Consider the following 55,634-nt stretch of genomic DNA (forward strand, 5'->3'; position numbering starts at 1 on the left):
GCCGTACTGCGCGCCGTAGTAGATGCCGGCCAGCATGATCAGCGCCGACACGGGCGGCAGCGCGTAGGTGGCGGGCAGCAGCATCGCGATGGTCGCGACCGGGCCGATGCCCGGCAGCACGCCGATCAGGGTGCCCAGGATGCAGCCGAGCAGGCAATACAGCAGGTTGGTGAAGGTGAAGGCAACGCCGAAACCGATGGAAAGGTTGTGGATCAGGTCCATGGTGCGTGCTCCTCAGCCCGAAATGAAAGTGGGCCAGACCTGGATCTGGAGCTTGAGCGCCCAGATGAAGGCCACGTAGCTGCCGGCCGCCAGGATGGTGGACAGCACCAGCACGTCGCGCAGCTTGAAATGTTCACCGGCCATGCTCGAGATGATGGTGAGCGCGTAGATCGCGACGATCATTCCCATGGCGGGCAGGCCGATGCTCGGCAGGCCCCCCAGCAGCACGCCGAACGCGAGGTTGGCGCCGAGCACGAAGGCCAGCGGCTTCCAGGCCCACTTGCCGATCTTGTCGCCGTCGGCGGTTTCGACCACCAGCGCCTGGAACATGATGAATGCGCCCAGGATGGCCAGCAGGATGCCCAGCATGAGCGGGAAGTAACCGGGCCCCATGCGGGCACCGTCGCCGATGTTGTAGGTGGTGGCGCCGATGCCGAAGGCGCCCCCCACGGCTGTGAACATGACTCCTGAAAAGAAGTCAGCCTGACTCTTGATGCGCATTGTCTCGACCCTCTTGATTGGAGGGGTGAGGGTCGTCGCCCGCGGCTGACCGCTGGCTGACCTGCGCGGTAGGGACTAATGCGTACGAGGGTTCTCCCGCTCTGGAAAGAGGAGCGGTGCGGAAACGAAAAAAGCTCCCGAAGGAGCTTTTTTTACTTGAGAGCGAAGTCTCGGGGGAGGGCTTAGTAGCCGCCGCGACCACCGCCGCCGCCGCCGTAGCCGCCGCCACCACCGCTGCGGCCACCGCCGCCACCACCGTAGCCGCCGCCGCCACCACCACCGCCGTAACCACCACCGCCGCCGCCGCCGTAGCCGCCGCCACCACCGGTACGGGGGGGACGAGCTTCCATCGGACGTGCTTCGTTCACGGTCAGGGCGCGGCCCTGGAGCGAATGGCCGTTCATGGCTTCGACGGCAGCCAGCGCTTCAGCGTCGGTGCCCATTTCCACGAAACCGAAGCCCTTGGAGCGGCCGGTGTCGCGTTCCATCATGACCTTGGCGCTGACGATCGAGCCGAACTCGCCGAAAGCCTGTTCCAGGTCGTTGTCACGCACAGAGTAGGCGAGGTTGCCTACGTAGAGTTTCTTGCCCATTGAGGGACTCCTAATTCAAACCAACAAGACAAAGCGATGGAGTCCCAGAATCACAACAAACAAATGCGCTGTGGCGCGAAACTGACCGATCACCGAATTACGTGCACGGGAGACAAGCTCACAGACACGTAGGCCGGATTATCAAGCCGTTCCGGAAAAAGCGTATCAAAATCCGCGCTTATTACGAAACATCACGTCCTGAGGGGCGGTTTCGCAACGGTTGCAGCAGACCGGAGAGGCCGTTGTGGTCTATTTCATGCATCAAATGAAGCAGCCGGCCAATTTCGCCCGAGGGAAAACCCTCGCGTGCGAACCAATTCAGGTAATTTCCGGGCAAATCGGCAATCAGCGTGCCCTTGTGCTTGCCAAAGGGCATTTCGAGCGTGACGAGGCGCTGCAGGTCTTCGGGTTTCATTGAATTCAGCCTCCTGCGCGCTTGACGGTGTGGCCCTGCTTCGAGAGCGCGGCGATCACCAGCTCGCGGTGGTCGCCCTGGATTTCGATCAGGCCGTCCTTCACCGTGCCGCCCGAGCCGCAGGCCGTCTTGAGCTGCTTGCCCAGCGCCGCGAGCGCCGCCGCATCGAGCGCCAGGCCCTTGACCACGGTCACGCCCTTGCCCTTGCGGCCCTTGGTCTCGTGCGATACACGCACAATGCCGTCGGTAGCCGGCGCGCGCGCCTTGATCTGCTTGCAGCGGCACTGCGCCATCGGCGCGCCGCAATCGGGGCACATGCGGCCGCCCGCCTCGGTGGAGTACACCAGGGCGCTGGCCGGATTGCTTTTCATCGTTGCCATTCGATCGATCTCTTCGTCTTCTTCACTTCTTCACTGTCCCCGGTTCATCCCTCTGTCTGCTCACATGCCATTCGACTCACTGGGCCTGGCCCCCGCGCTCGTGCAGGCTGCCGCCGAAAGCGGCTATGCCGCGCCGACCGCCATCCAGGCTGCGGCCATTCCCGCCATTCTGCAAGGCCGCGACGTGCGGGGCTCGGCGCAGACCGGTTCCGGCAAGACCGCCGCATTTTCCCTCCCGCTGCTGCAGCGCCTGGCTGCCGAACCGGCACAGGCGCCGCGGCGCATGCGCGCGCTGGTGCTCGTGCCCACGCGCGAACTCGCGGCCCAGGTCGGCGAGACCCTGCGCAGCCTCGCGCAGCACCTGCCCGAGCGGCTCAAGATCGCGATCGCCTTCGGCGGCGTGTCGATCAACCCGCAGATGATGAGCCTGCGCGGCGGCGCCGACATCATGGTGGCCACGCCGGGCCGACTGCTCGACCTGGTGGAGCACAACGCGCTGAAGCTCGGCGCCGTGTCCATGCTGGTGCTCGACGAGGCCGACCGCCTGTTCGACCTCGGCTTTGCCGAGGAGCTGGGCCGCATCCTCGCGCTGCTGCCCGCGCGGCGCCAGAACCTGCTGTTCTCGGCCACCTTCCCGCCCGCCATCCAGGCGCTGGCCGACGGCACGCTGCAAAACCCCGCGGTGATCGACGTGCAGGGCGAGCCCGGCACCGAGCCCGCCATCGTGCAGCGCGTGATCGAGGTCGATGCGAACCGCCGAACGCAGCTGCTGCGCCACCTGCTGAAGGAAAACGAGTGGGATCGCGTGCTGGTCTTCGTCGCCACCCAGCATGCGGCGCAGACCGTGGCCGAGAAGCTCTACAAGAACGGCGTCTATGCGGTGCCCTTCCACGGCGACATCGCGCAGGGCACGCGCACCGACATCCTTGCGCAGTTCAAGGAGAGCCGCTGGGACGTGGTGATTGCGACCGACCTGGCCGCGCGCGGCATCGACATTGCGCAGCTGCCGGTGGTCATCAACTACGACCTGCCGCGCTCGCCCACCGACTACATCCACCGCATCGGCCGCACGGGCCGCGCCGGCGAAAGCGGCCTGGCGATCAGCTTCGTGAGCGCGGCCACCGAGGCGCACTTCCGCCTGATCGAGAAGCGCCAGGGCCTCAGCCTGCCGCGCGAGCGCATCGAAGGCTTCGAGCCCACCGAGGCGCCCGTGCCGATGGCCGATGCCTCGGGCACCGGCGGCATCAAGGGCAAGCGGCCGAGCAAGAAGGACAAGCTGCGCGCGGCGAATGCGCTGGCTGCCGCGCAGCACGATGCGGGTGAAAAGAAGAACGGCTGACTCGCGCCGCTCATCGGCTGCGCGCTACGCGGGCTTGTGCAGGAAGCTCGCGAGCAGCTCCACCGGCAGCGGGAAGACGATGGTGGTGTTCTTGTCCGCACCGATCACCGTCAGCGTTTCCAGGTAGCGCAGCTGGATCGCCTGCGGCTCCTGCGCCAGCACGCGCGCGGCCTGGAACAGCTTCTCGGAGGCCTGAAGCTCGCCTTCGGCATGGATCACCTTGGCACGCCGCTCGCGTTCCGCCTCGGCCTGCCGCGCGATGGCGCGGACCATCGATTCGGTGAGGTCGATCTGCTTGATCTCCACGTTGGAGACCTTGATGCCCCACGAAGCCGTCTGCACGTCGAGCGACTCGCGCACATCCAGGTTGAGCTTTTCCCGCTCCGCCAGCATGTCGTCCAGCTGGTGCTTGCCGAGCACCGAGCGCAGCGTGGTCTGCGCCAGCTGGCTGGTCGCGTTGAAGAAATCCCTGACTTCGATGATGGCCTTTTCGGCATCGACGATGCGGAAGTAGACGACCGCGCTGACCTTCACCGACACGTTGTCGCGCGAGATCACGTCCTGGGTCGGAACCTCGAGCACCACGGTGCGCAGGTCGACCCGCACGACCTGCTGGATGGCGGGAACCACGATCACCAGCCCGGGCCCCGCGACCCTGGAGAAGCGGCCCAGGGTGAAAACGACGCCGCGCTCGTATTCGCGAAAGATCCAGATGGCCGAAAAAAGCAGCACCACCAGCAAGACAAGCAAGACGGTGCCGATGCCGAAAGTGAACATGGCGGTCTCCCGCGACCCAGCGACAGCGCTGGACTGTTGGACCGCCGGTGCGCGCGGGCGTTCCGGCCGAGGCCGGAAAAGATCGCAGCCTCAGCCGCGCGGCGGCCGCTTGGCGATGCCCATCGTCTTGGCGAGGATGCCCAGCATCACTTCGTCGGCGCCGCCGCCGATGGAGCCGAGCCGCCCGTCGCGGTACAGCCGCGAGACGCGGTTCTCCAGCGTGAAGCCCATGCCGCCCCAGAACTGCAGGCAGGTGTCGGCCACCTGGCGCGTGAGCCGGCCGGTCTTGAGCTTGGCCATCGAGGCCAGCTCGAGCACGTCCTGGCCCTGCACGTGCAGGTCGCAGGCGCGGTAGGCAAGGGCGCGCAGCGCTTCCACCTCGGTCTTGAGTTCGGCCAGCTTGAACTGAACCCACTGCTGGTCGGCCAGCGTGGCGCCGAACATCTGGCGCTGCTGCGCCCATTCGATGGTCTGAGCGATGCAGTCTTCCATCGGTTCGAGCGAGCTCGCGGCGGCCCACAGGCGCTCTTCCTGGAACTGCTGCATCTGGTAGACGAAGCCCTGGCCCTCCTCGCCGATGCGATAGCGCTGCGGCACGCGCACGTTGTCGAAGTGGATGAGGCCCGTGTCGCTCGAATGCATGCCGATCTTGCGGATCTTCTTCGCCTTCTCGATGCCGGGGCTGTCCATCGGCACCATCACGAGCGACTTGTTGCGGTGCACCGGGCCATCGCTGGTGTTGACCAGCATGCACATCCAGTCGGCCTGCAGGCTGTTGGTGATCCACATCTTCTGGCCGCTGATGAGGTAGTCGGCGCCGTCCTTGCGTGCGTGGCTCTTGAGGCCCGCCACGTCGCTGCCCGCGCCGGGCTCGCTCACGCCGATGCAGCCGACCGTCTCGCCCGCGATGGCGGGCGCGAGGAACTCGCGGCGCAGTTCGTCGCTGCCGAAGCGCGCGAGCGCGGGCGTGCACATGTCGGTCTGCACGCCAATGGCCATCGGCACGCCGCCGCAGCTCACATGGCCGAGCGCCTCGGCCATGGCCATCGCATACGAATAGTCGAGCCCGGCGCCGCCGAAGGCCTCGGGCTTGTTGAGGCCCAGCATGCCCAGCTTGCCGAGCTTCCTGAAGACCTCGTGCGCGGGAAAGATCTCGGCCTCTTCCCATTCATCGACATGCGGATTGATCTCGCTGTCGATGAAGCGGCGCAGCGTCTTCTGGATCTCGAGGTGCTCGTGGGTGTACTGCATTGCGGTGGTCTCCAATCAGTCGTTTGCTTCGCCGCCGACCCGGAACACGCGCGGCGCCTCGGCCAGGTGAAAGCCGCCGAAGGGCCGCACGGCGGCGCGCTGCCGCACCTGCGCATCGGGCAGCGCCATCGGCCAGCCCATGCGCACCTGCGGCCGCGCGCCGTCCACGCGCAGCACGCTGCCGCTGATGAAACTCGCCGCCGGGCTCAGCAGGAAGGCGATGGCGGCGGAGGTCTCGGCCTCGTTGCCGAAGCGGCCCGCGGGCACGGTGTCGCGCATGGCGCGCAGCATCTCGCCGGCCTCGGGCGGGTAGTGGTCCATGCCGCTCGACGCGATGTAGCCCGGTGCCACGGCGTTCACGCGCACGCCATTCGCGGCCCATTCGAGCGCGGCGGTCTCGGTGAAGCTCACCATGCCCGCGCGCGCCGCGCCGCTATGGCCCATGTGAGGCATCGAGCCCCACATGTCGGCCACGATGTTGACGATGGCGCCGCCATGCGCCTGCATGCTCTGCACGAAGCACTCGCGCGCCACCAGGAAGCCGCCCGTGAGGTTGGTGTGGATCACCGCCTCCCAGCCCTTGGCCGAGATGGCCGCGAGCGGCGTGAGGTACTGGCCGCCCGCGTTGTTGACGAGGCCGTCGATGCGGCCGTGCGCTGCAACGATGTCGGCGACGGCGGCGCGCACCGCTTCTTCCTGCCGGATGTCGAAGGCCTGGATGCTGGCCTTGCCGCCCGCATCGGCGATCTCGGCCTGCACCTGCTGCAGCTTGTCGGCGTTGCGGCCGGCCAGCACCACCTGCGCGCCCAGCGATGCAAGCTCGTGCGCCGTGCAGCGGCCGATGCCCGAGCCGCCGCCCGTGACGAGGATCACTTGCCCGGCAAACAGGCCGGGCGAGAACACGGAGCGATAGCGCGAAGAGTCGTTCATGCGTGAGGCTTCCGCAAAGGCTGGCGAGCTGCAGTGTGCGCCGTCATGCGTCGGCGATCTCGGCCACCACATGGCGCGCGGCCACCTGCGCGCCCACCGCCACATGCAATGCGGCGACGCGGCCCGCGCGCGGCGCGCAGTGCACATGTTCCATCTTCATCGCCTCGAGCGTGGCAATCGGCTGGCCGGCAGCGACGGCCTCGCCTTCGGCCACCAGCAGCGCGATGACGCGGCCGTTCATCGAGGCGCGCAGCAGGCCGTCGCCGCCCGCGGCCTCGGCGCGCGGCACGGCGGCATGCGTGAGGTCCTGCAGGCCGAAGGCCTGGCCGTGGAAGTGGAGCCACAGGCGCGTCGCGGATTCGCGCACCGCCAAGGCCCGCTCCGAGACGCCATCGCAGGAGAAGCGCAAGGCGCCGTCGCCGGTCAGCGAAAGCAGCTCGATCGGTATCGGCGCGGCCGCATCGAGCGAGACATCGAAGCAGCCCGCGCCCCGCGGCGTCACGCGCGCGGCGTGCACCTGGCCGTCGAGCGAGAAGCGCAGCGCGTTGGGCAGCGTGTGCGCGAGCGGCGAGGGCCATCCGCGTTCGCCCAGCTGGAGCAGCAGCGCCGCGAGCCATGCGGTGCGGCGCGCCATGGCGGGGTCGATTGCCAGCAAGGCCCCGGCGTGTTCGGCAATGAACGCCGTCGTCGCCGAACCGCCGGCAAACACCGGATGCGTCAGCGCGCACTGAAGGAAGCGCTGGTTGGTCGCCAGGCCCAGGGCCACCGTGTCCTGCAGCCCCGCGACCAGCCGGCGCCTGGCTTCCTCGCGCGTGCGGCCGTAGGCCACGAGCTTGGCGATCATCGAATCGTAGAAGGGCGGCACCGCGGCGCCGTCCCGCAGCGCATGCTCGATGCGCAATGCCGGCGAAGGCCGCCATGCGGCGAGCGTGCCGCTTTGCGGCATGAAGCCCTGCCGCGGATCTTCGGCACACAGCCGCACCTCGATCGCATGGCCGCTCAGGCGCACGTCCTGCTGTGCAAGCGGCAGCACCTCGCCCGCCGCCACGCGCAGCTGCAGCTCGACCAGGTCGAGCCCTGTCACGGCCTCGGTCACCGGATGCTCCACCTGCAGCCGCGTGTTCATTTCCATGAACCAGTACTGCCCGTCGGCATCGAGCAGGAATTCGAGCGTGCCCGCGCCCTCGTAGCCGATGGCCCTTGCCGCCGCCACGGCCGTGGCGCCCATGCGTTCGCGCAAGGCCTCGGAGACGGCGGGCGAGGGCGATTCCTCGATCAGCTTCTGGTGCCGGCGCTGCACCGAGCAGTCGCGCTCGCCAAGATGGATGGCGTTGCCATGCCGGTCGGCGAACACCTGGATCTCGATGTGGCGCGGCGCGGCGATGGCGCGCTCCAGGATCACCGCCCTGTCGCCGAAGGCATGGAGCGCCTCGGACTGCGCACTCTGCAGCAGCTCGGCAAAGGCCTCGGCCGATGGCGCGAGCCGCATGCCGCGCCCGCCGCCGCCGGCCGTGGCCTTGATCATCACGGGCCAGCCGATGCGCGCGGCTTCGGCGGCGAGCGTGGCCGCACTCTGGTCTTCGCCCTGGTAGCCGGGAATGCAGGGCACGCCGGCGGCCTGCATCAGCCGCTTCGCCGCGGCCTTGTCGCCCATGGCGCGGATGGCCTCGGGCGAGGGGCCGATGAAGACGAGGCCCGCATCGCGGCAGGCCTGTGCGAAGTCTGCGTTCTCGGCGAGGAAGCCGTAGCCCGGATGGACCGCTTGCGCGCCGCTCGAACGCGCGGCTTCGACGATGGCCGCGATGTCCAGGTAGCTCTGCGCGGGCAGCGGCCCGCCGATCCACACGGACTGGTCGGCCTGCCGCACGTGCTCCGCATCGGCATCGGCGCTCGAATACACGGCGACCGTGCGGCAGCCCATGGCGCGCGCCGTGCGCATCACGCGCACTGCAATTTCGCCGCGGTTGGCGATGAGGATCTTGTGGAAGCTCATGGCCGCGCCACCGAGAACTGCATGGCCTGCGGCACGCGCGCATCGCCGTCGCGGCACACCGACAGCACTTCGGCCAGCACCGCGCGCGTGTCGCGCGGGTCGATCACGCCGTCGTCGAGCAGCAGCGCGCTGGTGGTGAAGACGCTGGTCTGCCGATCGAAGCGCTCGATGATCTGCCGCTGCATGGCGTCGATCTTCGCGCGGTCGACGGAGCCTTTTCGCGCCATGCCCGCCTCCATCACCATGGCCATGGTCTGCGCCGCCTGCTCGCCGCCCATCACCGCGGTGCGCGCGTTGGGCCATGAGAAGCAGAAGCGCGGCGCGAAGCCGCGGCCGCACATGCCGTAGTTGCCCGCGCCGTAGGAAGCGCCGCAGTGCAGCGTGACCTGCGGCACGGTGGCGCTGGTCACGGCCTGGATCATCTTGGCGCCGTGCTTGATGATGCCGGCCTCCTCGTGCGCGCGGCCCACCATGTAGCCCGTGATGTTCTGCAAATACACGATGGGCGTGCGCGACTGGCAGCAGGCCTGGATGAAGTGCGTGGCCTTGGTGGCGCCGTCGGAGTCGATCGGGCCATTGTTGGTGACGATGCCCACCGCATGGCCTTCGAGCCGCATGTGGCCGCACAGCGTGGCGCTGCCGTAGTGCGCGCTGAATTCGAGGAACTCGGAGCCGTCGGCAAGGCGCGCGATCACCTCGCGCATGTCCACCGGCCGCCGGCCGTCGCTGGGCATGATGCCCAGCAGTTCCTCGGCCGCGTAGAGCGGCGGCGCGAACTTGCGCGCTTGCTCGTCGCGCGCCCAGTCGATGCCGCCGAGGATCGCGCGCGCGATGCGGATGGCGTCGCGGTCGTCCTCGGCCAGGTAGTCGCCCAGGCCCGAAATGTGGGTGTGCATCACGGCGCCGCCCAGTTCTTCTTCGGTGGCGATTTCGCCGGTGGCGGCCTTCAGCAGCGGCGGGCCGGCCAGGAAGGCACGCGTGCGGTCGCGCACCATCACGATGTAGTCCGAAAGGCCCGTCTGGTAGGCGCCCCCCGCGGTCGAGGAGCCGTGCGTCACCGTCACCACCGGCAGGCCCGCGGCGGAGAGCCGCGCCAGGTTGCGGAAGATGCCGCCGCCGCGCACGAAGTCCTGCACGCGGTACTGCATGAGATTGGCGCCCGCGCTTTCCACCAGCTGCACGTAGGGCAGCTTGTTCTCCAGCGCGATCTCCTGCACGCGCAGCTGCTTGTCGAGGCCCATGGGCTGCAGCGCGCCGGCGTCGATGCCCGAGTCGGAGGCGCTGACCATGCAGCGCACGCCCGCGACCCGGCCGATGCCCGCGATCACGCCGCCGCCCGGCACGCTTTGCGCGAGGTCTTCGTTGTCGTGCCCGAGCCCCGCGAGCGAGGCCAGTGGCAGGAAGGGCGCGCCGGTGTCCAGCAGCAGCGCGAGCCGCTCGCGCGGCAGCAGCTGGCCGCGCCTGGCAAAGCGCTCGGCCGAGGCGTTCGATGCCCCGGCCGCGCGGGCCTCGTGCGCGCGCACCTGCCCGAGCAGCGCCAGCATACCGGCGCGGTGGGCCTGGAAGGATTCGCTGGCCGCGTTCAGCCGGGATTCGATGGCGGGCATGGAAGAGTCAGTGCAGATCGCTTTCGCTCTGCACCGACTCTAGGGCGCCGATGCACGCCCGGCTTGCGCCAATTAGCTGGTGCGGGCGCGCTGTGCGGCGGGCGCGTCCAGGCTGGCGCCCGTGATCACCCAGTAGATGAAGATCAGCACCGCGCCGGCCGTGCCGAACACCGACAGGCCCATGTAGTTGCCGCCGATGGCCAGCGCGTCGGTGGGCGCGGCCGCGATGCAGATCATGCTGGCCGCGCTCATGCCCACGTAGTGCATGGTGCAGACGGCCACGCCCATCACGGCGGCTGCCGCAATCTGGTGGCTCAGCCGGCGCAGGTTGAAGGCCAGCCACAGGGCCGCGCCGGCGGCGGTGATGGCAATGGCCACCGACAGCGCCACGACGGTGGGGTCGAAGTCCATCGAGGCGCGCATGTTCATTGCGAACATGCCCATGTAGTGCATCACGCACACGCCCAGCCCCGCGAGCAGGCTTCCGGCCAGCCAGCCGGCCCGGCTGAACTTGCGCCGCCCGCCCGCCATGTACAGCGCAATGCCCGAGATCAGGATGGCCGCGACCAGCGAGACGACCGTGAGCGGCACGTTGTACGAAATGCCCACCGGCAGGCGGTACGCCAGCATGCCGATGAAGTGCATCGACCAGATGCCGATGCCGCCCAGCGCCACCGCGGCGCAGGCGACCACCGCGAGGTTGGGTTTGCCGTCGGCGCCGACCATGCGCCCCGCGCAGATCAGCGCCACCAGCGAGCCCGCGAACGAGATGAGGAACGAGAGCGCCACCAGCCCCAGCGAATACTCGGGCGACAGCAATTGGCCAACGACGAGGGGAGTCATGTCTTTTCTTCTCCTGGTAAGGAACGGCTCGCCGCCGCCGGCCACCTGGCCGGCCGAAGATGTAACGAGACGTCCGCTCAGGAGTCTGTAATAGTTGTTTTTAAAAGTAAACCCAATTTCATGGGATTTACTCCCATTTTTATGGAGCTCAATTTTTCGGGCGAATCCGGTAGATCGCGTTGTTCCGGTCGGCCGCCATGTAGATGCTCCCGTCGCTGCCGACCGCGACGCCCGTGACCACGTAGGGCGGCGGCAGGCCCGGTCCCGCGGCCAGCCCGATCGGCAGGTTTTCCGCCACGGTGCGGCGCGAGCCATTGGCCGGATCGATCTCCACCAGCCGGCGCGCGGCGCTTTCGGCCACGATGAAGCTGCCCCAGGGCGTCTCGGCCACGCCTTCGGGCAGCGCCAGGCCGTCGGCAATCGCACGCAGCGGGGCGCTGGCATCGAGCGGAATGCGGGTCAGCTTGCCCGCGGCTTCGGTGACGTAGAGCGCGCCGTCGCGGCCGACGATCATCTGCACCGGGCCGCCCAGCCCGCTGGCGAGCACTTGCTTCTCTGCAAAATGAGGACCGCTCGCGCGGGTGATGCTGCCGGTGGCGATCTCGGCATAGATCACGCTGCCGTCGGCCATGGGAATGGCATCGAACGGCGCCTTCAGGCCGTGGATGATTTCGACGGTTCGCAGCGTCTGGCGGTCCACCAGCTGCACGGTGCCCGTGAACCACGAGGTCAGCGCGAAGCGCGTGCCCGACAGGCCGATGGCGAACGGATAGTCGAGCTCCGGATCGCGCTGCATGCGGAACACGTCGCGCACTTCGCCCGTGCGCACGTCCACCTGCCGGAAGCCGAACACATCGGCCACCCAGAGCGTGCGGCCTTCGATCTTGAGCCCCGCGGGCGTCGCGAGCTTGCCGCTGGTGAGCGTGCGCAGCACGCCGGTGGCGGGGTCGAAGGACTGCACTTCGTTGTTGGCCATGTTCGACACGTAGATCGTGCCGTCGGGGGCGATGGCCAGGTTGTCGAGCGACGGGCGCAGCTGCTTCGCGACGGTCTTGCGGCCCGTGGCAAGGTCCACCTTGACCAGCTCGCCGCTGCGCGCGTCGACCACCCAGAGGTTGCCCTTGCCGTCGAGGTTGGCGGCCGCGGGAATCTTGAAGCCGCCGGCAATCACGGTCATGGCGCCGTCGGCCGGATCGATCTTCACCACCTGGCCCTTGAACCACAGCGGTCCGTAGAGCATGCCGTCGGGGCCGACCTCGAAGCCATTGAAGCCGCCCATGTCCTTCTTGATGAGCCGCGGCGGCTTCTGGCCCGTGCGGTCGATTTCCCAGAGCGCGTCGCCCAGGAACACCTGCGAGGCGTAGAGCTTGCCGCTGCTGCGGTCGAAGTCCAGCGAGTTGAGGCCGGGCAGGTCCTTGGCGAGCACGCGCATCGGCGCGCCGTCGCTTTCGCGGTAGCGCAGCATGCCCATGAGGTAGTTGGTCCATGCCAGCTCGCCCTTGGGGCCGACCGCGATGTCGTCGGCCTGGCCCTCGGGCGCATCGATCAGGATCTTGGCCGCGCCGGTGCTGCGGTCGACCTCCCACAGCGTGTTGCCGAGCACCGAGCCCGCGAGCAGGCGGCCCTTCTGGTCGATGGCCAGGCCGTGCACGCCCGCGAACGAGGACGGCGCGACCAGCACTTCGGGCTCGGACCACGCGGCGGGGCGGGTGGGCGGTGGCGACGGCGGCGGCGCAATGCCGGCGCAGGCGGCCAGCAGGGCGAGGATGGCGATGAGTGCGGCGGCGCGGATGAACGGGCGGCAGGGCATGTCTTCTCTCCTTCTTTTGGGTGCGCGCGAGCAGTCTAGAAGGAAGGAGGGGCGGCGGGCCAGTCGCTCCCGCGACAGGCGGCCTTTCGTCCGCCTCGGCTCAACCGCGCAGAAGCTGCGTCGCCGTGTGGATCGAGAGCCCCACCAGCCCGCCCACCAGCGTGCCGTTGATGCGGATGAACTGCAGGTCGCGCCCGATGTGGCGCTCCAGCTCGCTGGTCATCTCGCTGGCGTTCCAGTCGGCGACGCGCTCCTCGATGTAGCGGCGGATGTCCTCGCGGTAGCGCTCGATGGCCAGCGGCGCGGCCGCCTCGATCTGCTCGTTGATCCAGCGGCGGATCGGCTCGTCGGCCTGCAGCCGCGTGCCGAGCGCGCCGGCCATCGCTGCGATGCGCTGGCGGATGGTGGAGTCGCCCCGGCCCAGGTCGTCGTGCAGCCAGGCCAGCAGGTCGCCCCAGATGCCGTGCAGGTAGTCGCCGAGCGCGGGATGCGCGATCAGCTCGGCGCGGATCTGCTCGCCGCGCTGCTGGAACTCGGGGTCGAGCTTGAGCCGCACCACGAAGTCGTCCACGAAGTGGTCGAAGCGCCGACGCATCGGATGCTCGGGCTCGGCCGCGAGTTCGGCGATGGTGCGCGCCACGGCCGCCACGATCTTGCGCGTGGCGAGCTTGGCCGCCACCTGGTCCAGGCCCACGTAGCGCAGCGTCTTGATCTCGCGCGCAATGGCTTCGGTGATGTGCGCCTGCACCTCCTCGCCTTCGAGCAGGCCAGCCACCTGCTGCAGCACGTCGTCGAGCAGCGCCTGGTGGCGCCCGCCCGCCGTGAGCGCGTCCAGCGCCTGGCCCATCAGCCGCGAGAGGTCGATCTTCTGGAGGCCGGCCGCGGCGGCGCGGCCCATGAAGGCGCGCACGCGCTCGTCGTCGAAGGCCGCAAGCCCGTAGCGGGCGGCCGCCACGCCCCATTCGCCGAGCTTCTGGCCGCTCGCGGGCCGCGCCAGCCAGTCGGCGATGCGACCGGCCGCGTCGAACTCGCGCAGCTTGGCGAGCACCTGCCCGGTGCCGAGGAAATTGTTGCAGATGAAGCCGGCCAGCTTGGCGCCGATGCGGTCCTTGTTGCTCGGGATGATCGCGGTGTGCGGAATCGGCAGGCCCAGCGGATGCCGGAACAGCGCCACCACCGCGAACCAGTCGGCAATGGCGCCGACCATCGCGGCCTCGGCAAAGGCCGCCGCGTAGCCCCAGGCCGGATGCTCGCTGTCCAGCGCACTGGCCAGCGCATAGAGCAGCGCCGCCGCGCACAGCAGGCCGAGCGCGACGCGCTTCATGCGCTGCAGCGCGCCGCTGCCGTGGCGGTCTTCAGCCAATGGTCGGCGTGGCAGCAAGGCGCTGCATGAACAGTTCGCAGCGCGCCAACTGCTCCAGGCTCACGAACTCGTCGGGCTGGTGCGCCTGCTCGATGCTGCCCGGGCCGCACACCACGGTGGGGATGCCGGCGTTCTTGAACAGGCCCGCCTCGGTGCCGAAAGCCACCAGCGTGGTGCGGTCCTCGCCCGCGAGGCGCTGCGCGAGCAGCGTGACCGGATCCGTAGCCGCACCGAGGAAGCTCGGGATCTCGCAGATGGTCTCGAAGCGGAAGCCCGCATCGGGCGCCACCTTCTTCATCGACGCCTCGAGGCTGCCGGCATAGGAGACGACCTCGTCCTGCATCTTCTTGGCGTCGGCGGTCGGCAGGTCGCGGAATTCGTAGCGGAACTCGGCGTCGCGCGGCACCACGTTGTCGGCGATGCCGCCGTGGAACTGGCCCACGCTCGCGGTGCTGAAGGGCACGTCGAAGCCCTCGTAGCGCGGCTCGCTGCGCTCGAAGCCTTCGGCCATGTCGCGCACCTTGCCGACCACGCGCGCGGCCATCTCGATGGCGTTGACCGACTTGGGCGTGAGCGACGAATGCGCCTCCTTGCCGCGCACGCAGCAGCGGTAGCGGTACACGCCCTTGTGCGCGATGGCCGGCACCATGCTGGTGGGCTCGCCCACGATGCAGGCGAGCGGCTTGATGCCGGCGTCGCGCATGTCGGCGATGAGTTCCTTCACGCCGAAGCAGCCGATCTCTTCCTCGTAGCTGAAGGCAAAGTGCACCGCGAAGGGCGAGTCGCTTTCGAGGAAGCGCCGGGCATTGGACAGCGCGATGGCGATGAAGCTCTTCATGTCGGCCGAGCCGCGGCCGTAGAGGCGTTCGTTCTGCACCGCGGCGGAGAGCGGGTCGACGCTCCAGTCCTGCCCGTCCCACGGCACCGTGTCGGTGTGGCCCGAGATGATCACGCCGGCCGGCTTGCCTTCGCCGAGGGTGGCGAACAGGTTGGCCTTGGTGCGCTCGGCGTTGTAGGTGATGCGGCTCTTCACGCCCAGCGCGGCCAGGTGGCTTTGCGCGAGGTCGATCAGCTGCAGGTTGCTGTTTTCGCTGACGGTGTTCATGCGCACCAGCGTCTGGGCCAGCGCGAGGCTCTGGGGGGAAAGCGTAGGGGACATGCAACACATTGTCCAAGAAGTCGGCGCCGCGCGCCCGCGGGCGCCCCGGCTGTCATGCGCAGCGGGTACGCTGCGCCTCTTTTGGATGGAGAAAAAGACGATGCGCACCGTTCACTTCGCCCTTGCCGCGACCGCCGTCCTTGGCCTGGCGGCCTGCAGCACCACCGGTCCCGCGCCCAGGCTGCTCACGCTCGACGGCAACCCGCCGCTGGTCATTGCGCACCGCGGCGCCTCGGGCTACCTGCCCGAAGAAACGCTCGAAGCCTATGCGCGCGCCATCGAACTGGGTGCCGACGTGATCGAGATGGACCTGGTCTCCACCAAGGACGGCGTGCTCATTGCCCGCCACGACCCCAACCTGGCCATCAGCACCGACGTGGCCAAACATCCGCGCTTCGCCTCGCGCAAGAAGACCATCAAGGTCGACGGCGAAACCCAGACCGGCTGGTTCAGCAACGACTTCACGCTGGCCGAGATCAAGACGCTGGGCGGCATCTCCACCGACCCCGAGCGCCCGCAGGAATTCAACGGCAAGTTCAAGATCCCCACCTTCCAGGAGATCATCGACTTTGCCAAGGCCAAGTCGAAGGAAACCGGCCGCACCATCGCGATCTACCCCGAGACCAAGAACCCGACCTACTTCCGCGAGCTGGGGCTGCCGCTGGAAGACAAGGTGATCGCCGCCATCAACGCCGCCGGCTGGAACAGCAAGACCGCGCCCATCTACGTGCAGTCCTTCGAGCCCGGCAGCCTCAAGTACATGAAGGCCAAGGGCCTGAACACCCGGCTCATCCAGCTGATCGACGGCGACAGCGTCGACCTGAAGACCGGCGCCGTGACCTTCGCCGTGCCGAGCGACCGCCCCTACGACTGGACCAAGGCCGGCGACAAGCGCAACTTCGACGCCATGGTCACGCCCGCGGGCCTGGCAGAAATCAAGACCTATGCCGACGGCATCGGTCCGTGGAAGCGCTACATCGTGAGCATCAAGGGCAGCATCGGCGCCGACGGCAAGCCGCTGGACGTCAACAAGGACGGCAAGATCAACGACGCCGACGCCACCTCGGTCTCGCCCACCGCGCTGATTGCCGATGCGCACAAGGCCGGCCTCTTCGTGCACCCGTTCACCTTCCGCAACGAATCGCGCCGGCTCGCGGCCGACTACAACAAGGACGGCAGGAACGAGTACGCGGCCTATTACAAGCTGGGCGTGGACGGCGTGTTCACCGACTTCACCGACACCGCGATCGCCGCGCGCGCCGACTACCTGAAGAGCATGGGGCGCTGAGCGCGACCTGGGGGTTTGCCCGGCACGGTCTTTGCGGAGGTTTCCGCAAAGCCTAGACTGTGCTCCATGAAACTCATCGATTCGCTCGTCACGCAGGCGGCCGGCATCGCCGCCGTGCGGCGTGACCTCCACGCCCATCCCGAACTCTGCTTCGAAGAAGTCCGCACCGCCGACGTGGTGGCAGGCAAGCTCACCGAATGGGGCATTCCCATCCACCGGGGCCTGGGCACCACCGGCGTGGTGGGCATCGTCAAGAACGGCACCAGCACTCGCGCCGTGGGCCTGCGCGCCGACATGGACGCGCTGCCCGTCACCGAGCTCAACACCTTCGCGCATGCCAGCAAGCACCACGGCAAGATGCACGCCTGCGGGCACGACGGCCACACGGCCATGCTGCTCGCGGCCGCGCAGCATCTTGCGAAGAACCGCAATTTCGACGGCACCGTCTACCTGATCTTCCAGCCGGCCGAAGAGGGCGGCGGCGGCGCACGCGAGATGATCAAGGAGGGGCTGTTCGAGCAGTTCCCGATGGACGCCGTCTTCGGCATGCACAACTGGCCCGGCATGAAGGCCGGCCAGTTCGCGGTGAGCCCGGGGCCGGTGATGGCGTCGGGCAACAAGTTCTACGTCAACGTGATCGGCAAGGGCGGCCATGCCGCGCTGCCGCAGACCGGCATCGACCCGGTGCCGATCGCCTGCGAGATCGTGCAGGCCTTCCAGACCATCCTCACGCGCAAGATGAAGCCGACCGACTCGGCCGTGATCTCGGTCACCACCATCCATGCCGGCGAAACCAACAACGTGATTCCCGACAACTGCGAGATGACGGGCACGGTGCGCACCTTCTCGATCGAGGTGCTCGACATGATCGAGTCGCGCATGAGGCAGATCGCCGAGCACATCTGCGCCGCGCACGGCGCGACCTGCGACTTCCGCTTCGAGCGCTACTACCCGCCCACCATCAACACCGAGGCCGAGGCCAACTTCGCGCGCCGCGTGATGGGCGGGATCGTCGGGCCCGAGAACGTGCTGCGGCAGGAAGCGGCCATGACCTCCGAAGACTTCGCCTTCATGCTGCAGGCCAAGCCCGGCGCCTATGCCTTCATCGGCAACGGCGACGGCACGCACCGCGACGTGCACCACGGCGAAGGGCCCTGCACGCTGCACAACGCGAGCTACGACTTCAACGACGAGCTCATTCCGCTGGGCGCCACCTGCTGGGTGCAGCTGGCCGAGCAGTTCCTCGGCAAGCCCGGGGGAGCCGCGCCTTGATCGGCATCGGCGAGGCGTTTTCGCCGCGCTATGCCCAGGCCCGCCAGAAGTTCCTGCAGGCCTGCGTGAGCGCGGGCCTCGCGGCCCTGCCGCATGCGCATCCGGGCAAGGGGCGGGACGGCGAGGAGCTCTCGATGGACGTGGCGCTCGATGGCGCCGCGGACGCCGAGCGCCTGCTGATCGTCTCCAGCGGCTGCCACGGCGTGGAGGGCCACTGCGGCAGCGGCGTGCAGGTGTTCGCGCTGCACGACGCCGAATGGCGCGAGAAGGCCAGGGCGCAGGGCGTGGCGGTGCTCTACGTGCATGCGCTCAATCCGCACGGCTTTTCGTACGGCCGGCGCGTCACGCAGGAGAAGGTCGACCTGAACCGCAACTTCGTCGATTTCTCGCAGCCGCTGCCGGCCAACGAGCCCTACGCCAAGCTGCATCCGCTGCTGGTGCCCGAGAGCTGGCCGCCCACGCCCGAGAACGAGGCCGCCATCGAGAAATGGATAGCCAAGCATGGCGCCGAGGCCTACCAGGCGGCCGTCACCAGCGGGCAGTACCAGTTCGAGGACGGCCTGTTCTTCGGCGGCAAGGCGCCGGCCTGGAGCAACAAGACCTTGCGCGGCGTGCTGCGCCGGCATGCCGCCAGCGCGCGCCGGCTGGCCTGGATCGACCTGCACACGGGGCTCGGGCCCAATGGCCTGGGCGAGCGCATCTTCGCCGGCCGCGACAACAAGGCCGCCTACGCGCGCGCCAATGCCTGGTGGGGCACGCCCGCGGCGCCCGTCACCTCGATCTACGACGGCTCATCGAGCGCGGCGCTGCTGCGCGGCCTGATGTGGGACACCGCGCACCAGGAGTGCCCGCAGGCCGAATACACCGGCATCGCGCTCGAATACGGCACGCTGCCCATGCTCGAAGTGCTGGCCGCGCTGCGCGCCGACCACTGGCTGCACAAGCACCCCGAGGCGCCGGCCGACCTGGCCGACGGCATCCGCGCGCGCATGCTCGAGGCCTTCTATACCGACACCGACGCCTGGCGCGGCCAAGTCGTGAGCCAGGCCAGGCAGGCGATGTTCCAGGCCGTGGACGGCCTCTGCAGCTAGGTCCGGACCCGCCCGTCGCCCGTCAGCATCGACAGCTCGACGAACTTCGATGCCACGTGGTTCTTGGCCGAGAACGACACCTCGAAACCGCCGAACTGCTGCCGGTCGATGCTTTCGAGGCCAGTGATGAGGCCGTCGCGCGAGGCCTTGCCCGGCGCGCGGCGCAGGCCCTCGGTCAGCACCTTGGCGGCAAGGTAGCCTTCCAGGCTCGAGAAATTGGCGCTCGCGCCGGCGCCGGCCTTCTTCACCGCTTCGCTGAATTCGCGCGTGATCGCATTGGCCGCGTTGTAGGGCGAAGGCACCACCTGCGTCACCATCACGCCCGCGCCCTCCTTGCCGAGTTCGTCGGCCAGCGCCTGGGTGCCGACGAAAGACACGTTGAAGAAGGTGCCGCCATAGCCCGCCTTGCGCGCCTGGCGGATGAAGGCCGCGCAGGCCTTGTAGGCGCCCACCTGGACCACCGCGTCGGGCCGCGCCGCCGTGATGCTCTTCACCGCCGCGGCCACGTCGACCGAATTGCGCTCCACCGTGGCCAGCGCCACCGGCTTGAGCTCCTGCTGCGACAGCGCGAGCGTGACGCCGTCCAGGCCCGCCTTGCCGTAGGCGTCGTTCTGGTAGAAGACCGCGATCTTCTTCAGGCCCAGGTGCGTGAGCTGCTTCACGATCAGCGCGGTCTCGTCGTTGTACGAGGCGCGCAGGTGGAACACGTTCCTGTGGAAGGGTTCGCGCAGCGACATCGCGCCGGTGAAGGGCGCGATGAAAGGCACCTTCTCCTTCACCGCGAGCGGCAGCGCCGCCATGCTGGTGGGCGTGCCGATGTAGCCGAAGAGCGCGAACACGTCTTCTTCGATCAGCTTTTGCGTGTTGGCGGCGCAGCGGTCAGGCTCGTAGCCGTCGTCCAGGTTCTTGATGACCACGTTGCGCCGGCCGGCCTGGGCGTTGTACTGGTCCAGGAACAGCTTGGCGCCCTGGTGGAACTGGATGCCCAACTGCGCGGCCGGGCCGGTGAACGGTGCCGATTGGCCCAGCACCAGCGGCACGTCGCCCTGCGCCCGCGCCAACTGGAAGCCGCCGAGCGCGGCCGCGCCGGCGCCCAGGGAAAAATGTCTGCGATTGATCATGTGAAACCTCCTTTGCGCCTTGCCGCGCCTCTGCCTGGAAAACTTTAGACTTGCCGGATGGTCGATGCCCCGGTCTCTACAACTGCTGTTCTCCCCACCAACACTTCCACGGTCCTGGGCGCCTGTCCGCACGACTGTCCGGACACCTGCGCCCTGGTCACCACCGTCAAGGACGGCGTGGCCGTGAAGCTGCAGGGCAATCCGGCCCACTCGCACACCGCTGGCGTTCTCTGCACCAAGGTTTCGCGCTACATCGAACGCAACGACCACGCCGAAAGGCTCGTCCAGCCGCTTCGGCGGACCGGTCCCAAGGGCAGCGGCCAGTTCGAACCCGTCAGCTGGGACGCCGCTCTTGACGACATCGCCGCGCATCTCCGTGCATTCCAGACAGATCCGGACACAATTGTGCCTTACAGTTACGCCGGCACGATGGGCCTGGTGCAGGGCGAGTCGATGGATCGGCGTTTTTTCCACAAACTGGGCGCCACGCTGCTGGACCGCACGATCTGCTCCATGGCCGGCGGCGAGGCCATGGTCCATACCCTGGGCGCCAAGGCCGGCATGCGGATCGAGTTCTTCGCCGAGGCGAAGCTGATCCTGATCTGGGGCAGCAACTCCATTGCCAGCAACCTGCATTTCTGGCGCCACGCCCAGGCCGCCCGGCGCGCTGGTGCGCGGCTGGTGTGCATCGACCCGCGCAAGACCGAAACCGCCGACAAGTGCGACGAGCACATCGCCCTGCTGCCCGGTACCGACGCTGCGCTGGCCCTGGCGCTGATGCACGAACTCATCGTGCACGGCTGGCTCGACCACGACTTCATTGCCAACCACACGCTCGGCTGGGAGCCGCTGAAGGAGCGCGCACTGCAATGGCCACCCTCGCGCGCGGCCGCCGTGTGCGGCGTGCCCGAGGCGCAGATCGCGGCGCTGGCGCAGGCCTACGGCACCACCCGGCCGGCCGCGATCCGCCTGAACTACGGCATGCAGCGCGTGCGCGGCGGCGGCAACGCGGCGCGCGCCATCGCCTGCCTGCCCGCACTGGTGGGGGCCTGGCGCGACCGGGCGGGCGGGCTCCTCCTGAGCAGCTCGGGCCACTTTCCGGTCGACCGCGCCGCGCTGCAGCGCCCCGACCTGCTCGCGGGCCGCCAGCCGCGCACCATCAACATGAGCACCATCGGCGACGCGCTGCTCGACCAGGCAAGGCCGGTGAAGGCCATCGTGGTCTACAACAGCAACCCGGTCGCGGTGGCGCCCGAGTCGGGCAAGGTGGTGGCGGGCTTTGCGCGCGAAGACCTTTTCACCGTGGTGCTCGAGCAGTTCCGCACCGACACCGCCGACTACGCCGACTACCTGCTGCCCGCCACCACCCAGCTCGAGCACTGGGACATCCACACCAGCTACGGCCACACCGACGTGCTGCTGAACCGGCCCGCGGTGGCGCCGCGCGGCGAGGCGCGCAGCAATGCCTGGGTGTTCCGCGAGCTCGCGCGCCGCATGGGCTTCGACGAGCCCTGCTTCTCGGACGACGACGAGGCACTGTGCCGCAGCGCCTTTGCGCCGGGCGCCATCGACTACGCGCAGCTGCTGGAGCAGGGCTTCACCAGCCTCGCGCTGCCCGAGGCGCCCTTTGCCGAAGGCCGCTTCCCGACGCCTTCGGGCCGCTGCGAATTCTTCAGCGCGCGCCTGGAGGCGCAGGGCATGGACGGCCTGCCCGACCATGTGCCCAACTACGAGGCGGCCGGCAGCTCCAGCGAGTTTCCGCTGGCCATGATCTCGCCGCCGGCGCGCAATTTCCTCAACTCGACCTTCGTCAACGTGACCAGCCTGCGCGCCATCGAGGGCGAGCCGCTGCTCGAGATCCATGAAGCCGACGCGGCCGCCCGCGGCATCGAGGACGGCGCCATCGTCCGCGTCTTCAACAGGCGCGGCGAGCACCGCTGCCGCGCCGAGGTGTCGCGCCGCGCGCGGCCGGGCGTGGTGCACGGCATGGGCATCTGGTGGCGCAAGCTCGGCCTGGACGGCACCAACGTCAACCAGCTCACCAGCCAGCGCCTGACCGACATCGGCCGCGGGCCCACGTTCTACGACTGCCTGGTCGAAGTGGAGCGTATTGCTCCCTCTTCCTCTGGGAGAGAGCCGGGGTGAGGGCTGCCCCCGCATTCGCCCTGGCCGGCGCACTGCTGCTGCTCGGCGGCTGCGCCGACCTCGGCTACTACTGGCAGTCGGCCAGCGGGCACCTCGGCATCCTGCGGGTGGCCAAGCCGGTGCCCGAATGGCTCGCGGACCCCGCGGTTTCCGCGCCGCTGAAGGCCAAGCTCGAACTCGCGCAGCGCATCCGCCGCTTCGCCGTGACCGAACTGGCGCTGCCCGACAACGCCAGCTACACCTCGTACGCCGATCTGCACCGCCCCGCGGCGGTGTGGAACGTGGTGGCCGCGCCGCCCTATTCGCTCACGCTCAAGAGCTGGTGCTTTCCGGTGGCCGGCTGCGTGGGCTACCGCGGCTACTACGACGAGGCCGCCGCCCGGGCCGAGGCCGAGGCGCTGCGCGCCAAGGGCCTGGAAACGGCCGTGTACCCGGTGCCGGCGTATTCCACGCTGGGCTGGATGAACTGGGCCGGCGGCGATCCGCTGCTTTCCACCTTCATCGGCTACCCCGAAGGCGAGCTGGCGCGCATCGTGTTCCACGAGCTCGCGCACCAGGTGCTCTATGTGCCCGGCGACATCGTCTTCAACGAGTCGTATGCCACCGCGGTGGAGCGCATCGGCGGCGCGATGTGGCTGCAGCGCGAGGCCAGCGAGGCGGCACGCGGCGAGTACGCACGCTTCGACGGGCAGCGCCAGCAGTTTCGCGCGCTGGCCCTCGAGACGCGCCGCGCGCTCAACCAGGTGTACGAATCCGCCCAGGCCAAGGCCGGCGACTGGCCCGCGGTCGACGCCATGAAGAAGGCCGCGATGGACGCCTTTCGCGAGCACTACGCGATGCTGCGCGCGCAATGGCAGGGGCCGCGGCAGGGCGCCTACGACCTGTGGGTGGCGCGCGCTAACAATGCGGCCTTCGGCGCCCAGGGTGCCTACGACGACCTAGTGCCGGGCTTCGAGGCTTTGTTTGCGCGCGAGAATCGCGACTGGCCGCGCTTCTACAAGGCGGTGCGCCGCATCGCCGCGCTGCCGACCATGGAAGAGCGGCGCAACGCATTGCAGACGGCCACGGGAATGCTGCAGACGCATTCCGGCCATGGCGGCAACAACGACAACGACAACAGCAGCAGAAGCAACGGAGGCCACGGTGCCTGACATCCATATCGAAAGAAACCACGCACTCGGCATTGCCGGCGCCCGCGAAGTCGCACGCCAGTGGATCGAGCAGGTCGGGCAGGACTACGGCCTGGAGTGCACCTACACCGAGGGCGAGGCCTGCGACGTCGCGCAGTTCAGCCGCGCCGGCATCGACGGCACGGTGGAGGTCACGGCCGACACGCTGACGCTGGAGGCGACGCTGGGTTTCCTGTTCAGCAGCTTCAGCGACCAGATCGAGCAGAAGATCTCGCGCAAGCTCGATGCCTTGCTGCAGGCGCCCGGCGGCGCCCGCTTCGCCTGAGCGGCCGCCAGCCGATCAGACGATGGTGTAGCCGCCATCCACCGGCAGCGCCGCGCCGCTGACCATCGAGGCGCCATCGGAGAGCAGGAACAGGATCGGCGCCACCACTTCGTCGACCTGCGCGAACCGTCCCAGCGGAATGTTCCGGAGCGCCGCCGCGCTCTTGGCGGGATCGGACCAGGCCTGCTCGGCCATGGGCGTGAGCGTGACGGTGGGGTTCACGCTGTTGACGCGGATGCCGTGCGGTCCGAGTTCGAGGCACAGCGACCGCGTGATGGCGTCCATGGCGGCCTTGGATGCGCAATAGCAAAGATGCGCATCGAGCGCGACCAGTGCCGCCTGGCTCGACACATTGACGATGCTGCCGCGCACGCCGGCCGCGATCATCGCCTTGGCGCAGCGCGAGGCGACCAGGGCTGCTGCGCGCGCGTTGACGGCCATCACGGCGTCGAAGCTCTCGGCCTGGACGTCGAGCGCCGGTTCGAGCAGTGCGATGCCGGCGCAGTTCACCACGAGGTCGAAGGCTGGCAGTGCTGCGAGTGCCCGTTCCAGTTCGGCTGGGTTGGCCACGTCGACGGTCAATGGGGTGCAGCCGGCTTCCGTGTGCAGTGTGTCGAGCGCGGCGGCGTTGCGGCCCACGGCGGTCACGGCTGCGCCTGATTGCGCGAGCCGCACGGCGACCGCACGGCCGATGCCGCTGCTTGCGCCTGTGACCAGTGCGCGCTGGCCGGAAAAATCGAAAGTTGTTGTCATGGTGTTGCTGTCATGGATTGGGGCTTGTGTTTAGGGCCGGTGTTCAGGGCGCGTGCACAGATCACCGGGTACTCCCCTCCGCGAATGTCCCCCGGCCTGCGGCCTCCTCCTTGATTCCGCTGCGAGGAGCACCCGATGCTCTGTGCACCGGGGCGCGCTGCTGGTGTACCGCTGATCAACCGGTGCTCTGATCACGCTCCCGTCGATGGGGTGCCTTGCGCAGCGAAATTAAGGAGGAGCCCGAAGGGCGGGGGACATTCGCGGAGCAAGGTACCCCGTCGGCGGGAGCGCACCCCGAACGCACGACGCGGCGATCGAAAAGCAAGGATTCATTTCAGCCGATGCATCGCATCACGCAATGCCGGATAAAGCGACTTGTAGATCTCGAAGCGCTCGCGATAAACAGCTTGCGCCGCAGCCCCGGGCCGCGCGCGTTCCACCAGCGTGACCCAGCCGCGTTCGGCAGTGGCCGCATCGACCAGCCCCGCGCCGAGCGCCGCGAGCATCGCCGCACCCAATGCCGCCTCGACCTCTTCCTCGATGGTGAACACCGGGTAGCCCGTGACGTCCGCCACGATCTGCATCCACAGGTCCGAATGCGCCGCGCCCCCGACCACGATCAGCCGGTCGTCCAGCGGCTGGCCGCTTTGCCGTCCGGCCTCGATGTTGTGCTGCAGTGCAAAGCTCACGCCTTCGAGCACCGCGCGGTACATGTGGGCGCGGCTGTGCGCGAGCGAGAGGCCGATGAAGGCGCCCTTGGCCTGCGCGTCCCAGATCGGGCTGCGCTCGCCCATCAGGTAGGGAAGGAAGACCAGGCCTTCGGCCCCGGGCGGCACCTCGATGGCCTTGCGTTCGATCAGTGCGTGCGCATCCTCGCCGGTGCGCGCGGCCTCGGCCACCTCGGCCTGGCAGAAAGCCTCGCGGAACCACGTGACGGCCGCGCCCGCGGTGATCGCACCGCCGAACACATAGCTGCGGTCGGCGCCGCGGTAGACGTGCGGCATCGTGATGAGTTTGTGGCGCGCATCCACCGTGGGGCTCACGAAGCCCCAGCACATGCTGGTGCCGATCATCGCCACGTGGTCGCCGCTGCCGGTGACGCCCGCGCAGAAGGTGGCCACGGCCGCATCGACGCCACCGCCCATCAGCGGCATGCCTTCGACGAGGCCGAGCTTCGCGGCCCATTCGGCGCTCAGGCCGCCCACCACCTCGCTCGATTCGACCAGGCGCGGCGGCATCATGCGCGCCGGAATGCCCAGCATGCCGAGCGCCTCGTGGGACCAGCCGCGCTGTGCCGCGTCGTACACGCCGCCGATGTTGCCGGCCGAACTGTGGTCCACCGCGAGCTCGCCGGTCAGGCGCCAGTTGACGTAGCTGTTGGGCGGCAGGAACCAGCGCGTCTTCGCCCACACCTCGGGCAGGTGCTCGCGGATCCACAGCATCTTGGTGAAGCCGTAGTAGCTGTCGACGCCGTTGCCGGTGATCGCCTGCAATCTCGCGACATCGACCTGCGCATTCACCGCATCGACCTCGGCGGTGGCGCGGCGGTCCATCCAGATCAGGCAGGGGTGCAGCGGCTGCATCGCCTCGTCGACCGGGATGCCCGCGCCGCCGTACAGGCTGCTCACGCACATCGCGGCGATCTCCGTTGCAGCGATGCCGCTCTTCGCCACGCAGGCGCGCACGCTCTCGCACACCGCGTCGAACCACACATCGCAGTCCTGCTGCGCCCACAGCGGCCTGGGCGTGTCGGGCTGGTAGGCCACGCTCGCCTGCGCATGCACCTTGCCGTCGGTGCCGGCCAGCAGGCACTTGGTGCTCTGCGTGCCGATGTCGACGCCGATCACGTATTTCATGATGATGTTGTTGCCCGCGGCTGCGGCTTGAGCAGCACCTTGATGGAATCGAGCGAGTTGGCCAGTGTGAAGGCGCGCTCCCACTCGGTCAACGGGAAGTCGTGCGTCACGATGCCCTTCGAGGTGACGAGGCCGCGCGCCAGCAGGTCGATGGCAATCGGGTAGCAGTAGGGCCCCAGGTGCGCGCCGCGCACGTCGAGTTCCTTGCGGTCGCCGATGATCGACCAGTCGGCGCTGGTCTCCGAGCCGAACACGCTGAACTCGACGAAGCGGCCGAGCTTGCGGATCATCTCCAGCCCCTGCGTCACGCCGATGGGCGCGCCGGTGGTCTCGATGTACACGTCGCAGCCATAGCCTTCGGTCAGGCCCTTGACGATGGCGTCGGCGTTCTCGGTCTTGGGATTGATGGTCACGTCGGCGCCAAACTTCTTGGCCAGTGCGAGCCGCTCGGGCACGAGGTCGATCACGATCAGCTTCTTCGGCGTCTTCAGGTGCGCGGCCTGCACCATCATCAGGCCCAGCGGGCCGGCGCCCGCGATCACCACCACGTCGTCCAGTTGGATGTCGCCCCGGTTCACCGTGTGGATCGCGCACGAGAGCGGCTCGATGATGGCCGCGTCTTCCAGCGAGATGCCGTCCGGGATCCTGTGCACGCGCGAGGTCGGCGGCAGCCGCATGTAGTCGGCCATGCCGCCGTCGGCCACGATGCGCTGGAAGCCGAAGATGTTGTGCACCTCGCACATCCAGTACTTGCCCGAGGTGCAGAAGCGGCACTTGCCGCAGGGCACGATCTGCTCGGCGATCACGCGGTCGCCTTTTTCCACGCCGAAGTGCTCGGCCGCGCCTTCGCCGAGCGCTTCGACATAGCCGAAGAATTCATGGCCCGGGATCACGGGCGCCTTGACCCACGAGGGCTGCCCATCGCCGCCCCAGAACATCTTCGCGCCCGAGTGGCACTTGCAGTCGGACGCGCAGATGCCGCAGGCCGCAATGGAGATCAGCAGCTCGTTCGGGCCGATGCTGGGCATCGCGACGGTTTCGAGCCGGTAGTCCTTGGGGCCGTGGCAGACGACGGCCTGCATGGCGGCGAGTTGGCCGATGGCGCCCGATGCGCCGGGCTGGAGCTTTTGATAAGACATGGGTTCCTTGTGGTCAGGGGGTGTTGGAAATTTCTCCCTCCCCTTCCGGGGGAGGGCCGGGGTGGGGGCAAGCGGCGCTTCCAGGCACGCTCTGCCTGCCCCCATCCCAGCCTTCCCCCGGGAGGGGAAGGAGCAAGGCAGAAGAGGGTCAGCGTTTTGCCTCGCGGCTGATGAAGATCGCAAGCAAGACAATCCCGCCCTTGATGATCAATTGCAGGTACGGCGACACGCCGATCATGTTGAGCCCGTTGTTCAGCACGCCCAGCAGCAACGCACCGACCAGCGTGCCGACGATCGCGCCGCGGCCGCCGGCAATGGACGTGCCGCCCATCACCACCGCCGCGATCGCATCGAGTTCGAAGCCCACGCCCACGCCGGGCTGCCCGCTGGTCACGCGCGCCGCCTGCACGATGCCTGCGACGGCGGCGGTGAAGCCGCTCAGCGCATACACGAGCAGCTTGTAGCGCGACACGCGCACGCCCGAGAGCCGCGTCGCTTCCTCGTTGCCGCCGATGGCATACACGTAGCGGCCGAAGGGCGCCATGTTGAGCAGCACGTATGCCACGAGGTAGGTGGCGAGCATGATGAGGATGGGCACCTTGATGCCCGCGAGCACGCCGCCGCCGAGGAACGCGAAAGAGTCGGGCAGTCCGTCGATGGGGTAGCCGCCGGTGTAGATGAGCGCAATGCCGCGCGCGATGCCCATGGTGGCGAGCGTCACGATGATGGGCGGCATGCGCAGGTAGGCCACACAGTAGCCGTTGAAGAGGCCGTTCACCACGCCGACGGCAAGGCCGAGCGGCACGGCGAGCACCGGCGGCAGCCCGAACTGCACCATCATCCCCGAGGCGAGCGTGCCGGAGAGCGCCACCACCGCGCCGACCGAAAGATCGATGCCGCCGGTGAGGATGGCGGCGGTCATGCCGACCGCGATGATGGCGTTGATCGACGACTGCAGCGCGATGTTCTGCAGGTTGCCCCAGGACAGGAAGTTGTCGGTCGCGGCGATCATGAAGACCGAGATGGCGACGAGGCCTACCAGCGGGAGGAAGGCGGTCGAGCGGCGCAATTGGGTGAAGAGTCCTCCATCGGGCGCTGGCGGTGTCGGGTGGGTGGCAGTTGCGTTCATTTCAGGTGCTCCATGGCGCATTGCTGGAAGACAGGGGCGCTGTTGTTCTTGGCGCTGTTGTTCAGGGCGTGTGCACAGATCACCGGGTACTCCCCTCCGCGAATGTCCCCCGGCCTGCGGCCTCCTCCTTGATTTCGCTGCGGGGAGCACCCGATGCTCTGTGCACCTGGGCACGTCGCTGGTGTACCGCTGATCGACCAGTGCTCTGTCCAACGTTCCCGTCGATGGGGTGCCTTGCGCAGCGAAATAAAGGAGGAGCGCGAAGCGCGGGGGACATTCGCGGAGCAAGGTACCCCGTCGGCGGGAACGCGCCCCGAAGCGGCAGTCATTGCAAACCCCCGGACGAAGTAGCGTGCCGCATGATGTCCCCCGAATTGATGGCGTCGCCTTCGAGCGTGGCCACGATGGACCCGCCCGAGAACACCGCCACGCGGTCGCACATGCCCACGATCTCGGGCAGCTCGCTCGAGATCATGATGATGGACTTGCCCTGTTGCGTGAGCTCGCGCATCAGGCCGTAGATCTCGGCCTTGGCGCCCACGTCGATGCCGCGCGTGGGCTCGTCGAAGATCAGCACCTCGCTCGCGTGGCCGAGCCAGCGCGCGATCACCACCTTCTGCTGGTTGCCGCCCGACAGCGTGGCCACGCGCGTCTCGATGCCCGGCGCCTTCACGCCCACGCGCTTCGAGAGCTCGGCGGCCGATTGCCTTTCCGACTTCTGGCTCACGAGCCCCGCGCGCCTGTAGCGGCCGAGATTGTTCATCGAGATGTTGAAGCGGACCGTGAAGTCGGTGATCAGCCCCTCGACCTTGCGGCTCTCGGGCAACAGGCCAATGCCGTTCGCAAGCGCCTGCGTCGGGTCGTTCAGCCGCACGGGCCGGCCGTTGCGCAGCACCGTCTTGCGGTGCGCGCGGTCGGCGCCCATCATGCCCAGCGCAAGCTCGGTGCGGCCCGAGCCCACCAGCCCCGCAAAGCCGAGGATCTCGCCTTCATGCAGCTCGAAGCTGTTCACCGGCCCGCCCTTGGCGAGCTGGATCTCGGGCACCTCGAGCACCTTGCGCCCGCGCGGTGCGGGCTGCGGCTTGGGCGGAAAGCTGTGCTCGATCCTGCGGCCGACCATCATCTCGACCAGTGCATCCACATCGGTCGCGCCCACCTCCGCATGCCCCGCGTTGGCGCCATCGCGCAGCACGCTGATGCGGTCGCACACCTCGAAGATCTCGTCCAGGTGGTGCGAGATGAAGATCATCGCCACGCCCCGGGCGCGCAGTTCGCGCATGATCCTGAACAGGTGGCCGGCCTCGTTGGGCGTGAGCGTGGCGGTGGGCTCGTCGAGCACCAGCAGCTTCGCGTCGAGCGACAGTGCCTTGCCGATCTCCACGAACTGCTGCTGCGCCACCGAGAGCCGGCAGATCGGCACGCCAAGGTCGATCTGCACGCCCAGCTCGTCGAAGAGCTGCTGCGCCGAACGCTTCATCGCGGCCCTGTCCATCAGCCCGAAGCGGTTCGTCAGGTAGCGGCCCAGAAAGATGTTCTCCACCGCGTTCAGGTACGGCACCAGGCTGAACTCCTGGAAGATGATCCCGATGCCCGCCGCGATCGCGTCGGCATAGCCCGCGAAGCTGCGCTCGCTGCCCTCGATGAAGATGCGCCCCTCGTCGGCCTGGTAGATGCCGCCGAGGATCTTCATCAGCGTCGACTTGCCCGCGCCGTTCTCGCCGAGCAGCGCATGCACCTCGCCCTTGCGGATCGAGAGGTCGATGCCCGAGAGCGCCTTCACGCCCGGAAAGCGTTTGGACACGCCTTCCAGCCGGAGCATCTCTTCTGGTGCAGAGGAGGAGGTCATGGCCGGCGCCGGTTACCAGCTGAAGGTCTTCGCGCCCTCGGCGTCGATCAGCTTCACGTCCACCGGCACCGCGGCCGGCACGTTGGCGCCCCACTTCTTCGCCAGCGCGATGCCGATCGCCAGGCGGATCTGGTCGCGCGGGTACTGCGCGGTGGTGGCGATGAACTTCGAGCCCGGCTTCTGCATCGCCTTGATGGCTTCGGGCGCGCCGTCCACGCTCGCGAGCTTCACGTCCTTGCCGCTGGCCTCGATGGCCGCGAGCGCGCCCATCGAGCCGCCGTCGTTCACGCTGAAGATGCCCTTCAGGTCCTTGTTGGCCTGCAGGATGTTCTCGGTGACCGTGAGCGCGGTGGCGCGCTCCTGCTTGCCGTTCTGCGTGCTCACCACCTTGATGCCGGGGTACTTGGCCAGCGCTTCGCGGCAGCCCTTCACGCGCTCCAGGATCGGCACCACCGGAATGCCGTCGAGGATGGCCACGTCGCCTTTTTCGCCGATGCTCTTGGCCAGGTATTCGCAGGCGAGGCGGCCCGCGTCGGTGTTCTTCGAGCCCACGAAGGAGTCGACCGGGCCCTGCGCGTTGGCATCCACCGCCACCACGATCAGCCCCGCCTTCTTGGCCGAGCGCACGGCCGACTGCACGCCGGTGGAGTCGGTCGGGTTCAGCAGCAGGATGTCGATCTTCTTCTGGATCATGTCCTCCACGTCGCCGATCTGCTTGGCCACGTCGTGCCGCGCATCGGTGGTGACCACGGTCGCGCCGATGCTGGCCGCGGCCTCTTCGAGCGCCTGCTTCATCGTCACGAAGTAGGGGTTGTTGAGTTCCTGGAAGGTCATGCCGATGCGCAGCGGCTGCTTCGGTGCCTGCGCCTGTGCGGCGGAGGTACCGAAGGCCAGGGCGGCGGCGAGGGCGGTGGCTTTGAGGATGTTCTTCATGGTGGCTGTCTCCTGGAGGTTGTCTCTGTTTGAAAAACGCTGGCAAAGGGTCGCCCCGCGCGGCGCCCGTGCGCCACGCCAGAGACGACGTGGGGGGAACTCGGGACGCGCGCTAGGGCGGGCTGGCGGCGCGCGATGCGGCGGCTTGCATGCGATGGAAATTGCGGAACTTGGTCGGCGGCATGCGCTTGTGCAGCAGGAACTGCCGGTTGAAGTTCGACACGTTGTTGAAGCCCACGTCCATGCAGACGTCGAGCACCGGCTTCTCGCTGCTGGTGAGCAGCTCGCAGGCGCGGCTGATGCGCAGCCGGTTCACGTAGCGCACGAACGACTGGCCCGTGTGCTTGCGGAAGGCGCGCGAGAACGCGCTCGGGCTCTGGCCCACCAGCTCGGCCAGCATCGGCTCGCGCAGGTCGTCGCCCAGGTTGGCCGCGATGTGCGCGAGCACGTTGTTGATCGCATGCGACATGAAGGCCTTGGGGTCGGGCTTGAACGCGGGGCTCGCGAGCCGCTGGCGGTCCTGGCTGTCCGCCAGCAGCTCGAGCAGCGAGAGCAGCAGGATCACGCGGCGCAGCCCGCGCGCTTCCAGCAGCGATTCCATCAGCGGCTTGGCGGCGGCGGCGGTCTCGGCCGGGAAGAGCAGGCCCGAACCCGATTCGGCCAGGAGCGGCGCGATGCGCTCGAACTCGGGAAAGCTGGCCGCCATGTTCTTCGCCAGCCCGGCCGGAAACTGGATCACGATGCCGCGCCGCTCCACGCTCTGGCCCGCGGGCACGTCGCTGATCCAGTTGTGCGGCAGGTCGGGACCCATGAGCACGAGGTTGCCGGGCTCGAAGTGGCCGACGTGGTCGCCCACGAAATACACGCCCCGGGTCTCGACGATCAGCTGGATCTCGTACTCGGGGTGGAAATGCCAGCGCACCGTGCGATACGGATAGCCGTGCGCCCAGGCGGTGAACGATTCGTCACCGCGGACTTCGACGATTTCCAGATCGGGTTGCATGGACGGTTGGTTCCTTTTGCTTGTCTCGGAGCGCACTGTACGAATCGCCCCGGGCGCCAACAACCAGAGATGGCGCCCGAAATTGATACTTTTTTGACCTTTGTGCAAGCCTGCCGGCCAGGGCATTGCATCGCAGCAAAGCCCTTTCTCCTCGGGAGAGAGGCCGTGCCGCGCGGCGATTGCTGCACCGCCGCAAGACCGCCGCGCGCCGCATCAAGAATTCATAGGTGTTTTCCCGCCCCGCAAAGGCCGGGCGGCGGCACGGCACACTCTGGCGCCATGACGAACACCTCTTCTCCTCCCCCGGCCGCGGGCCCGCTGGCCGGCCTCAAGGTCGTCGAGCTCGGGCAGCTGATTGCCGGGCCTTTTGCGGCGCGCACGCTGGCCGACTTCGGCGCCGAGGTCATCAAGATCGAGCCGCCGGGCGCGGGCGATCCGCTGCGCACCTGGCGGCTCCTGAAGGACGGCACTTCGGTGTGGTGGCAGGTGCAGTCGCGCAACAAGCGTTCGCTCGCGCTCGACCTGCGCCAGGCCGAGGCGCAGGCCGTGGTGCGCCAGCTGGCCGCCGAGGCCGACGTGCTGGTCGAGAACTTCCGCCCCGGCGCGATGGAAGGCTGGGGCCTCGGACCCGACCAGTTGCTGGCCGCCAACCCCGCGCTCGTGATGCTGCGCATCAGCGGCTACGGCCAGACCGGCCCGTACCGCGACCGGCCGGGCTTCGGCGTGGTGGCCGAGGCCATGGGCGGGCTGCGCCACCTCACGGGCGAGCCCGGCCGCGTGCCGGTGCGCGTGGGCGTGTCCATCGGCGACACGCTGGCCTCGCTGCACGGCGTGATCGGCGTGCTGATGGCGATGCAGCACCGCCATGCCACCGTCAGCGCCGAGTATCCGAAGGGCCGGGGCCAGGTGGTCGACGTGGCGCTCTACGAGGCGGTCTTCAACTGCATGGAGAGCCTGCTGCCCGAGTACAGCGCGTTCGGCGCGGTGCGCGAGGCGGCCGGCAGCGCGCTGCCCGGCATCGCGCCGACCAACGCCTACCGCTGCGCCGACGGCGGCTACGCCATCGTCGCGGGCAACGGCGACAGCATCTTCCGCCGGCTGATGGCGTGCATCGGCCGGCCCGACCTCGCGGCCGATCCGTCATTGGCTGGCAACACGGGCCGGGTGGCGCAGGTGGAAATGCTCGACGCCGCCATCGGCGAGTGGACGGCAGCGCGCACGGTGGACGAGGTGCTGGCCGCGCTCGATGCGGCGCAGGTGCCGGCCGGCCGCATCTACACCATTGCCGACATCGCGGCCGACCCGCACTACGCCGCGCGCGGCATGCTGCAGCAGGTGCACATGCCGGACGGCAGCACGCTCGCGGTGCCCGGCTTCGTGCCCAAGCTCTCGCTCACGCCGGCCAGCCACCGGCGCAGCGCGCCCGCGCTGGGCGCGGACACCGATGCGGTCCTGAAGGAGATCGGCCTGAACGCCGAGCAGATCGCCGCGCTGCATGCGCGCGGGATCGTCGGCTGAGCGCTGCGGCTCAGGCGCGCAGCGATTCGATCAGGTCGATGTACTTCTGCTTCGCCTCGTCGGCGCCCAGGCCCTTTTGCGCGGTCCAGGCGTCCCACTTGGCACGCGCGACGATGTCGCTGAAGCTCGGCTTCTTGGCCGTGTTGTCGCCTTCGGTGGCCTGCTTGAAGAGGCCGTAGATCTTGAGCAGCGTGGGGTTGTCGGGGCGTTCCGGCAGCAGCTTGGAGTTGGCCTGGGCGGCTTCGAAGAGGGCGTTGAGATCAGACATGGCGGTCGGATTGAAAAGCGGGAAACCCGCATCTTAAAGTGCGCGGTACCCGCGGGTACCAAGGCGCGGCTCAGTCCGACAGCCCGGCCCGCGCCAGTTCCACGTCGAGCCGTTCCTTGGCATCCGCCGGCTTCAGCGCGGCGGCCTTCTCGTAGAGCTGCGTGGCCTCGCCCAGGCGCGCGTCGCCGTGCAGCATGAGCAATGCGCGGCCGTATTCCATGAGCGCGCTGGGCGAATGGGGGTGCAGCTCGAGGCCGCGCTCGAACAGCTCGACCGACATTTCGGCGCGCACGCCGTAGGTCATGCGGCCGACCAGCGCGCCCACCTTGTCGATCACCTCGGCGTGGAAGGCGGCCAGCGCGATGTGCGCATCGGCATGCTGCGGCTGCAGCTCGATCACGCGCTCCAGCGCCCCCTTGAGCTTGCTGCCGAGGCCCTGCGCCAGCGCGCGCGCCACGCTGATGCCCTGGCTGTAGCGCCCGAGCGCATAGGCCTGCCAGTAGAGCGCGTGGCAGTTGTCGGGCTCGGCGCCGACTTGCGCGGCGGCGCGTTCGATGACCTGGCGGAACATCGAAAGCCGCACCGATTCGCGCGGCTCCAGGTAGTTGGCATAGACGGCGGTGGCCTGGTTGGCCAGCACCAGGCCCTCCGGCCCATGTGCCAGGCCGAGGGCGGCGGCGCGCTCGAACTCGCCGTTGTGATAGAGCGCCCAGCCATCGGCCAGCGGATGCCCGCTTGGCGGCGGCGGCAGCGCGTGGCCCGCGTGCAGCCGCGGCCAGTGCGGCAGCAGGCTGTGCGCGTCGTAGCGCGGCAGGTCGGCGTAGGGCAGCGGTGTCCAGGATTGCGCAGCAGCCGCCGCGGCAACCGGGCTGGCGGACATCAGCGAGAGCGGCTTGAAATCTGGATGGGACATGGCGTTAGCGGGCCTCGGCTGCCAAATCGGCGCTGGCCTGCGCAGGCCGCGCGCTTGCGGAATCATCGCCGCTGTAGGCGTTGCTCAGTGTCAGCAAATGCCGCCGCTGCTCGCCTCCGAGATACGGCGCGAGCAGGTGCAGCGTGTGCTGGCCGCCGCGCATCAGCGCGCCCTGGGCATGCGCGGGTTCGAGCGCCTCGCGCGGATTGCGCACGTACTCGTAGCTGAGCCAGTAGGTCAGCACCACCACCATGCTCTGGGCGAGGGTGTCGACCTCGTGCACGTCGATGTCCAGGTGCCCGGCCCGGCTCAGCCCGGCGATCAGCATGCGGATCGCGCGGGTCTTGTTCTTGAGCACCAGCTGGAACTGCGTTTCCAGGTGCCGGTTCTTGCTCAGCAGGTCGTTCAGGTCGCGGTAGAGGAAGCGGTAGCGCCAGATCAGTTCGAACAGGCTGTGCATGAAGAACCAGGCGTCTTCCACATCGTGCACGCCTTCGCTGGCATGCAGCAGCTCGTTGAGCTCGGCCTCGTAGCCTTCGTAGAGCTTGTTGATCAGCTCTTCCTTGGCGGGGTAGTGGTAGTAGAGGTTGCCGGGGCTGATGTTGAGCTCGCCCGCCACCAGCGTGGTGGAGACGTTCGGCTCGCCGAAGCGGTTGAACAGCTCGAGTGCGGCTTCGAGGATGCGTTGCGCTGTGCGGCGTGGCGCCTTCTTGGCCATGTCAGTCCCCGTTTTTTATCTCTTGGGGACACTCTAGCCTATGTGCACTGCACCATGAATGCGCCAGCGCAATGTTTTGCGGCGGCGCGTGTTGTGCACCGCCGCAAAAACGGGGCTCCAGGAGGCGTTCAGCCGGGCTTGCTGCTGCTGCCGCGCCGCACGGCCTTCTTGGCGGCGGTGGCAGGTGCTGCGCTACGGCCTGCGGTCTTGCGGCTCGCGCTGCGCGCCGGGGCGGCGCCCTTGCCCGGGCGGCGCTGCAGCTCGGCCTCGAGCGCGGCCACGCGGGCCTGCAGCGCGGCGTGCTCGGCGGCCGAGGGCACGCCCAGCTTTTCGAGCGCACGCGCCACGCGCTCTTCGAAGATGTTCTCGAGCTTGCCCCATTGGCCCGCGGCCTTGGTGCCGAACTCGTTCGCAAAGCCGGCCATGCGCGTCTGCGCCTGCGCAAGGGTTTCCTCGGCAGCCTGCTGGGTCTTCTTCTGCAGGCCGGCGCCGTCCTTCACCAGCGCCTCGAAGGCCTTGCTGCCTTCCTGCTGCATCTTGGCGAAGGCGCCAAGCCCGGCCAGCCAGATCTGCTGGGCCGAGTCCTTGATGCGGTCGGAGCCCTTGTTGCCGTCGTCGTCCTGGGTAGCCATGGTGCGAAATGTTCCTGTGAAACCAACGAGCGACTCTAGCCGCTCGGCCCGCTCGTTTTTAGAGCTTTGTATCTATGGCCACGGGCTAGACCGTGGCTCCCGCGGCGCGGCTGGCGTCCAAATGGGTTTTCGCCCGTTCGGCCAGCGCCATTTCGCCCGGCGTGCCCGGCACGAAGGGCTGCACCGGCAGCGGCCGGCCGTGCGAGTCGACCGAGACGAAGACGATCAGGCATTCGGTGGTCTTGTCCATGGTGCCGCCCTTCATGTCGCCGCTGCGCACCTCGACCGAGATGTTCATGCTGGTGGTGCCGGTGTAGGCCAGCCGGGCCTCGACCTCGACCAGGTCGCCGATCATGATCGGGTGGTGGAAGCGGATGCTGCCGATGAACGCCGTCACGCAGTAGCGCTTGGCCCAGCTGGTCGCGCAGGCGTAGCCGGCCTCGTCGATCCATTTCATGACGGTGCCGCCGTGGACCTTTCCGCCGAAGTTGACGGTGCTGGGCTCGGCCAGGAATCGAAGGGTGATGGAGGACATGCGCCGCCTTTTTGTGTGGGCCGTGGATGGGGTTCCGATTATGCGAGCGAGCGCCCACCGCGCCGCGCGCCGCCGGTCGGCGGGGCACGCACGCTCAGCCGCCGCCGCCGAACAGCTCCGCCAGCGTGCGCCGCAGCCAGGCATTGCCGGCGTCCGCATGGAAGCGCTCGTGCCAGTGCTGCTTGACGGCATAGGCCGGCAGCTCGAAGGGCGGCTCCAGCAGCTTCACCGGCTCCTGCGTGGCCAGCACCTTGCCGAGGATGCTGGGCACGATCACGATCAGCTCGGTGTGCGCCACGATGCGCGCCACGCTCAGGAAGCTCGACAGGCTGGCCACCACGTTGCGCCGGAGCCCCAGCCGCGCGATGGTCTTGTCGACGATGGCGTGGCCGGTGCCCGACGAGGCCACCACCGCATGCGCCTCGCTCTCGAAGCGCTTGCGCGTGAGCCGCTCGCCGATGCGCGGATGGTTGCGTGCGGCCAGGCAGACGAAGTTCTGCATGAACAGCGTCTGCTGGTAGAAGCCCGCGTCCAGCTGCGGCATGAAGCCCACCGCCAGGTCCACCGCGCCGTCCTCGAGCCGGCGTCCGCTCTCGGTGGAGATGATCTCGGTCTCGATGCGCACCCCCGGTGCGGTGCGCCGCAGGTGGTCGAGCAGGCCGGGCAGCAGCACCACCTCGCTGATGTCGGTCATGCAGATGCGGAAGCTGCGCGCCGCGCTGGCAGGCTCGAAGCTCGCGCGTCCGCCCTTGGCCCGGTTCAGCCGGTCGAGGATGTCGAGCACCAGCGGCTGGATCTGCCGCGCATAGGGCGTGGGCTCCATGCCGCGCGAGGTGCGCACGAACAGCTTGTCGCCGAAATGCGTGCGCAGCCGCGCCAGCGCGGTGCTGGCCGCCGACTGCGAAAGGCCGAGCCGCTCGGCCGCGCTCGACACGTTGGCCGTCTTGTAGACCTCGTCGAACACCAGCAGCCATTCGAGATCGAGCTGGGCCATGGAACATCTCCTTTGCAGCGACCACTATCAAGAAACAAGATCGGGCCTATCGCCACGGCCCCATTGCGCCAATAGTAGTACCGGCGGAAGATCAGCGTTCCCCCGGAGACAACCGCCGCACGACGGCCGGAACTGCTGCTGCCCATGAACCCCACCGCCCAGAAATCCGCCGCCCCGGCGCCCGCCAATGCCGCGGAGCGCCGCAACTACTACGAGCGCATCCGCCCGCTGCACCTCACGCCGCTGTGGGAGTCGCTGCATGCGCTGGTGCCGCGCGAGCCCGCCACGCCCTGCGTGCCGGCGCTCTGGCGCTACGACGAGATCCGCCCGCTGCTGATGGAATCGGCCGCGCTCATCACCGCCGAGGAAGCGGTGCGCCGCGTGCTCGTGCTCGAGAACCCGGCGCTGCCCGGCAACTCGTCGATCACGCAGTCGATCTATGCGGGCCTGCAGCTCATCATGCCGGGCGAGGTCGCGCCCTCGCACCGCCACGTGCAGTCGGCGCTGCGCTTCATCGTCGACGGCAAGGGCGCCTACACCACGGTGGGCGGCGAGCGCACCACCATGTACCCGGGCGACTTCATCATCACGCCGTCCTGGGCCTGGCACGACCACGGCAACGAGGGCGTCGGCGGCACCGTGGAGCCGGTGGTCTGGCTCGACGGGCTCGACATTCCGATGCTGCGCTTCTTCGACGCCGGCTTTGCCGAGAACGACGACGCCAAGGTGCAGCACGTGGCGCGCCCCGAGGGCAACAGCCTCGCGCGTTTCGGCCACAACATGGTGCCGGTGCGCCACGACCACGCATCGCCCACCTCGCCGATCTTCAACTACCCCTATGCCCGCAGCCGCGAGGCGCTGGCCCTGCTGCAGAAGCAGGAAGCGCCCGACGCCTGGCTGGGCCACAAGCTGCGCTACATCAACCCGCTGACGGGCGGCGCGCCGATGCCCACCATCGGCACCCAGCTGCAGCTGCTGCCCCGGGGCTTCGCGGGCAAGGCGCACCGCGCCACCGACGGCACCGTCTACAGCGTGGTCGAAGGCCGCGGCATCGCCGAGATCGCGGGCCGGCGCTTCGAGTTCGGCCCGCGCGACACCTTCGTGGTGCCTTCGTGGGCGCCGCTGCGCCTTTCGGCGCCCGGCGAGGACGTGGTGCTCTTCAGCTTTTCGGACCGTCCCGTGCAGCAGGCCATGGGCGTCCTGCGCGAAGCCTTTCTCGAAGAAGACGCCTGAAAACCGTCCGCATTTTTTCTTTCTTTCTTTCTTCTCTTGTTGTCTTGACCCTGTGCCGCCGCGCGCGGCAGGAGCCCACATGTCCTTCGCCTTCACGCCTCCTTCCATCGTCGGCCTGCCCATCGTGGGTTCGAGCGAGCTGTTCCCGGTGCGCCGGGTCTACTGCGTGGGCCGCAACTACGCGGCGCATGCGCGCGAGATGGGCTTCGACCCCGACCGCGAACCGCCGTTCTTCTTCTGCAAGCCCAACGACGACGCCTCGGTGGTGCCAGTGGCCGAAGGCGAGACCGGCGCCATTCCGTATCCGCCGCTCACGAGCAACTACCACTACGAAGCCGAGCTGGTCGTGGCCATCGGCAAGGGCGGCAAGGACATTGCGGTGGAGCAGGCGGCCAGCCACATCCACAGCTACGCCGTGGGCCTGGACATGACGCGGCGCGACCTGCAGATGAAGATGCGCGAAGCCGGCCGGCCGTGGGAAATCGGCAAGGCCTTCGACTTCTCGGCGCCCATCGCGCCGCTGCGCACGCTGGCCGAGGTGGGCGAGATCAACGCCGGCGCCATCAGGCTCGAGGTCGACGGCCAGGTGCGCCAGAACAGCGACATCACGCACCTGATCTGGTCGGTCAACGAAGTGATCGCCAATCTCTCGACGCTCTTCGCGCTGCAGCCCGGCGACCTGATCTTCACGGGCACGCCCGAAGGCGTGGGCGCGGTAAAGCCTGGGCAGACGCTCAAGGTGAGCATCGACAAGCTGCCTTCGCTCACCGTGCGCATCGACTGAGCAGGCGCAGCGCAGAGGCCCCGCGATGAGCACATCTCTCCCGAAGAATCCCCCCACCGTGCTGCTTGTCGGCGGCGGCATCGGCGGCATGGCGGCCGCGCTGGCGCTTGCGCGGCTCGGCGTTTCCATCGACCTGCTCGAGCAGAGCGCCACCATCGGCGAGATCGGTGCCGGCCTGCAGCTCGGCCCCAACGCCTTCGCGGCGCTCGATGCGCTCGGCGTGGGCGAGGCGGTGCGCCGCAACTCGGTCTTCACCGACCGGCTCGTGATGATGGACGCGGTCGACTGCGGCGAGGTGGCCTCGGTGCCCGTGGGCGAAGCCTTCCGCGCGCGCTTCAGGAACCCCTATGCGGTGAGCCACCGCGCCGACCTGCACGGCGCCATCCACGAGGCCGTGAAGCAGCATCCGCTGATCCGCTTCCACACGTCGGCGCAGGTCGAGTCCATCGACATCGGCACGGGCAAGTCGCAGGGCGTGGTCGCCACCACGCGCGACGGCCGGCGCTTCAAGGCCGATGCGATCGTGGGCTGCGACGGCGTCAAGTCCGTGGTGCGCGCCAGGCTGGTCGGCGACGAGGCGCGCGTTTCGGGCCACGTGGTGTACCGCGCGGTGGTGCCGGTGGCCGACATGCCGGCCGACCTGCGCTGGAATGCGCCCGTGGTCTGGGCCGGCCCCAACTGCCACCTGGTGCACTATCCGCTGCGCCATGGCGAGCAATACAACCTGGTCGTCACCTTCCACAGCCGCGAGCAGGAGGAGTGGGGCGTTTCCGAGGGCAGCAAGGAAGAAGTGCTGTCCTACTTCGAGGGCGTGCATGCGCGCCCTCGCCAGCTGCTCGACCGGCCCAGCTCGTGGCGGCGCTGGAGCACGGCCGACCGCGATCCGGTGGCGCGCTGGAGCGACGGCCCGGCCACGCTGCTGGGCGATGCCGCGCATCCGATGATGCAGTACCTCGCGCAGGGCGCCTGCATGGCGCTGGAGGACGCCGTCACGCTGGGCGCCGCGGTGCAGGCCTGCGATTTCGACATGCCGGCCGCCTTCAAGCTCTACGAGGCCGCGCGCATTCCACGCACCGCCCGCGTGGTGCTGTCGGTGCGCGAGATGGGCCGGCTCTATCACGCCAAGGGCGTGGAGCGGCTGGTGCGCAACAGCCTCTGGGTGGGCCGCACGCCCGAACGCTTCTACGATGCGGTCGAGTGGCTCTATGCCTGGCGGCCCGAGCATTGCCTGGACGACGCGCCGCAGCCGCTGCTGCGCTCCGCCGCGGTGCCCGGCGCCGAGGCGGCGGCCGTGCTTTCGCCGCACTGAGCGGACGGGTTTCTTTCATCATCACTATTCGAGGCCGCAGGCCCAGGAGACAACATGACTTTTTCACCACGCGCATTGCGGGCGGGCATCCTGGCCCTGGCGTCGCTGGCCTGCGCCACCGGCGCGCTGGCGCAGGCCGGCGACTATCCGAACAAGCCGGTCACGCTGGTCACGCCCTTCGCGGCCGGCAGCGGGCCCGATGCGGTGCTGCGGCTGGTCTCCGACAAGCTCTCGCGCCTCTGGAACCAGCGCGTGCTGATCGACAACCGGCCGGGCGGCGGCGGCTTCATCGCGATCGACCAGGCGCGGCGCGCGGCGCCCGACGGCTACACGCTGCTGCAGCTCGACAGCGAGCACATCGCGGCGCTGCCGCACCTGTACAAGTCGCGCAACTTCGTGACGCTGCAGCACTTCGATCCCGTGGCCTCGCTGTTCCGCACGCCCTTCTTCGTGGCGGTGTCGAGCGAGTCGAAGTGGAAGAACATGGGCGACCTGATCGCGGCCGCCAAGGCCAACCCCGACGCCATCGTCTACGGCTCCTGGGGCGTGGGCAGCCCGGGCCACCTGGGCGCGCAGCAGCTGGAGGCGCTCACCGGCATCCGCATGCGGCATGCGCCGTTCCGCGAGGTGTCGCAGCTGTTCTCCAACGTGGGCACGGGCGAAGTGCCGTGGAGCTTTGCCAGCATTCCGTCGAGCCAGGGCATCTACAAGGCCGGCAAGCTGCGCTACCTGGCCATTGCCGCGCCCAAGCGTATTCCGCAGATGCCCGACGTGCCGACCATGGCCGAGGCCGGCGGGCCGGCCTCGCTGGAGGTCAACTCCTTTGTCTCGCTGCTCGCGCCCAAGGGCGTGCCGGCGGCGGTCAAGGCCAGGATCAACGCCGACGTGGCCAAGGTCATTGCCGACCCCGAGATCCGCGCGCGCTTCGACACCTTCGCCTTCGAGCCGCTGGCCTGGTCGCCCGAGGAGATCGAGCGCAACGCCGAGGCCAAGTCCAAGGTCTATGGCGAGCTGGTGCGCCGCGGCAACATCAGCCTCGACTAGCGGCCCTCATTACCATTACGTTTTTTCACATTTCCTTTTCACTTTCCATGCACGCCACCAAGAGAGCCCTCCTGATCGCCTGCGGCCTGGCCGCCGCCGCCGCGCTGCCGCTCGCGGCCAGCGCACAGAGCAATGCCTGGCCGACCAAGCCCATCCGCCTGCTCGTGGGTTTTCCGGGCGGCTCCACGCCCGACATCGCCGCCCGCACCATCGCCGAGCCGCTCGCCAAGGCGCTCGGCCAGCCCGTGGTGGTGGACAACAAGCCCGGCGCCTCGGGCAACATTGCCGCCGACATGGTGGCCAAGGCCACCGACGACCACACGCTGGGCATCGTGATCAACGGCAATCTCACCTCGTCGAAGATGCTGTATCCGCGGCTGCCCTACGACCCGGCGAAAGACTTCACCTACCTCTCGCTGATTGCCACGGCCCCGCTGGTGCTGGTGGCGCAGAACAACCTGCCCTCGGGCACCGCCTTCTTCGACGCGGCGCGCAAGGGTGGCGACAAGTGGAACTACGGCTCGGTGGGCGTGGGCTCGGTCGGGCACCTGGGCATGGAACTGCTCAAGAGCCGCGTGGCCGGCTTCAACCCCGAGCACGTGCCCTACCAGGGCAACCCGCAGGTCGTGACCGCGATGCTCGGCGACCAGGTGCAGATGGGCCTCATCCCGCCGGGCGTGGCCATGCCGCAGGTGCGCGCCGGCAAGCTCAAGGCGATCGGCCTCACGGGCGGCCGCAGCGCGCTGGTGCCCGAGCTGCCGCCGCTGGCCGACGCCGGCGTGCGCGACTTCAACCTCGAGGTGTGGGTGGCGCTGCTCGGCCCGGCCAACCTCTCGAAGACCGCGCAGGCGCGCATCAGCCGCGAGATCGAGGTCATCATGAAGCAGCCCGAAGTGCGCCAGAAGCTCTTCGACCAGGGCTGGCAGGCGGTGGGCACCTCGCCCGACGGCATGCGCCTGCGCGTGAAGGAAGAGGCGGCGATCATGACGCGCATCATCTCGGCCCGCGGCATCAAGATCCAGTGATGGCCGCCGTCCCACACAAGACCCTGAGCGAACCGGCGCGCGAGCTGCCGGTGTTCGGCGAATACGACGTGGTGGTGGTCGGTGGCGGCCCCGCCGGCATTGCCGCCGCCGTGAGCGCAGCGCGCCGTGGCGCGAACACGCTGCTGGTGGAGCGCTACGGCTTCCTCGGCGGCATGGGCACCGCGGGCGGCGTGACCAACTTCGCGGGCCTCTACGGCAAGCGCAACGGCGAGATGACGCTGCTGGTGCGCGGCGTGGCCGACGACCTGCTCGCGCGCATCGATGCGCTGGGCGGCCTCAACACCCCGCAGGACGGCATGCAGGGCCGCATCCGCGTGCGCTCCTACGACACCTCGGCCTACAAGATCGCGGCCGACCAGCTGTTGCTCGATGCTGGCGTGAACCTGCTGTTCCACGCCTGGGCCGCCGCGGTGGTGCGCGAGGGCGACCGCATCGCGGCGCTGGTGGTCGAGACCAAGTCGGGCCGGCAGGCGATCCGCGCCAACGCTTTCGTCGATGCCAGCGGCGACGCCGATGTGGCGGCCTTTGCAGGCGTGCCCTTCGAAGTGGGCGACGGCCACGGCAGCGGCCTGTTCCCGACCACCATGTTCCGCGTCGGCCAGGTCGATGCGCAGCCCGCGCTCGCGGCCGTCGGCGAATTCAAGGCCATCAACGATCTGATGGCGCGCGTGCAGGCGCAGAAGCCGGGCGCGTACAGGTTTCCGCGCGAAGGCGCGATCCTGCGGCCCAACATCGACCCGCGCGAATGGCGCGCCAACGTCACGCAGATCCGCAACGCGGCCGGCCGCGCGATGAACGGCGTCGATGCGCGCGAACTCACCGAAGGCGAGCTCGAAGGCCGGCGCCAGATCGCCGAGTACTTCAGGTTCATGAAGGCCGAGGTGCCGGGCTTCGCGCACTCGGCCATCGTCGAGATCGCGCCGCAGGTCGGCATCCGCGAAACGCGCCGCATCGAGGGCCTCTACGCGCTCACGGGCGAGGACATCCTGTCGTCGGCCAGCTTCGACGACAGCATCGGCATCAACGCCTGGCCCATGGAGATGCATGCCGACGGCCGCATCGAATGGGCCTTTCCGCGGGACGAGAGCCGCACCTACAACCAGCTGCCCTGGCGCATGCTGGTGCCGCGCACCGTCGACAACCTGCTGGTGGCCGGCCGCTGCGCCGCCATGACGCACGAAGGCCAGTCGGCCGCGCGCGCGAGCGGTGGCTGCTTCGTGATGGGGCAGGCGGCAGGCACCGCCGCGGCTTCGCTGGGTGCCAGCGCGAAGTTCGCCGAGGTCGACGTGCCGGCGCTCCAGAAGAAGCTGGCCGCCGACGGCGTCGATCTCGACCGCTGAGCCGCCGGCGAAGCACTGACCGCCCCGCGACAGCCCGCGGGCGCGGCCTTTGCTATGGTCTGGGGTTGCTTCCTTCGCATTGACGCTCTTCCTCCGATGACCACCGATCCCGCCACCGCCGCCCGCCTTGTCGCCGAACTCGTCGCGCTCATGCAGCTCGAGCCGCTCGGAGGCGACAAATTCCTGGCCCAGAGCGAAGACATCGGCACGCCCGCCGTGTTCGGCGGCCAGGTGCTCGGCCAGTCGCTCGCGGCCGCGAGCCTCACGGTGGGCGCCGACCGGCCGGTGCATTCGATGCACGCCTACTTTCTGCTGCCGGGCGAGCATGCGCCCATCGAATACAGCGTGGACCGCGTGCGCGACGGCCGCAGCTTCACCACGCGGCACGTGGTGGCGCGCCAGCAGGAGCGCATCATCTTCGAGATGTCGGCCTCGTTCCAGACGGTGGACGACGGCGTCGAGCACCAGTTCGCCATGCCCGCAGTGGAGGGCCCCGAGGGCCTCGCGAGCGAACTCGACCAGCGCCTCGCGCTCGGCGAGCGGCTGCCCGAACGCTGGCGCATCAAGGGCCTGGAGCCGCACGGCATCGAATACCGCGGTGTCGAGGCCGACGACCTGCTGGCGCCGGCGGTGCGCTCGTCCGAAAGCGCGATCTGGATGCGCGCCATCGCGCCGCTGCCCGACGACCCGGTGGTGCACCGCGCGCTGCTGGCCTACGCCTCCGACCACGGCCTGCTGCGCGCCGCGATGCTGCCGCACGGCCTGAGCTTCATGAGCGGCCAGGTGCGCCCCGCGAGCCTCGACCACGCGATGTGGTTCCACCGCGATTTCCGCATGGACGACTGGCTGCTCTACGTGCTCGATTCGCCAAGCGCCAGCGGCGCGCGCGGCCTGTGCCGCGGCAGCCTGTTCACGCGCGACGGGCGGTTGGTGGCTTCTACGGCGCAAGAGGGAATGCTGCGGGTCAAGCGCTGAGGAAGTATTCGATGCTGCTGTTCAGGGCGGCGCTCCCGCCGACGGGGTACCTTGCTCCGCGAATGTCCCCCGGCCTTCGGCCTCCTCCTTTATTTCGCTGCGCAAGGCACCCCATCAGCGGGAGCGTGATCAGAGCACTAGTTGATCAGCGATACACCAGCGGCGTGCCCAGGTGCACAGAGCATCGGGTGCTCCCCGCAGCGAAATAAAGGAGGAGGCCGCAGGCCGGGGGACATTCGCGGAGGGGAGTACCCGGTGATCTGTGCACGCGCCCTGAACAACGGCGCCCGAGCCCAGCCCGTGCAAGCCCTCCGAATCCTTGGCTAAATGCGGGTCTCGCATGAAATGAACCAAGGACCCACATGTCTTCCGAAGCACAGAAAAAAGTAGCCATCGTCACCGCCGGTGGCAGCGGCATGGGAGCGGCTGCGGCGCGCAAGCTCGCGGATGACGGTTTTCGCGTCGCCATCCTCTCGTCATCGGGCAAGGGCGAGGCGCTCGCCGCCGAGCTTGGCGGCATCGGCGTGACCGGCTCCAACCAATCGAACGACGACATCAAACGGCTGGTCGACAAGGTGACCGACACATGGGGCCGCGTCGACGTGCTCGTCAACAGCGCGGGCCATGGTCCGCGCGCGCCGATCCTCGACATCAGCGACGAAGACTGGCACCGCGGCATGGACGTCTACCTGCTGAGCGCGGTGCGCCCCGCGCGGCTCGTGGCACCGCTCATGGTCAAGCAGGGCGGCGGCTCGATCATCAACATCTCCACCTTCGCCGCCTTCGAGCCCGACCCCGTGTTCCCGACCTCGGGCGTGTTCCGCGCCGGCCTCGCGGCCTTCACCAAGCTCTTCGCCGACAAATACGCCGCGCAGAACGTGCGCATGAACAACGTGCTGCCCGGCTTCATCGACAGCCTGCCCGAGAAGGCCGAGTTCCGCTCGCGCATTCCGATGGGCCGCTACGGCAAGAGCAGCGAGATCGCGGCCGTGATCGGCTTTCTCGCATCCGAAGGCGCGGGCTACATCACGGGGCAGAACCTGCGCGTGGACGGCGGCATCACGCGCTCCGTGTAGTGTGGAGCGCTTAGGTAACTTTCCTCAGAAACTGGAAAGGCTCCCATGAACATTCCCGACCTGGCGCAGGAGAACATGCGCCGCACCATCGAGTCCTACGAAGCGTCCGCCTGCGAATACAACGCGATCGTGGCGGGCCACCGGCCGGTCGAAATCGAGGATGCGCTGCGCCGGATGATGCAGCTCGTGCCGGCCGGTGGCAGCGTGCTCGAGATCGGTTCCGGAACGGGGCAGGACGCCGACTTCGTCGAGGCCCTGGGCGGGACCGTGAGGCGCACCGATGCGGTCCAGGCCTTTCTCGACCTGCAGGCGGAGCGCGGCAAGAAGGGCGAGCTGCTCAACGTCGTCACGGATGCGCTGGGCGGGCCCTACAGCGCGATCGTCGCGTTGTGCGTGCTGATCCATGTCGACCGCGCGCAGATCGCGCCGGTCCTGCGCAAGGTGTTCGATGCGCTCGCGCCCGGCGGGGTCTTCCTGGCGGCGATGCGCATCGGCGAAGGCGAAACCAATGGCGACTACCAGACCGTCTACTGGGCGAAGGACCGCTTCGCCGAGCAGCTCGAGGCGGCGGGCCTGCGCATGCAGTGGGAGAGCCAGTGGATCGGCCGCGGCAACGTGGCGTGGGCCAACTTCCTGGCGCTCCGACCGCTGTAGCGAACCGGGATCTACACGCCCAGGTAGCGCGTCCAGAGCGAGCGGTCGGCGTCGAGCGCGGCCGAATCGCCCTGCCACACCACGCGTCCGCGTTCCAGGATCACGTGGCGGTCGGCCAGCGGCAGCAGGCGCTGCACGTACTTGTCGACCACCAGGATCGCCTCGCCCTCGGCCTTGAGCGTGGCGATGCAATGCCAGATCTCCTCGCGGATCACCGGGGCCAGGCCCTCGGTGGCCTCGTCGAGGATCAGCAAGCGCGGATGCGTCGACAGCGCACGCGCAATCGCCAGCATCTGCTGCTCGCCGCCCGAGAGCTGGTTGCCCGCGTTGGCCTTGCGTTCCGCGAGGCGCGGGAACAGGCCGTAGAGCGCCTCGACCGTCCAGCGCGGCGCGCTGCCGGGGCGCGGCCGTGCGAAGGCGCGCAGGTGCTCGTCGACGCTGAGATTCGGAAACACATGGCGGCCCTCGGGCACGATGGCCACGCCGCGCCGTGCAATGGCGTCGGGCCTCATTGTCTTGTGTGGGCCGCCGATCGCATCGCCGCTGAAATGCACGCTGCCGCGCATCGGTGCCAGCGTGCCGGTCAGCACCTTCAGCAGCGTGCTCTTGCCCATGCCGTTGCGGCCCAGCAGCGCGAGCACTTCGCCCGCGCCAATACGCAGGTCGATGCCGAACAGCACCTGGCTTGCGCCGTAGCCGGCCTCGACGGATTTCGCGTCGAGCAATGTGGTGGCTGCGTTCATGCGTGTCCTTCCGCTTCCGTACCGAGGTACACCGCCTGCACATCGGGATGCCCGCGCACTTCGTCGGCCGTGCCGCTCATCAGCACGCGCCCCTGCACCAGCACCGTGAGCCGGTCGGCCAGGCGGAACACCGCGTCCATGTCGTGCTCGATCAGGAGGATCGCCATCGATTCGCGCAGCGACTCGATCAGCTCCACCATGCGCGCCGATTCGTCGGGGCCCATGCCGGCCATCGGCTCGTCGAGCAGCAGCAGCTTGGGTTCGGCCGCAAGCGCCAGCGCCACGTCGAGCGCGCGCTGTGCGCCGTGCGGCAGGGTGCCCGCGATGCGGTGGCGTTCGCTGCCGAGGCCCACGCGGTCGGCCAGCGCCACGGCGCGTTCCACCAGGCCGCGTTCCGTCGCGCGCGGCGACATGAAGCGCAGGCTGCTGCCCGCATGGGCCTGCGCCGCGAGCATGAGGTTGTTGTGCACGGTTTCCTTGGCGAAGACGCGCGTCACCTGGAAGCAGCGCGACATGCCGGCCGCCACGCGCTGGTGGTCCTTGAAGCCGGTGATGTCCTTCTCGTCGAGCAGGATGCGCCCGGCGTCGGCCTTGAGCAGCCCGGTGATCAGGTTCACGAGCGTGGTCTTGCCCGCGCCGTTCGGCCCGATCAGCGCATGCACTTCGCCGCGCTCCACGGTGAGGTTCACATGGTCGGTTGCGAGCAAGCCGCCGAAGCGCTTGACCAACCCTTCGATTCTGAAAAGGCTCATGTCTTGCTCCCTCGCCCCTCTGGGGAGAGGGCCGGGGTGAGGGGCAAGCGGCGCTTGTACAAAGCTGCGAGCCCTTTAGGCGCCCACAACGCAACAGCAATCAACAACAGCCCCAGCGGCATGTGCCAATGCTCCGTGTGCTGCTTCAACGCTTCCTCGAGCACCAGCCAGACCACGGCACCCACCGGCCCGCCCCAGCTGCGTCCCAGTCCACCGATCACCACCATCACCAGCAGCGTGGCCGACTGCGTCCAGTGCATCGTCGCCGGGCTCACGAAGCCATTGCCGCCCGCGAGCAGCGCGCCCGCCAGCCCCGCGATGGCGCCGGCGATCGCAAAGGCCACGAGCTGCAGCTTGAACACCGGGTAGCCCAGTGCCCGCATGCGCGTCTCGTTGTCGCGGATGCCCATCAGCGCATGGCCGAAGCGCGATTGCGTCGCGCGGTGCAGCCACCAGAGCGCGAGCGCCACGATGGCCAGCACGACCCAGTAGAAGTTCGATTCGTTGCCGAGGTCAAGGCCTGGCAGCAGCGTGGGCCGGCTCATCAGCGTGTAGCCGTCGTCGCCGCCATAGCGGCGCAGCGACACCACCACGAAGTACAGCATCTGCGCAAAGGCCAGCGTGGTCATGATGAAGTAGACGCCGCGCGTGCGCAGCGCCACCGTGCCGATCAGCGCCGCGACGAGGCCGGCCACCAGCGCGGCCAGCGGCCACATCACCCATGCGGACACCACGCCCGCATCGCTGAGCGCCACCACCGTGTAGGCGCCCATGCCGATGAAGCCCGCATGCCCGAGCGCCACCATGCCGCCGAAGCCCAGGATGAAGTTGAGGCTGGCAGCCGCCAGCGCCACCACGAGCACGCGCCGCACGAAGCCGATGTAGAACTCGAGCCCGAACAGCGGCGCGACCAGCGGAAAGGCCGCGAGCAGCAGGAGGAGGAGCAGCCCGAGGCCGAGAGAGCGTGAGGACAACTTCATGACCGGGCGGAGAAAAGGCCGGAGGGCCGGAAGATCAAAACGACGACCATCAGCGCGTACATCGCGACTTCGGCGAACAGCGGGCCCAAGTCGGCGGCCGTGGCCGGCGGCAGCGTGGCGCGCAGCAGCATCGGCACGAAAGCGCGTCCGACCGTGTCGACCACGCCCACCATCAGTGCGGCCACGAAGGCGCCGCGCACCGAACCGATGCCGCCGATCACCAGCACCACCAGCGCCGGAATCAGGATCGCCTCGCCCATGCCGACCTGCACCGCGACGATCGGCCCCATCAGCGCGCCGGCCAGCGCGGCCAGCGCCGCGCCGAGCAGGAACACGCCGTTGAAGATGCGGCCCACGCGCACGCCCATCAGCTCCGCCATCGGCCGGTCGGACGCGCCCGCGCGCACCCGCATGCCGATGCGCGTGTGGTTGACGAGCAGGTAGAGCGCGAGTGCCACCAGCAGCCCGCCCGCGAGGATCACGAGCCGGTAGGACGGGTAGGGCAGGCCGTCGACCAGCTCGATCGGCCCCGACAGCGCGGCCGGCGTCGGCGCCATCACCGGCGACGGGCCCCAGGCCATCTTGACGATGTCGTCGGCCACCAGGATCACGCCGAAGGTGGCCAGCACCTGCGCCAGGTGGTCGCGCGTGTAGAGGCGGCGCATCAGCAGCACCTCGAGCAGCAGCGCCACCACCACCGTGACCGCCACCGCGATCACGATGGCTGCCGTGAACGAACCGGTGCGCGTGTGCGCCTCGGCCGCCACGTACGCGCCCGACATGAAGAGCGAGCCATGCGCGAGGTTCAGCACGTCCATGATGCCGAACACCAGCGTGAGCCCCGCTGCCAGCAGGAACAGCATCAGCCCGTAGCCGAGGCCGTTGAGCAGCTGCTCGAGAACGAGGATGCCGCTCACTTGAGGGGACACTTGTCGGCGTACGAGTCGCCGTAGTTCGTGAGAACCGTGTTGATCAGCTTGTTCGTGACCTTGCCCTGTGCGTCCTTGCCGATCACGCGCAGGTAGAAGTTCTCGACCGGATAGTGGTTGTTCGCGTACTTGAAGCTGCCGCGCGTGGATGCGTAGTTGGCCTTCTTCAGTGCGGCCACCACGGCTTCGCGGTTCTGGGCGTTGCCGCCCGATTGCTTCACGGCCGCATCCATCGCCAGGATCGCGTCATAGGCCTGCGCCGCATACACCGACGGGTAGCGGCCGTTGTATTCCTTGCGGAACGCGGCCACGAAGGCCTTGTTGGCAGCATTGTCGAGGTCGTGCGCCCAGTGCGAGGTGTTGAACAGGCCCAGCATCGGTTCGCCCACCGCGCCGATCACGTCCTCGTCGGCCGAGAAGCCGCTGGTCACGAGCGTGATGTCCTTCGACAGGCCCGCGCCCACGAACTGCTTGATGAAGTTGATGCCCATCGCGCCGGGCAGGAAGAAGTAGATGGAGTCGGGCTTGGCCGCGCGCAGCTGCGCGAGCTCTGCGGCGTAGTCGATCTGGCCGAGCTTGGTGTAGAGCTCGTCGGCCACCTGGCCCTTGAACTGGCGCTTGAAGCCGCCCAGTGCATCCTTGCCCGCGGGATAGTTGGGCGCGATCAGCACGGTCTTCTTGAAGCCGCGGTCCTGCGCGAACTTGCCGGCGGCCTCGTGGAACTGGTCGTTCTGGTAGGCGGTGCCGAAGAAATACGCATTGCACTGCGCGCCCGCGAACTGGCTCGGGCCGGCATTGGCCGAGAGGTACGGCACCTTGGCATTGAACAGCGTCGGGCCCACGGCCAGCGCCACGTTGGAGCCGATCGGGCCGCTGAAGAGGTCGATCTTGTCGCGCTGGATCATGCGGTCGACCAACTGCTTGGCCTGGTCGGGGCTGCCGGCCATGTCGGCCTGCACGAACTCCACGTCCTGCCCGCCGAGTTTGCCGCCCAGCTGCTTGATGCCGAGCGCGAAGCCGTCGCGCGCCTCGGCGCCCAGGGCCGCGAACGGGCCCGAGATGTCGAGCGCCAGGCCCACCTTCACGGGCGCGGCCATGGCCGATGCCGCGCCACCAAGGGCCGCGCCGCAGAGCAGCAGCGAAAGCAGGGTGCGCGGCAGCAGCGCGGGCGACTTCGGGGACGGGTGGCTCATGGATTCTCCGGCAGAGGAAGGGTGAAACGGCGCCCCGGCGCCGCGCCATGCAGCACCGAAGACGTCGAACCGTTGATAGCTAAATACTTTAACCATAAACAATTCGCTGTCAACGGTACTAGCACGAATGGTGCCAATGGTCCGTGCCGCTTCCTGGTGCGCGGGGCCCGTTTCGGTGGGCCTTTTCGCCGGCTTCAGCCGAAGGGATTGGCCGTTGCAAACCACAGGCCGATGCCGGTGGCGATGATGAATGCGCCGTCGGTCACGCCCGCCACCAGGAAGAACTTGGTCTGCAGCGTGTCGACCAGTTCGGGCTGCCGCGCCGTGCTCTCGAGGAACTTCTGCCCGACCAGCCCGATGCCCAGGCAGGAGCCGAGCGCTGCCACGCCGATGAGCAGGGCGACTGCGAGGGGAAGGATGTTGAAGCCGGTCATGGTGTTTTCTCCAGTGGTTGATCGATGGAGGTACTTTCCCAGAGCGGGTGCGTACGGTCGATGACGTGGGAGGTCATGTTTGGGATGAATCGGGGGTGCGCTCCCGCCGACGGGGTGCCTTGCTCCGCGAATGTCCCCCGCCTTCGGCTCCTCCTTTATTTCGCTGCGCAAGGCACCCCATCGGCGGGAGCGTGTTCAGAGCACTCGTTGATCAGCCGCGAACCGACAGCGTGCCCGGTGCGCAGGGCATCGGGTGCTCCCCCGCAGCGAAATCAAGGAGGAGGCCGCAGGCCGGGGGACATTCGCGGAGGGGAGTACCCGGTGGCCTGTGCACGCGCCCTGGACAACAGCGCCCTGAACAAGAGCGCCCCGAAACAAAAGCAAGCCCTAAGGCAGCTGCGTCCAGTTCTGGTTGTTCCCTCCATTGCAGGTCCACGTGATCAGCGCCGTGTCCTGCGTCGTCGAGCCGTTGGGCACGTCGAGGCACGAGCCCGAGGCGCGGTTGCGCAGCGTGCCGCCGGCCAGGCTCCACTGCGCCGTGTTGCCCGCCGTGCATGCCAGCTGCACCACCGGCGCGTTGGTCGTCGCGGTGCCGTTCTGCGCCAGGCAAAGGCCGCTGTGCTCGGCCACCAGCTGCACATAGCCGCCCGTGACCGACGTGACCGTGAACTTCTCGTGGCTCGCCGTGCCGCAGGGCCACTGCACCGCCACCGTGCCGCTCGCCGTCGCCCCGCCCTTGATGTTCACGCACATCGTCGGATTGAGGTCCGAGCGCAGCCGCGTCACCACCGCCGGCGCCGTGTCCAGCGAGCGCACGTACTCGCGCAGCGCCACCACGTCCGTCGGCGGCAAGCTCGAGGCATTGCCGTGGCCGCTGTTCAGCACGTCCTGCAAGGTCGCGGCCTGCCCGTTGTGGAAGAAGGCCGTCGTGTTCCAGGTGCCCGAGAGCGTCGGCGTATCGAAGCCCAGTCCCGCGAGCGGCTGGTTGTGGCCCTTGCCCGACGAGAGCTGGATCGTGCCCACGTCGTGCCGCAGGCCGTCGCGCAAGGTGCCGCCGGTGTGGCAGGTGGCGCACTGTGCCGTGTTGAACACCGTCTGGCCGCGCGCCGCCTCCACGCTCAGGCTGCCGTCCGCCGCACGCGCCGGGCTGCGCATGTACTTGTTCAGCGAACTCAGGTAGGCCGCAAGATCGTCGAGCTGCGCACTCTTGCCGGCCTTGGGCGCGCCCAAGGGGTCGGCCGTGGCGGCGAAATCCGCATTCGTCAGAAAGCCCGTGCCGCCGAACTCGTTGCGGATGTCGTTCTCGAAGTCCTGCACCTCGTCGAAGTTGGCGGTCCAGTGCATCTTGCCGTGGCCCGCGCCGCGCCGGCCCATGAGGCTGATGGTGCGTCGCAGGCCCTCGCCGCGCTGCGTGAAGTCCCACACCATGCCGTCGTCGCCGCCGTCCGCATGGCAGCTCGCGCAGGAGATGTAGTTGTCCTTGCTCATGCGCCGGTCGGAGGCGTTGTAGAACACCTGCTTGCCGCGCAGCGCCGCGGCCGCCATCGGCTCCTGCGCGACCGTCGCCACGTTCTGCAGGAAGGTCGCCGCCGCCGATTCCGACGACAGCACCAGCGACACGTCGTGCACCGACACCGACCGCGCAAGGAAGTTGTTGACGAACAGCCGCTTGCGCGCCGCATCCAGGTACAGGCCGTGCGGCGCACTGCTCGCGTTGATCTCGCCGCGCACGGCCCGGCTGTACGGGTCGACGATGGCGACGCGGTTGCCTTCCATCTGCGCCACGAAGAGGTAGTCGCCGGGCGGAGAGAACAGCGCCGCGCGCGCCGGTGCGCGGTCGTCGAAGTCGATCTGTTCGCCGAACACTTCCGCGGCCGCTTGCAGGTCGACCTGCGAGAGGATGGAGCGCACGCTCTGGTCGTGCGTCAGGTCCACGCCGTCGCGGAAGCGGCCGCGCACGATGTTGTCCTTCTTCGACGGCAGCACCGCGCGCCGGCCATCGGGCGAGATCACCACCTGGCTCAGGTAGTTGGCCACGCCGCGCGCGCGGCTCTCGGTGTCCACCGTGGTGGTGTCCACCGGCAGCGCGATGGTGGGCATTGCGCTCATGCTCTGCAGGTTCACCTTGTGCAGCTGGCCGCCGGTCAGCTTCGACTTGAAGCGCGTGACATAAGCCACCTGCGCATCGGAGCTCACGGCAATGCCGCGCAGGCTGCCTTCGAGGGCGACGGCGCCGGTGGTGGCGCCGTTGCTTGGGTCGAAGCTCATCAGCACCGACTTGCTCTCCAGCGTCAGCAAGCCCTTCGCGCCGTCGGGCGTGAAGGCCACGCCGTAGGGGCCGCTGCCGTAGGCCAGCGGCACGGTGGCCGAGAGGCTGCCGTCGGCCGCGCTGAGCGCCACCAGCTTGTCCTCGCCCTGCACCGCGACCCAGATGCGCCCATCCGGGCCCACGGCCAGTGTCTTCGGCTCGTCGCCCACGCGCACTTCCCAGCGCTTGGCCAGGGTCTGCGCGTCGATGGCGGCGACCGTGCCGCTGTCGGGGTTGAGCGAGTAGACCGAATTCGCATCGCCTGCGATGTTGGTCGTGTGCGTGGGCGCCCGCGCCGTGACCGGGACGATTACCGTGAGGTTGTAGGTGTAGAAAGTCTCGCGGCCGCTCGCGTCGCGCACCGTCAGCGTCACGGTGTAGTGCCCCGGCCGTGTGTAGGTGTAGGTGTAGCGCGGCTGGGTGGAGTAGGCCGTCTGCGTGCCGTCGCCGAAGTTCCAGCGGAACTGCGCGCCGCTGCTGCCGAGCGTGGCCGGGTCGAACACCAGTTGGCCGTTGACGATCTTCGGACCGCCGCCGATGCCGGGGTCGCCGATGATCGCCTGCCCGCGCAGCGTGGCCACCTCGCCGTCGGTGAGCACGCGGCTGTACACGCGCACTTCCGCCAGCGTGCCCTTGAACAGGTCGGCATTGCCCTGGATCTGGCCCATGACCTGGAACTTGTTCGCGAGCCCTTTGGTGCCGGTGAGGCCCGTGGAGCTGGTCTTCACGCCGTCCACGTACATGGCCTGCGCGCCCGAGGCCGCATCGCGCGTCATCACCACGTGGTGCCAGTTGCCGTCGTTCACCGCCGCCTGCGAGCGGGTGCCGGGGTTGTTGGTGGCCTTGTTCGCGACCGAGAGGTTCATGAAGCCGCTGCCGTCGATCCAGCCCCAGAACACGTCGTCCGCTCCGCTGGCCTGGTCGCGCCCGAAGATGCCCGGTGCGGTCCATGGGTTCGCGCTGCCGGCCTGCGTGGTCTTCATGTAGAAGCTCAGCGACGCGGTGCCGCCGAGCACGGTGGCGACGCTGTCGTTCTTCAGCG

Annotated in this window: 52 protein-coding genes (1 of these 52 running past the window's edge); 17 read left to right on the top strand and 35 right to left on the bottom strand. The window is 68.6% G+C overall.

Annotated features, from left to right (window positions below; genetic code table 11):
• The 5 genes from AC1DSC_RS29590 to AC1DSC_RS29610 all read right to left on the bottom strand — a co-directional run.
• A partial coding sequence (locus AC1DSC_RS29590; protein ID WP_478081094.1) for a tripartite tricarboxylate transporter permease occupies window positions 1-222 on the bottom strand: 222 nt, incomplete at its 3' end.
• Between the two features lie 12 nt (window positions 223-234).
• Window positions 235-723, bottom strand: a complete 489-nt coding sequence (locus AC1DSC_RS29595; protein WP_012745481.1) for a tripartite tricarboxylate transporter TctB family protein — start codon at window positions 721-723, stop codon at window positions 235-237.
• A gap of 182 nt (window positions 724-905) precedes the next feature.
• Window positions 906-1,316 carry an RNA recognition motif domain-containing protein gene (locus tag AC1DSC_RS29600; RefSeq protein WP_192323417.1) on the bottom strand — a complete coding sequence of 137 codons (411 nt, stop codon included), beginning with the start codon at window positions 1,314-1,316 and terminating at the stop codon, window positions 906-908.
• A gap of 181 nt (window positions 1,317-1,497) precedes the next feature.
• Window positions 1,498-1,731, bottom strand: coding sequence for a DUF3820 family protein (locus AC1DSC_RS29605; RefSeq protein WP_012745483.1), 234 nt, complete (start codon window positions 1,729-1,731; stop codon window positions 1,498-1,500).
• Window positions 1,732-1,736: 5 nt separating this feature from the next.
• Window positions 1,737-2,111 carry a translation initiation factor Sui1 gene (locus AC1DSC_RS29610; protein WP_278878371.1) on the bottom strand — a complete coding sequence of 125 codons (375 nt, stop codon included), beginning with the start codon at window positions 2,109-2,111 and terminating at the stop codon, window positions 1,737-1,739.
• A gap of 64 nt (window positions 2,112-2,175) precedes the next feature.
• Here AC1DSC_RS29610 and AC1DSC_RS29615 point away from each other — a divergent pair, with 64 nt between their 5' ends.
• Window positions 2,176-3,450: a DEAD/DEAH box helicase gene (locus tag AC1DSC_RS29615; RefSeq protein ID WP_369664017.1), complete on the top strand. Its 1,275-nt coding sequence runs from the start codon at window positions 2,176-2,178 to the stop codon at window positions 3,448-3,450.
• Between the two features lie 24 nt (window positions 3,451-3,474).
• Here the strand turns inward: AC1DSC_RS29615 and AC1DSC_RS29620 are convergent, their stop codons facing one another.
• The 9 genes from AC1DSC_RS29620 to argE all read right to left on the bottom strand — a co-directional run bounded on the left by AC1DSC_RS29620 (window position 3,475) and on the right by argE (window position 15,183).
• Window positions 3,475-4,227, bottom strand: coding sequence for a slipin family protein (locus tag AC1DSC_RS29620; protein ID WP_369664018.1), 753 nt, complete (start codon window positions 4,225-4,227; stop codon window positions 3,475-3,477).
• 90 nt (window positions 4,228-4,317) lie between these two features.
• Window positions 4,318-5,478, bottom strand: a complete 1,161-nt coding sequence (locus tag AC1DSC_RS29625; RefSeq protein WP_012745487.1) for an acyl-CoA dehydrogenase family protein — start codon at window positions 5,476-5,478, stop codon at window positions 4,318-4,320.
• Window positions 5,479-5,493: 15 nt separating this feature from the next.
• Window positions 5,494-6,408, bottom strand: coding sequence for an SDR family oxidoreductase (locus tag AC1DSC_RS29630; protein WP_369664019.1), 915 nt, complete (start codon window positions 6,406-6,408; stop codon window positions 5,494-5,496).
• 43 nt (window positions 6,409-6,451) lie between these two features.
• The gene (locus AC1DSC_RS29635; RefSeq protein WP_369664020.1) at window positions 6,452-8,401 is read right to left on the bottom strand and encodes an acetyl/propionyl/methylcrotonyl-CoA carboxylase subunit alpha; all 1,950 of its coding nucleotides are present in this window, start codon (window positions 8,399-8,401) and stop codon (window positions 6,452-6,454) included.
• On the bottom strand, window positions 8,398-10,008 hold the full coding sequence (locus tag AC1DSC_RS29640; protein WP_012745490.1) for an acyl-CoA carboxylase subunit beta: 1,611 nt from the start codon (window positions 10,006-10,008) through the stop codon (window positions 8,398-8,400). The genes AC1DSC_RS29635 and AC1DSC_RS29640 overlap by 4 nt, the downstream gene beginning before the upstream one ends.
• Window positions 10,009-10,080: 72 nt before the next feature.
• Window positions 10,081-10,851, bottom strand: a complete 771-nt coding sequence (locus AC1DSC_RS29645; protein ID WP_369664021.1) for an MHYT domain-containing protein — start codon at window positions 10,849-10,851, stop codon at window positions 10,081-10,083.
• Between the two features lie 148 nt (window positions 10,852-10,999).
• Window positions 11,000-12,661: a hypothetical protein gene (locus AC1DSC_RS29650; RefSeq protein ID WP_412510154.1), complete on the bottom strand. Its 1,662-nt coding sequence runs from the start codon at window positions 12,659-12,661 to the stop codon at window positions 11,000-11,002.
• Window positions 12,662-12,761: 100 nt separating this feature from the next.
• On the bottom strand, window positions 12,762-14,024 hold the full coding sequence (locus tag AC1DSC_RS29655) for a DUF445 domain-containing protein (RefSeq protein ID WP_412510155.1): 1,263 nt from the start codon (window positions 14,022-14,024) through the stop codon (window positions 12,762-12,764).
• Entirely contained in the window at window positions 14,017-15,183 is a 1,167-nt protein-coding gene (gene argE, locus AC1DSC_RS29660; RefSeq protein ID WP_012745494.1) for an acetylornithine deacetylase, read from the bottom strand. Before argE ends, AC1DSC_RS29655 begins: the two co-directional genes overlap by 8 nt.
• A gap of 100 nt (window positions 15,184-15,283) precedes the next feature.
• Here argE and AC1DSC_RS29665 point away from each other — a divergent pair, with 100 nt between their 5' ends.
• From AC1DSC_RS29665 to AC1DSC_RS29675, 3 genes are all read left to right on the top strand, one after another.
• On the top strand, window positions 15,284-16,471 hold the full coding sequence (locus AC1DSC_RS29665; RefSeq protein WP_412510156.1) for a glycerophosphodiester phosphodiesterase: 1,188 nt from the start codon (window positions 15,284-15,286) through the stop codon (window positions 16,469-16,471).
• A gap of 66 nt (window positions 16,472-16,537) precedes the next feature.
• Entirely contained in the window at window positions 16,538-17,743 is a 1,206-nt protein-coding gene (locus tag AC1DSC_RS29670) for a M20 aminoacylase family protein (protein WP_412510157.1), read from the top strand.
• Entirely contained in the window at window positions 17,740-18,834 is a 1,095-nt protein-coding gene (locus AC1DSC_RS29675) for a M14 family metallopeptidase (protein WP_412510158.1), read from the top strand. The genes AC1DSC_RS29670 and AC1DSC_RS29675 overlap by 4 nt, the downstream gene beginning before the upstream one ends.
• Here AC1DSC_RS29675 and AC1DSC_RS29680 read toward each other — a convergent pair.
• Window positions 18,831-19,955, bottom strand: coding sequence for an ABC transporter substrate-binding protein (locus AC1DSC_RS29680; RefSeq protein ID WP_012745498.1), 1,125 nt, complete (start codon window positions 19,953-19,955; stop codon window positions 18,831-18,833). The genes AC1DSC_RS29675 and AC1DSC_RS29680 overlap by 4 nt on opposite strands.
• Window positions 19,956-20,012: 57 nt before the next feature.
• On the opposite strand from AC1DSC_RS29680, the gene AC1DSC_RS29685 reads away from it, so the two are divergent.
• From AC1DSC_RS29685 to AC1DSC_RS29695, 3 genes are read left to right on the top strand one after another with little or no spacing between them, the layout of a single operon-like run.
• Window positions 20,013-22,100: a molybdopterin-containing oxidoreductase family protein gene (locus tag AC1DSC_RS29685; protein ID WP_412510159.1), complete on the top strand. Its 2,088-nt coding sequence runs from the start codon at window positions 20,013-20,015 to the stop codon at window positions 22,098-22,100.
• A complete protein-coding gene (locus AC1DSC_RS29690) occupies window positions 22,097-23,251 on the top strand; it encodes an aminopeptidase (RefSeq protein ID WP_436287164.1) in 1,155 nt (384 codons plus the stop codon). The genes AC1DSC_RS29685 and AC1DSC_RS29690 overlap by 4 nt, the downstream gene beginning before the upstream one ends.
• Complete coding sequence (locus tag AC1DSC_RS29695; RefSeq protein ID WP_369664028.1) at window positions 23,244-23,555, top strand: polyhydroxyalkanoic acid system family protein; 312 nt, start codon at window positions 23,244-23,246, stop codon at window positions 23,553-23,555. Before AC1DSC_RS29690 ends, AC1DSC_RS29695 begins: the two co-directional genes overlap by 8 nt.
• A gap of 15 nt (window positions 23,556-23,570) precedes the next feature.
• On the opposite strand, the gene AC1DSC_RS29700 is transcribed toward AC1DSC_RS29695, so the two are convergent.
• The 7 genes from AC1DSC_RS29700 to AC1DSC_RS29730 form a co-directional block, all read right to left on the bottom strand.
• Window positions 23,571-24,308, bottom strand: coding sequence for an SDR family oxidoreductase (locus AC1DSC_RS29700; RefSeq protein ID WP_436287165.1), 738 nt, complete (start codon window positions 24,306-24,308; stop codon window positions 23,571-23,573).
• A 329-nt stretch (window positions 24,309-24,637) separates the two neighbouring features.
• Entirely contained in the window at window positions 24,638-26,164 is a 1,527-nt protein-coding gene (locus tag AC1DSC_RS29705; protein ID WP_412510162.1) for an FGGY-family carbohydrate kinase, read from the bottom strand.
• Window positions 26,161-27,303: an alcohol dehydrogenase catalytic domain-containing protein gene (locus AC1DSC_RS29710; protein WP_412510163.1), complete on the bottom strand. Its 1,143-nt coding sequence runs from the start codon at window positions 27,301-27,303 to the stop codon at window positions 26,161-26,163. The genes AC1DSC_RS29705 and AC1DSC_RS29710 overlap by 4 nt, the downstream gene beginning before the upstream one ends.
• Window positions 27,304-27,451: 148 nt before the next feature.
• A complete protein-coding gene (locus AC1DSC_RS29715; protein ID WP_412510164.1) occupies window positions 27,452-28,432 on the bottom strand; it encodes an ABC transporter permease in 981 nt (326 codons plus the stop codon).
• A 325-nt stretch (window positions 28,433-28,757) separates the two neighbouring features.
• Window positions 28,758-30,278 (bottom strand): sugar ABC transporter ATP-binding protein, encoded by a 1,521-nt coding sequence (locus AC1DSC_RS29720; RefSeq protein WP_412510165.1) that lies wholly within the window; start codon window positions 30,276-30,278, stop codon window positions 28,758-28,760.
• Window positions 30,279-30,290: 12 nt separating this feature from the next.
• Complete coding sequence (locus AC1DSC_RS29725) at window positions 30,291-31,211, bottom strand: ABC transporter substrate-binding protein (RefSeq protein WP_369664033.1); 921 nt, start codon at window positions 31,209-31,211, stop codon at window positions 30,291-30,293.
• Window positions 31,212-31,323: 112 nt separating this feature from the next.
• Entirely contained in the window at window positions 31,324-32,214 is an 891-nt protein-coding gene (locus tag AC1DSC_RS29730; RefSeq protein ID WP_412510166.1) for a helix-turn-helix domain-containing protein, read from the bottom strand.
• Between the two features lie 279 nt (window positions 32,215-32,493).
• On the opposite strand from AC1DSC_RS29730, the gene AC1DSC_RS29735 reads away from it, so the two are divergent.
• Entirely contained in the window at window positions 32,494-33,732 is a 1,239-nt protein-coding gene (locus AC1DSC_RS29735; protein ID WP_412510167.1) for a CaiB/BaiF CoA transferase family protein, read from the top strand.
• A 10-nt stretch (window positions 33,733-33,742) separates the two neighbouring features.
• On the opposite strand, the gene AC1DSC_RS29740 is transcribed toward AC1DSC_RS29735, so the two are convergent.
• The 6 genes from AC1DSC_RS29740 to AC1DSC_RS29765 all read right to left on the bottom strand — a co-directional run bounded on the left by AC1DSC_RS29740 (window position 33,743) and on the right by AC1DSC_RS29765 (window position 37,792).
• The gene (locus tag AC1DSC_RS29740) at window positions 33,743-34,000 is read right to left on the bottom strand and encodes an acyl-CoA-binding protein (RefSeq protein WP_012745510.1); all 258 of its coding nucleotides are present in this window, start codon (window positions 33,998-34,000) and stop codon (window positions 33,743-33,745) included.
• 70 nt (window positions 34,001-34,070) lie between these two features.
• Window positions 34,071-34,913, bottom strand: a complete 843-nt coding sequence (locus AC1DSC_RS29745) for a tetratricopeptide repeat protein (protein ID WP_278880136.1) — start codon at window positions 34,911-34,913, stop codon at window positions 34,071-34,073.
• 4 nt (window positions 34,914-34,917) lie between these two features.
• Entirely contained in the window at window positions 34,918-35,631 is a 714-nt protein-coding gene (locus AC1DSC_RS29750) for a TetR/AcrR family transcriptional regulator (protein WP_012745512.1), read from the bottom strand.
• A gap of 128 nt (window positions 35,632-35,759) precedes the next feature.
• Window positions 35,760-36,263, bottom strand: a complete 504-nt coding sequence (locus AC1DSC_RS29755; protein WP_369664036.1) for a phasin family protein — start codon at window positions 36,261-36,263, stop codon at window positions 35,760-35,762.
• An 85-nt stretch (window positions 36,264-36,348) separates the two neighbouring features.
• On the bottom strand, window positions 36,349-36,798 hold the full coding sequence (locus AC1DSC_RS29760; protein WP_018903932.1) for an acyl-CoA thioesterase: 450 nt from the start codon (window positions 36,796-36,798) through the stop codon (window positions 36,349-36,351).
• A gap of 94 nt (window positions 36,799-36,892) precedes the next feature.
• Entirely contained in the window at window positions 36,893-37,792 is a 900-nt protein-coding gene (locus AC1DSC_RS29765; protein WP_369664037.1) for a LysR family transcriptional regulator, read from the bottom strand.
• A 144-nt stretch (window positions 37,793-37,936) separates the two neighbouring features.
• Here AC1DSC_RS29765 and gtdA point away from each other — a divergent pair, with 144 nt between their 5' ends.
• The 9 genes from gtdA to AC1DSC_RS29810 all read left to right on the top strand — a co-directional run bounded on the left by gtdA (window position 37,937) and on the right by AC1DSC_RS29810 (window position 47,253).
• Window positions 37,937-39,025 carry a gentisate 1,2-dioxygenase gene (gtdA, locus tag AC1DSC_RS29770; RefSeq protein ID WP_369664038.1) on the top strand — a complete coding sequence of 363 codons (1,089 nt, stop codon included), beginning with the start codon at window positions 37,937-37,939 and terminating at the stop codon, window positions 39,023-39,025.
• Window positions 39,026-39,104: 79 nt separating this feature from the next.
• Window positions 39,105-39,809, top strand: a complete 705-nt coding sequence (locus AC1DSC_RS29775; RefSeq protein ID WP_369664039.1) for a fumarylacetoacetate hydrolase family protein — start codon at window positions 39,105-39,107, stop codon at window positions 39,807-39,809.
• Window positions 39,810-39,834: 25 nt separating this feature from the next.
• On the top strand, window positions 39,835-41,118 hold the full coding sequence (locus AC1DSC_RS29780; protein ID WP_369664040.1) for a 3-hydroxybenzoate 6-monooxygenase: 1,284 nt from the start codon (window positions 39,835-39,837) through the stop codon (window positions 41,116-41,118).
• Between the two features lie 54 nt (window positions 41,119-41,172).
• Window positions 41,173-42,162 carry a Bug family tripartite tricarboxylate transporter substrate binding protein gene (locus AC1DSC_RS29785; RefSeq protein WP_369664041.1) on the top strand — a complete coding sequence of 330 codons (990 nt, stop codon included), beginning with the start codon at window positions 41,173-41,175 and terminating at the stop codon, window positions 42,160-42,162.
• Window positions 42,163-42,209: 47 nt separating this feature from the next.
• Window positions 42,210-43,187, top strand: coding sequence for a Bug family tripartite tricarboxylate transporter substrate binding protein (locus AC1DSC_RS29790; protein ID WP_012745520.1), 978 nt, complete (start codon window positions 42,210-42,212; stop codon window positions 43,185-43,187).
• Complete coding sequence (locus AC1DSC_RS29795; protein ID WP_369664042.1) at window positions 43,187-44,548, top strand: FAD-dependent oxidoreductase; 1,362 nt, start codon at window positions 43,187-43,189, stop codon at window positions 44,546-44,548. The genes AC1DSC_RS29790 and AC1DSC_RS29795 overlap by 1 nt, the downstream gene beginning before the upstream one ends.
• Before the next feature lie 96 nt (window positions 44,549-44,644).
• Window positions 44,645-45,523, top strand: a complete 879-nt coding sequence (locus tag AC1DSC_RS29800) for an acyl-CoA thioesterase (RefSeq protein WP_012745522.1) — start codon at window positions 44,645-44,647, stop codon at window positions 45,521-45,523.
• Window positions 45,524-45,885: 362 nt separating this feature from the next.
• Window positions 45,886-46,599 (top strand): SDR family oxidoreductase, encoded by a 714-nt coding sequence (locus AC1DSC_RS29805; RefSeq protein WP_018903941.1) that lies wholly within the window; start codon window positions 45,886-45,888, stop codon window positions 46,597-46,599.
• Window positions 46,600-46,644: 45 nt separating this feature from the next.
• Window positions 46,645-47,253: a methyltransferase gene (locus AC1DSC_RS29810; RefSeq protein ID WP_369664043.1), complete on the top strand. Its 609-nt coding sequence runs from the start codon at window positions 46,645-46,647 to the stop codon at window positions 47,251-47,253.
• Between the two features lie 11 nt (window positions 47,254-47,264).
• Here the strand turns inward: AC1DSC_RS29810 and AC1DSC_RS29815 are convergent, their stop codons facing one another.
• From AC1DSC_RS29815 to AC1DSC_RS29845, 7 genes are all read right to left on the bottom strand, one after another.
• On the bottom strand, window positions 47,265-47,996 hold the full coding sequence (locus tag AC1DSC_RS29815; RefSeq protein ID WP_369664044.1) for an ABC transporter ATP-binding protein: 732 nt from the start codon (window positions 47,994-47,996) through the stop codon (window positions 47,265-47,267).
• Complete coding sequence (locus AC1DSC_RS29820; protein ID WP_369664045.1) at window positions 47,993-48,748, bottom strand: ABC transporter ATP-binding protein; 756 nt, start codon at window positions 48,746-48,748, stop codon at window positions 47,993-47,995. The genes AC1DSC_RS29815 and AC1DSC_RS29820 overlap by 4 nt, the downstream gene beginning before the upstream one ends.
• Window positions 48,745-49,728, bottom strand: coding sequence for a branched-chain amino acid ABC transporter permease (locus AC1DSC_RS29825; RefSeq protein ID WP_369664046.1), 984 nt, complete (start codon window positions 49,726-49,728; stop codon window positions 48,745-48,747). Before AC1DSC_RS29825 ends, AC1DSC_RS29820 begins: the two co-directional genes overlap by 4 nt.
• Window positions 49,725-50,645, bottom strand: coding sequence for a branched-chain amino acid ABC transporter permease (locus tag AC1DSC_RS29830; RefSeq protein WP_278880557.1), 921 nt, complete (start codon window positions 50,643-50,645; stop codon window positions 49,725-49,727). The genes AC1DSC_RS29825 and AC1DSC_RS29830 overlap by 4 nt, the downstream gene beginning before the upstream one ends.
• Window positions 50,642-51,850, bottom strand: a complete 1,209-nt coding sequence (locus AC1DSC_RS29835; protein WP_018903945.1) for an ABC transporter substrate-binding protein — start codon at window positions 51,848-51,850, stop codon at window positions 50,642-50,644. Before AC1DSC_RS29835 ends, AC1DSC_RS29830 begins: the two co-directional genes overlap by 4 nt.
• Window positions 51,851-52,044: 194 nt before the next feature.
• Window positions 52,045-52,284, bottom strand: a complete 240-nt coding sequence (gene atpE / locus AC1DSC_RS29840) for a F0F1 ATP synthase subunit C (RefSeq protein WP_012745530.1) — start codon at window positions 52,282-52,284, stop codon at window positions 52,045-52,047.
• Between the two features lie 387 nt (window positions 52,285-52,671).
• Window positions 52,672-55,634 carry the 3' portion of an Ig-like domain-containing protein gene (locus tag AC1DSC_RS29845; protein WP_436287166.1) on the bottom strand. 1,771 nt of this gene lie beyond the right edge of the window, so only the last 2,963 of its 4,734 coding nucleotides appear in the window; its start codon lies off the right edge, out of view; its stop codon occupies window positions 52,672-52,674.

This window comes from Variovorax sp. 01N425 (genome assembly GCF_056399465.1).

What these genes read in the sequence shown, in the direction of transcription:
- AC1DSC_RS29665 (WP_412510156.1), top strand. Translation starts at nt 15,284, where the DNA reads ATGCGCACCGTTCACTTCGCCCTTGCCGCGACCGCCGTCCTTGGCCTG.
- AC1DSC_RS29780 (WP_369664040.1), top strand. Translation starts at nt 39,835, where the DNA reads ATGAGCACATCTCTCCCGAAGAATCCCCCCACCGTGCTGCTTGTCGGC.
- AC1DSC_RS29710 (WP_412510163.1), bottom strand. Translation starts at nt 27,303, where the DNA reads ATGTCTTATCAAAAGCTCCAGCCCGGCGCATCGGGCGCCATCGGCCAA.
- AC1DSC_RS29795 (WP_369664042.1), top strand. Translation starts at nt 43,187, where the DNA reads ATGGCCGCCGTCCCACACAAGACCCTGAGCGAACCGGCGCGCGAGCTG.
- AC1DSC_RS29705 (WP_412510162.1), bottom strand. Translation starts at nt 26,164, where the DNA reads ATGAAATACGTGATCGGCGTCGACATCGGCACGCAGAGCACCAAGTGC.
- AC1DSC_RS29740 (WP_012745510.1), bottom strand. Translation starts at nt 34,000, where the DNA reads ATGTCTGATCTCAACGCCCTCTTCGAAGCCGCCCAGGCCAACTCCAAG.
- AC1DSC_RS29600 (WP_192323417.1), bottom strand. Translation starts at nt 1,316, where the DNA reads ATGGGCAAGAAACTCTACGTAGGCAACCTCGCCTACTCTGTGCGTGAC.
- AC1DSC_RS29765 (WP_369664037.1), bottom strand. Translation starts at nt 37,792, where the DNA reads ATGGCCCAGCTCGATCTCGAATGGCTGCTGGTGTTCGACGAGGTCTAC.
- AC1DSC_RS29775 (WP_369664039.1), top strand. Translation starts at nt 39,105, where the DNA reads ATGTCCTTCGCCTTCACGCCTCCTTCCATCGTCGGCCTGCCCATCGTG.
- AC1DSC_RS29700 (WP_436287165.1), bottom strand. Translation starts at nt 24,308, where the DNA reads ATGACAACAACTTTCGATTTTTCCGGCCAGCGCGCACTGGTCACAGGC.
- AC1DSC_RS29750 (WP_012745512.1), bottom strand. Translation starts at nt 35,631, where the DNA reads ATGGCCAAGAAGGCGCCACGCCGCACAGCGCAACGCATCCTCGAAGCC.
- AC1DSC_RS29625 (WP_012745487.1), bottom strand. Translation starts at nt 5,478, where the DNA reads ATGCAGTACACCCACGAGCACCTCGAGATCCAGAAGACGCTGCGCCGC.
- AC1DSC_RS29650 (WP_412510154.1), bottom strand. Translation starts at nt 12,661, where the DNA reads ATGCCCTGCCGCCCGTTCATCCGCGCCGCCGCACTCATCGCCATCCTC.
- AC1DSC_RS29720 (WP_412510165.1), bottom strand. Translation starts at nt 30,278, where the DNA reads ATGACCTCCTCCTCTGCACCAGAAGAGATGCTCCGGCTGGAAGGCGTG.
- argE (WP_012745494.1), bottom strand. Translation starts at nt 15,183, where the DNA reads ATGTCCCCTACGCTTTCCCCCCAGAGCCTCGCGCTGGCCCAGACGCTG.
- AC1DSC_RS29790 (WP_012745520.1), top strand. Translation starts at nt 42,210, where the DNA reads ATGCACGCCACCAAGAGAGCCCTCCTGATCGCCTGCGGCCTGGCCGCC.
- AC1DSC_RS29805 (WP_018903941.1), top strand. Translation starts at nt 45,886, where the DNA reads ATGTCTTCCGAAGCACAGAAAAAAGTAGCCATCGTCACCGCCGGTGGC.
- AC1DSC_RS29635 (WP_369664020.1), bottom strand. Translation starts at nt 8,401, where the DNA reads ATGAGCTTCCACAAGATCCTCATCGCCAACCGCGGCGAAATTGCAGTG.
- AC1DSC_RS29745 (WP_278880136.1), bottom strand. Translation starts at nt 34,913, where the DNA reads ATGTCCCATCCAGATTTCAAGCCGCTCTCGCTGATGTCCGCCAGCCCG.
- AC1DSC_RS29825 (WP_369664046.1), bottom strand. Translation starts at nt 49,728, where the DNA reads ATGAAGTTGTCCTCACGCTCTCTCGGCCTCGGGCTGCTCCTCCTCCTG.
- AC1DSC_RS29715 (WP_412510164.1), bottom strand. Translation starts at nt 28,432, where the DNA reads ATGAACGCAACTGCCACCCACCCGACACCGCCAGCGCCCGATGGAGGA.
- atpE (WP_012745530.1), bottom strand. Translation starts at nt 52,284, where the DNA reads ATGACCGGCTTCAACATCCTTCCCCTCGCAGTCGCCCTGCTCATCGGC.
- AC1DSC_RS29630 (WP_369664019.1), bottom strand. Translation starts at nt 6,408, where the DNA reads ATGAACGACTCTTCGCGCTATCGCTCCGTGTTCTCGCCCGGCCTGTTT.
- AC1DSC_RS29800 (WP_012745522.1), top strand. Translation starts at nt 44,645, where the DNA reads ATGACCACCGATCCCGCCACCGCCGCCCGCCTTGTCGCCGAACTCGTC.
- AC1DSC_RS29645 (WP_369664021.1), bottom strand. Translation starts at nt 10,851, where the DNA reads ATGACTCCCCTCGTCGTTGGCCAATTGCTGTCGCCCGAGTATTCGCTG.
- AC1DSC_RS29755 (WP_369664036.1), bottom strand. Translation starts at nt 36,263, where the DNA reads ATGGCTACCCAGGACGACGACGGCAACAAGGGCTCCGACCGCATCAAG.
- AC1DSC_RS29595 (WP_012745481.1), bottom strand. Translation starts at nt 723, where the DNA reads ATGCGCATCAAGAGTCAGGCTGACTTCTTTTCAGGAGTCATGTTCACA.
- AC1DSC_RS29820 (WP_369664045.1), bottom strand. Translation starts at nt 48,748, where the DNA reads ATGAGCCTTTTCAGAATCGAAGGGTTGGTCAAGCGCTTCGGCGGCTTG.
- AC1DSC_RS29810 (WP_369664043.1), top strand. Translation starts at nt 46,645, where the DNA reads ATGAACATTCCCGACCTGGCGCAGGAGAACATGCGCCGCACCATCGAG.
- AC1DSC_RS29615 (WP_369664017.1), top strand. Translation starts at nt 2,176, where the DNA reads ATGCCATTCGACTCACTGGGCCTGGCCCCCGCGCTCGTGCAGGCTGCC.
- AC1DSC_RS29640 (WP_012745490.1), bottom strand. Translation starts at nt 10,008, where the DNA reads ATGCCCGCCATCGAATCCCGGCTGAACGCGGCCAGCGAATCCTTCCAG.
- AC1DSC_RS29730 (WP_412510166.1), bottom strand. Translation starts at nt 32,214, where the DNA reads ATGCAACCCGATCTGGAAATCGTCGAAGTCCGCGGTGACGAATCGTTC.
- AC1DSC_RS29670 (WP_412510157.1), top strand. Translation starts at nt 16,538, where the DNA reads ATGAAACTCATCGATTCGCTCGTCACGCAGGCGGCCGGCATCGCCGCC.
- AC1DSC_RS29620 (WP_369664018.1), bottom strand. Translation starts at nt 4,227, where the DNA reads ATGTTCACTTTCGGCATCGGCACCGTCTTGCTTGTCTTGCTGGTGGTG.
- AC1DSC_RS29835 (WP_018903945.1), bottom strand. Translation starts at nt 51,850, where the DNA reads ATGAGCCACCCGTCCCCGAAGTCGCCCGCGCTGCTGCCGCGCACCCTG.
- AC1DSC_RS29680 (WP_012745498.1), bottom strand. Translation starts at nt 19,955, where the DNA reads ATGATCAATCGCAGACATTTTTCCCTGGGCGCCGGCGCGGCCGCGCTC.
- AC1DSC_RS29610 (WP_278878371.1), bottom strand. Translation starts at nt 2,111, where the DNA reads ATGGCAACGATGAAAAGCAATCCGGCCAGCGCCCTGGTGTACTCCACC.
- AC1DSC_RS29605 (WP_012745483.1), bottom strand. Translation starts at nt 1,731, where the DNA reads ATGAAACCCGAAGACCTGCAGCGCCTCGTCACGCTCGAAATGCCCTTT.
- AC1DSC_RS29735 (WP_412510167.1), top strand. Translation starts at nt 32,494, where the DNA reads ATGACGAACACCTCTTCTCCTCCCCCGGCCGCGGGCCCGCTGGCCGGC.
- AC1DSC_RS29815 (WP_369664044.1), bottom strand. Translation starts at nt 47,996, where the DNA reads ATGAACGCAGCCACCACATTGCTCGACGCGAAATCCGTCGAGGCCGGC.
- AC1DSC_RS29725 (WP_369664033.1), bottom strand. Translation starts at nt 31,211, where the DNA reads ATGAAGAACATCCTCAAAGCCACCGCCCTCGCCGCCGCCCTGGCCTTC.
- AC1DSC_RS29760 (WP_018903932.1), bottom strand. Translation starts at nt 36,798, where the DNA reads ATGTCCTCCATCACCCTTCGATTCCTGGCCGAGCCCAGCACCGTCAAC.
- AC1DSC_RS29685 (WP_412510159.1), top strand. Translation starts at nt 20,013, where the DNA reads ATGGTCGATGCCCCGGTCTCTACAACTGCTGTTCTCCCCACCAACACT.
- AC1DSC_RS29785 (WP_369664041.1), top strand. Translation starts at nt 41,173, where the DNA reads ATGACTTTTTCACCACGCGCATTGCGGGCGGGCATCCTGGCCCTGGCG.
- gtdA (WP_369664038.1), top strand. Translation starts at nt 37,937, where the DNA reads ATGAACCCCACCGCCCAGAAATCCGCCGCCCCGGCGCCCGCCAATGCC.